This window comes from Swaminathania salitolerans, assembly GCF_007988945.1.
Classification (GTDB): domain Bacteria; phylum Pseudomonadota; class Alphaproteobacteria; order Acetobacterales; family Acetobacteraceae; genus Swaminathania; species Swaminathania salitolerans.
On the sequence record NZ_BJVC01000004.1, the window covers coordinates 115,344 to 171,789 of the forward strand.

Annotated in this window: 53 protein-coding genes and 2 tRNA genes (1 of these 55 running past the window's edge); 28 read left to right on the forward strand and 27 right to left on the reverse strand. The window is 63.2% G+C overall.

From position 1 onward, the window contains the following. Positions 1-4: 4 nt before the first annotated feature. Positions 5-448, reverse strand: a complete 444-nt coding sequence (locus SSA02_RS09320; RefSeq protein WP_147093939.1) for a nucleoside deaminase — start codon at positions 446-448, stop codon at positions 5-7. Positions 449-561: 113 nt separating this feature from the next. Here SSA02_RS09320 and SSA02_RS09325 point away from each other — a divergent pair, with 113 nt between their 5' ends. The 5 genes from SSA02_RS09325 (at position 562) to SSA02_RS09345 (ending at position 6,267) form a co-directional block, all read left to right on the forward strand. Continuing rightward, positions 562-1,302: a gamma-glutamyl-gamma-aminobutyrate hydrolase family protein gene (locus SSA02_RS09325; protein ID WP_147093797.1), complete on the forward strand. Its 741-nt coding sequence runs from the start codon at positions 562-564 to the stop codon at positions 1,300-1,302. After that, positions 1,299-2,096 carry a pseudouridine synthase gene (locus tag SSA02_RS09330; protein WP_147093798.1) on the forward strand — a complete coding sequence of 266 codons (798 nt, stop codon included), beginning with the start codon at positions 1,299-1,301 and terminating at the stop codon, positions 2,094-2,096. The genes SSA02_RS09325 and SSA02_RS09330 overlap by 4 nt, the downstream gene beginning before the upstream one ends. Then, positions 2,096-2,650, forward strand: coding sequence for a 16S rRNA (guanine(966)-N(2))-methyltransferase RsmD (gene rsmD / locus SSA02_RS09335; RefSeq protein ID WP_147093799.1), 555 nt, complete (start codon positions 2,096-2,098; stop codon positions 2,648-2,650). The genes SSA02_RS09330 and rsmD overlap by 1 nt, the downstream gene beginning before the upstream one ends. Positions 2,651-2,916: 266 nt before the next feature. Beyond that, complete coding sequence (locus tag SSA02_RS09340; RefSeq protein WP_246103804.1) at positions 2,917-5,595, forward strand: DNA translocase FtsK; 2,679 nt, start codon at positions 2,917-2,919, stop codon at positions 5,593-5,595. A 12-nt stretch (positions 5,596-5,607) separates the two neighbouring features. Then, entirely contained in the window at positions 5,608-6,267 is a 660-nt protein-coding gene (locus SSA02_RS09345) for an RluA family pseudouridine synthase (RefSeq protein WP_147093801.1), read from the forward strand. Here the strand turns inward: SSA02_RS09345 and SSA02_RS09350 are convergent. From SSA02_RS09350 to SSA02_RS09375, 6 genes are all read right to left on the reverse strand, one after another. After that, positions 6,240-7,232, reverse strand: a complete 993-nt coding sequence (locus tag SSA02_RS09350) for a glycosyltransferase (RefSeq protein ID WP_246103806.1) — start codon at positions 7,230-7,232, stop codon at positions 6,240-6,242. The genes SSA02_RS09345 and SSA02_RS09350 overlap by 28 nt on opposite strands. Positions 7,233-7,261: 29 nt before the next feature. Continuing rightward, a complete protein-coding gene (gene rfbD / locus SSA02_RS09355) occupies positions 7,262-8,164 on the reverse strand; it encodes a dTDP-4-dehydrorhamnose reductase (protein ID WP_147093802.1) in 903 nt (300 codons plus the stop codon). Then, complete coding sequence (rfbC, locus tag SSA02_RS09360; RefSeq protein ID WP_147093803.1) at positions 8,161-8,721, reverse strand: dTDP-4-dehydrorhamnose 3,5-epimerase; 561 nt, start codon at positions 8,719-8,721, stop codon at positions 8,161-8,163. Before rfbC ends, rfbD begins: the two co-directional genes overlap by 4 nt. After that, positions 8,718-9,641 carry a glucose-1-phosphate thymidylyltransferase RfbA gene (gene rfbA, locus SSA02_RS09365; RefSeq protein ID WP_147093804.1) on the reverse strand — a complete coding sequence of 308 codons (924 nt, stop codon included), beginning with the start codon at positions 9,639-9,641 and terminating at the stop codon, positions 8,718-8,720. The genes rfbC and rfbA overlap by 4 nt, the downstream gene beginning before the upstream one ends. Further along, positions 9,638-10,693 carry a dTDP-glucose 4,6-dehydratase gene (gene rfbB / locus SSA02_RS09370; RefSeq protein ID WP_147093805.1) on the reverse strand — a complete coding sequence of 352 codons (1,056 nt, stop codon included), beginning with the start codon at positions 10,691-10,693 and terminating at the stop codon, positions 9,638-9,640. The genes rfbA and rfbB overlap by 4 nt, the downstream gene beginning before the upstream one ends. A 202-nt stretch (positions 10,694-10,895) precedes the next feature. Further along, positions 10,896-10,971 (reverse strand) — tRNA-Ala (locus SSA02_RS09375). A 158-nt stretch (positions 10,972-11,129) separates the two neighbouring features. Between SSA02_RS09375 and SSA02_RS09380 the strand changes: the two genes are divergently transcribed. Beyond that, complete coding sequence (locus SSA02_RS09380) at positions 11,130-11,429, forward strand: YggT family protein (protein ID WP_306345085.1); 300 nt, start codon at positions 11,130-11,132, stop codon at positions 11,427-11,429. Between the two features lie 65 nt (positions 11,430-11,494). On the opposite strand, the gene SSA02_RS09385 is transcribed toward SSA02_RS09380, so the two are convergent. From SSA02_RS09385 to SSA02_RS09395, 3 genes are all read right to left on the reverse strand, one after another. After that, entirely contained in the window at positions 11,495-12,271 is a 777-nt protein-coding gene (locus tag SSA02_RS09385; protein WP_186807750.1) for an IclR family transcriptional regulator, read from the reverse strand. 201 nt (positions 12,272-12,472) lie between these two features. After that, a complete protein-coding gene (locus SSA02_RS09390) occupies positions 12,473-13,276 on the reverse strand; it encodes a glutaminyl-peptide cyclotransferase (RefSeq protein WP_186807751.1) in 804 nt (267 codons plus the stop codon). Positions 13,277-13,391: 115 nt separating this feature from the next. After that, positions 13,392-14,063 (reverse strand): TetR/AcrR family transcriptional regulator, encoded by a 672-nt coding sequence (locus SSA02_RS09395; protein ID WP_147093808.1) that lies wholly within the window; start codon positions 14,061-14,063, stop codon positions 13,392-13,394. 260 nt (positions 14,064-14,323) lie between these two features. On the opposite strand from SSA02_RS09395, the gene fbaA reads away from it, so the two are divergent. From fbaA to speE, 4 genes are all read left to right on the forward strand, one after another. Beyond that, a complete protein-coding gene (fbaA, locus tag SSA02_RS09400) occupies positions 14,324-15,433 on the forward strand; it encodes a class II fructose-bisphosphate aldolase (RefSeq protein ID WP_147093809.1) in 1,110 nt (369 codons plus the stop codon). A gap of 5 nt (positions 15,434-15,438) precedes the next feature. Beyond that, positions 15,439-15,747 (forward strand): hypothetical protein, encoded by a 309-nt coding sequence (locus SSA02_RS09405; protein ID WP_147093810.1) that lies wholly within the window; start codon positions 15,439-15,441, stop codon positions 15,745-15,747. Between the two features lie 199 nt (positions 15,748-15,946). After that, positions 15,947-16,423, forward strand: a complete 477-nt coding sequence (gene speD, locus SSA02_RS09410) for an adenosylmethionine decarboxylase (RefSeq protein WP_147093811.1) — start codon at positions 15,947-15,949, stop codon at positions 16,421-16,423. A gap of 85 nt (positions 16,424-16,508) precedes the next feature. After that, a complete protein-coding gene (gene speE / locus SSA02_RS09415) occupies positions 16,509-17,381 on the forward strand; it encodes a polyamine aminopropyltransferase (protein WP_147093812.1) in 873 nt (290 codons plus the stop codon). Between the two features lie 104 nt (positions 17,382-17,485). Here the strand turns inward: speE and SSA02_RS09420 are convergent, their stop codons facing one another. The 5 genes from SSA02_RS09420 to SSA02_RS09440 form a co-directional block, all read right to left on the reverse strand. Further along, complete coding sequence (locus SSA02_RS09420) at positions 17,486-19,321, reverse strand: DUF885 domain-containing protein (RefSeq protein ID WP_147093813.1); 1,836 nt, start codon at positions 19,319-19,321, stop codon at positions 17,486-17,488. 43 nt (positions 19,322-19,364) lie between these two features. Beyond that, positions 19,365-20,864 (reverse strand): efflux transporter outer membrane subunit, encoded by a 1,500-nt coding sequence (locus tag SSA02_RS09425; protein WP_147093814.1) that lies wholly within the window; start codon positions 20,862-20,864, stop codon positions 19,365-19,367. Further along, a complete protein-coding gene (locus tag SSA02_RS09430; protein WP_147093815.1) occupies positions 20,861-23,953 on the reverse strand; it encodes an efflux RND transporter permease subunit in 3,093 nt (1,030 codons plus the stop codon). Before SSA02_RS09430 ends, SSA02_RS09425 begins: the two co-directional genes overlap by 4 nt. 34 nt (positions 23,954-23,987) lie before the next feature. Next, entirely contained in the window at positions 23,988-25,157 is a 1,170-nt protein-coding gene (locus SSA02_RS09435) for an efflux RND transporter periplasmic adaptor subunit (RefSeq protein WP_246103808.1), read from the reverse strand. Positions 25,158-25,468: 311 nt separating this feature from the next. After that, on the reverse strand, positions 25,469-26,623 hold the full coding sequence (locus SSA02_RS09440; RefSeq protein WP_186807760.1) for an AI-2E family transporter: 1,155 nt from the start codon (positions 26,621-26,623) through the stop codon (positions 25,469-25,471). A gap of 387 nt (positions 26,624-27,010) precedes the next feature. Here SSA02_RS09440 and pqqA point away from each other — a divergent pair, with 387 nt between their 5' ends. From pqqA to SSA02_RS09475, 7 genes are all read left to right on the forward strand, one after another. Next, positions 27,011-27,091 (forward strand): pyrroloquinoline quinone precursor peptide PqqA, encoded by an 81-nt coding sequence (gene pqqA, locus SSA02_RS09445; RefSeq protein ID WP_147093943.1) that lies wholly within the window; start codon positions 27,011-27,013, stop codon positions 27,089-27,091. An 81-nt stretch (positions 27,092-27,172) separates the two neighbouring features. Continuing rightward, a complete protein-coding gene (gene pqqB, locus SSA02_RS09450; protein WP_147093817.1) occupies positions 27,173-28,084 on the forward strand; it encodes a pyrroloquinoline quinone biosynthesis protein PqqB in 912 nt (303 codons plus the stop codon). Next, positions 28,081-28,827, forward strand: coding sequence for a pyrroloquinoline-quinone synthase PqqC (gene pqqC / locus SSA02_RS09455; protein ID WP_147093818.1), 747 nt, complete (start codon positions 28,081-28,083; stop codon positions 28,825-28,827). Before pqqB ends, pqqC begins: the two co-directional genes overlap by 4 nt. After that, positions 28,824-29,099, forward strand: coding sequence for a pyrroloquinoline quinone biosynthesis peptide chaperone PqqD (pqqD, locus tag SSA02_RS09460; RefSeq protein ID WP_147093819.1), 276 nt, complete (start codon positions 28,824-28,826; stop codon positions 29,097-29,099). Before pqqC ends, pqqD begins: the two co-directional genes overlap by 4 nt. 10 nt (positions 29,100-29,109) lie before the next feature. After that, complete coding sequence (pqqE, locus tag SSA02_RS09465; protein WP_147093820.1) at positions 29,110-30,210, forward strand: pyrroloquinoline quinone biosynthesis protein PqqE; 1,101 nt, start codon at positions 29,110-29,112, stop codon at positions 30,208-30,210. A gap of 32 nt (positions 30,211-30,242) precedes the next feature. Then, positions 30,243-31,112, forward strand: coding sequence for a sulfurtransferase (locus SSA02_RS09470; RefSeq protein ID WP_147093821.1), 870 nt, complete (start codon positions 30,243-30,245; stop codon positions 31,110-31,112). 227 nt (positions 31,113-31,339) lie between these two features. Continuing rightward, positions 31,340-32,617, forward strand: a complete 1,278-nt coding sequence (locus SSA02_RS09475) for an MATE family efflux transporter (protein WP_147093944.1) — start codon at positions 31,340-31,342, stop codon at positions 32,615-32,617. Between the two features lie 24 nt (positions 32,618-32,641). Here the strand turns inward: SSA02_RS09475 and SSA02_RS09480 are convergent, their stop codons facing one another. From SSA02_RS09480 to SSA02_RS09490, 3 genes are all read right to left on the reverse strand, one after another. Next, positions 32,642-33,532, reverse strand: coding sequence for an AraC family transcriptional regulator (locus SSA02_RS09480; protein WP_246103810.1), 891 nt, complete (start codon positions 33,530-33,532; stop codon positions 32,642-32,644). A 139-nt stretch (positions 33,533-33,671) separates the two neighbouring features. Then, a complete protein-coding gene (locus SSA02_RS09485) occupies positions 33,672-34,871 on the reverse strand; it encodes a nucleoside hydrolase (RefSeq protein ID WP_147093822.1) in 1,200 nt (399 codons plus the stop codon). 55 nt (positions 34,872-34,926) lie between these two features. Continuing rightward, positions 34,927-36,903, reverse strand: coding sequence for an alpha/beta hydrolase family protein (locus SSA02_RS09490; RefSeq protein ID WP_147093823.1), 1,977 nt, complete (start codon positions 36,901-36,903; stop codon positions 34,927-34,929). A gap of 169 nt (positions 36,904-37,072) precedes the next feature. Between SSA02_RS09490 and SSA02_RS09495 the strand changes: the two genes are divergently transcribed. Genes SSA02_RS09495 through SSA02_RS09505 form a run of 3 tightly spaced genes read left to right on the forward strand, consistent with a single transcriptional unit; the run spans position 37,073 to position 38,918 of the window. After that, positions 37,073-37,657, forward strand: a complete 585-nt coding sequence (locus tag SSA02_RS09495) for a DedA family protein (protein WP_147093946.1) — start codon at positions 37,073-37,075, stop codon at positions 37,655-37,657. Next, positions 37,654-38,613 carry an SDR family oxidoreductase gene (locus tag SSA02_RS09500; protein ID WP_147093824.1) on the forward strand — a complete coding sequence of 320 codons (960 nt, stop codon included), beginning with the start codon at positions 37,654-37,656 and terminating at the stop codon, positions 38,611-38,613. Before SSA02_RS09495 ends, SSA02_RS09500 begins: the two co-directional genes overlap by 4 nt. Before the next feature lie 2 nt (positions 38,614-38,615). Further along, a complete protein-coding gene (locus SSA02_RS09505; RefSeq protein ID WP_147093825.1) occupies positions 38,616-38,918 on the forward strand; it encodes a hypothetical protein in 303 nt (100 codons plus the stop codon). Positions 38,919-38,925: 7 nt separating this feature from the next. Here the strand turns inward: SSA02_RS09505 and hemJ are convergent, their stop codons facing one another. The 3 genes from hemJ to hemE are packed head-to-tail and all read right to left on the reverse strand — an operon-like array spanning position 38,926 to position 41,148. Then, positions 38,926-39,378 carry a protoporphyrinogen oxidase HemJ gene (hemJ, locus tag SSA02_RS09510; RefSeq protein ID WP_147093826.1) on the reverse strand — a complete coding sequence of 151 codons (453 nt, stop codon included), beginning with the start codon at positions 39,376-39,378 and terminating at the stop codon, positions 38,926-38,928. Continuing rightward, positions 39,375-40,082, reverse strand: a complete 708-nt coding sequence (locus SSA02_RS09515; RefSeq protein ID WP_147093827.1) for an HAD family hydrolase — start codon at positions 40,080-40,082, stop codon at positions 39,375-39,377. Before SSA02_RS09515 ends, hemJ begins: the two co-directional genes overlap by 4 nt. A 10-nt stretch (positions 40,083-40,092) precedes the next feature. Further along, the gene (gene hemE, locus SSA02_RS09520; protein ID WP_147093828.1) at positions 40,093-41,148 is read right to left on the reverse strand and encodes a uroporphyrinogen decarboxylase; all 1,056 of its coding nucleotides are present in this window, start codon (positions 41,146-41,148) and stop codon (positions 40,093-40,095) included. Positions 41,149-41,465: 317 nt separating this feature from the next. Between hemE and SSA02_RS09525 the strand changes: the two genes are divergently transcribed. The 7 genes from SSA02_RS09525 to SSA02_RS09555 all read left to right on the forward strand — a co-directional run bounded on the left by SSA02_RS09525 (position 41,466) and on the right by SSA02_RS09555 (position 48,070). Beyond that, positions 41,466-42,098 carry a Maf family protein gene (locus SSA02_RS09525; protein WP_147093829.1) on the forward strand — a complete coding sequence of 211 codons (633 nt, stop codon included), beginning with the start codon at positions 41,466-41,468 and terminating at the stop codon, positions 42,096-42,098. Positions 42,099-42,180: 82 nt separating this feature from the next. Further along, a tRNA-Ala gene (locus SSA02_RS09530) sits at positions 42,181-42,256 on the forward strand. Between the two features lie 136 nt (positions 42,257-42,392). After that, positions 42,393-42,677 carry a YtcA family lipoprotein gene (locus tag SSA02_RS09535; protein WP_186807752.1) on the forward strand — a complete coding sequence of 95 codons (285 nt, stop codon included), beginning with the start codon at positions 42,393-42,395 and terminating at the stop codon, positions 42,675-42,677. Between the two features lie 110 nt (positions 42,678-42,787). Continuing rightward, on the forward strand, positions 42,788-43,810 hold the full coding sequence (locus SSA02_RS09540) for an HlyD family efflux transporter periplasmic adaptor subunit (RefSeq protein WP_147093831.1): 1,023 nt from the start codon (positions 42,788-42,790) through the stop codon (positions 43,808-43,810). Further along, complete coding sequence (locus tag SSA02_RS09545; RefSeq protein WP_147093832.1) at positions 43,807-45,993, forward strand: FUSC family protein; 2,187 nt, start codon at positions 43,807-43,809, stop codon at positions 45,991-45,993. The genes SSA02_RS09540 and SSA02_RS09545 overlap by 4 nt, the downstream gene beginning before the upstream one ends. After that, a complete protein-coding gene (locus SSA02_RS09550; protein WP_147093833.1) occupies positions 45,990-47,627 on the forward strand; it encodes a TolC family protein in 1,638 nt (545 codons plus the stop codon). Before SSA02_RS09545 ends, SSA02_RS09550 begins: the two co-directional genes overlap by 4 nt. Continuing rightward, on the forward strand, positions 47,624-48,070 hold the full coding sequence (locus SSA02_RS09555) for a MarR family winged helix-turn-helix transcriptional regulator (protein ID WP_147093834.1): 447 nt from the start codon (positions 47,624-47,626) through the stop codon (positions 48,068-48,070). Before SSA02_RS09550 ends, SSA02_RS09555 begins: the two co-directional genes overlap by 4 nt. Before the next feature lie 66 nt (positions 48,071-48,136). Here SSA02_RS09555 and SSA02_RS09560 read toward each other — a convergent pair whose 3' ends face one another. Both SSA02_RS09560 and SSA02_RS09565 read right to left on the reverse strand, forming a co-directional pair. After that, the gene (locus SSA02_RS09560; RefSeq protein WP_147093947.1) at positions 48,137-49,261 is read right to left on the reverse strand and encodes a pyridoxal-phosphate-dependent aminotransferase family protein; all 1,125 of its coding nucleotides are present in this window, start codon (positions 49,259-49,261) and stop codon (positions 48,137-48,139) included. 41 nt (positions 49,262-49,302) lie between these two features. Further along, positions 49,303-50,553, reverse strand: coding sequence for an allantoate amidohydrolase (locus SSA02_RS09565; RefSeq protein ID WP_147093835.1), 1,251 nt, complete (start codon positions 50,551-50,553; stop codon positions 49,303-49,305). 354 nt (positions 50,554-50,907) lie between these two features. Between SSA02_RS09565 and SSA02_RS09570 the strand changes: the two genes are divergently transcribed. After that, positions 50,908-52,368, forward strand: coding sequence for an MATE family efflux transporter (locus tag SSA02_RS09570; protein WP_147093836.1), 1,461 nt, complete (start codon positions 50,908-50,910; stop codon positions 52,366-52,368). On the opposite strand, the gene SSA02_RS09575 is transcribed toward SSA02_RS09570, so the two are convergent. The 4 genes in view from SSA02_RS09575 to trmB are tightly spaced (at most 58 nt apart) and all read right to left on the reverse strand, a layout consistent with a single transcriptional unit that may run on beyond the window. Beyond that, positions 52,347-53,264: an FAD-binding protein gene (locus tag SSA02_RS09575; RefSeq protein ID WP_147093837.1), complete on the reverse strand. Its 918-nt coding sequence runs from the start codon at positions 53,262-53,264 to the stop codon at positions 52,347-52,349. The two genes, SSA02_RS09570 and SSA02_RS09575, sit on opposite strands and share 22 nt — an antisense overlap. A 2-nt stretch (positions 53,265-53,266) precedes the next feature. After that, the gene (locus tag SSA02_RS09580) at positions 53,267-54,016 is read right to left on the reverse strand and encodes an electron transfer flavoprotein subunit beta/FixA family protein (protein WP_147093838.1); all 750 of its coding nucleotides are present in this window, start codon (positions 54,014-54,016) and stop codon (positions 53,267-53,269) included. A 58-nt stretch (positions 54,017-54,074) separates the two neighbouring features. Beyond that, positions 54,075-55,718 carry an electron transfer flavoprotein-ubiquinone oxidoreductase gene (locus tag SSA02_RS09585; protein ID WP_246103812.1) on the reverse strand — a complete coding sequence of 548 codons (1,644 nt, stop codon included), beginning with the start codon at positions 55,716-55,718 and terminating at the stop codon, positions 54,075-54,077. Between the two features lie 23 nt (positions 55,719-55,741). After that, positions 55,742-56,446, reverse strand: the 3' portion of a protein-coding gene (gene trmB / locus SSA02_RS09590; protein ID WP_147093949.1) for a tRNA (guanine(46)-N(7))-methyltransferase TrmB. It continues 12 nt past the right edge of the window; the window shows 705 of its 717 coding nt (coding positions 13-717); the start codon falls outside the window, past its right edge — the gene reads right to left on this strand; its stop codon occupies positions 55,742-55,744.

Genomic DNA, 56,446 nt, shown 5'->3' on the forward strand with positions numbered 1-56,446 from the left:
CGCTCTAGTTGCCCGGCTCTCGCAACCTTATGAAAAAATCCCGGAGGAGGGCAGCGTTTTCCTGCTCCCTTATCCCGCCCACCACTTCGGGCCGATGCAGGCATCCCCGTCGCCCGAAAAGACGCGGCCCGTGATCCACCCCGCCCCCTTTCGGGTCGTAGGCGCCGAAGACGACGCGGCCGAGACGGAAATGCACCATGGCGGCGGCGCACATCGGACAGGGTTCGAGCGTCACCACGAGCGTGCAACCCGCCAGCGACCGGCTCCCGAGGGCTGCCGCAGCCCGGCGCATGGCGAGAATCTCGGCATGGGCGCTCGGATCGCAGCGCATCTCGACCTCGTTGCCCGCCTCCGCCAGGATCTGCCCTGCCGGTCCCGTGACCACGGCACCGACGGGCACCTCCCCCCGGGCGGCCGCCTGTTTCGCAAGATCGAGCGCACGCGCCATGGCGGCGCTTCCGGTCAGGACGGAGTCGGACGGGGACAAGGAACCTCCGGGAGAGACAAGACCTCCGTACAGGTCGGTTTCGGGATCTCTGCATTCCAGTCTACATCGTGACCATGACACGCGCACCCCTCATCGGTCTCACACTCGACATAGAACCGGGCGGCCCGCAGGATTTCTCCCGCTGGCCCTATCACGCCCTGAGACAGAATTATTTCGAGGCCATCGCCACGGCCGGTGGACTTCCCGTCGGCCTGCCTCACGACGTCCGGCAGGCGCCCCTCTATATGGAGCGGCTCGACGGTCTGGTCGTGACCGGAGGCGCCTTCGATCCCGACCCGGCGCTTTACGGCGCGGCCCGTCATCCGCGCACGACCCTCAAACCGGGTCGCACCCAGGCCGAGCTTGCCTGTCTCGAGGCCGCGCGCGCGCTCGGCCTGCCGATCCTCGGTATCTGCGGCGGCATGCAGCTCATGGCGATCGCATGGGGCGGATCGCTGCATCAGCATCTGCCCGAAGACCGCCCCGGCCCTGTCGCTCACGAGCAGCCGAATCCGCGCGACGAGGCCGGACACGACGTCTCGATCCTCCCGGGAACGCTTCTCGCGCGTCATACCGGTCTGAGATCGATGGCGGTCAATTCCTCCCATCATCAGGGTGTCTCCTCTCCCGGAGCGCTCAGGATCGGCGCCCGGGCACCCGATGGACTGATCGAAGCCGTCGAAACCACAGACGGAATCTTCCGTCTGGGGGTGCAGTGGCATCCGGAATTCGCTATCGATCCGGGCGATGCGCGTCTATTGGCTGGTTTCATCGACGCGGCCCGTCACGCGAGACCACAGGACAAACGATCATGACCGAAGAACAGAAAGGCGAACGTATCGCCAAATGGATGGCCCGCGCGGGTGTCGGCAGCAGGCGGGACATCGAACGCATGATCGAGGCCGGTCGTGTCCGGATGAACAATGCCCCGGTCGAGCACCCGGCGACTTTCGTGCGGGAGGGCGATCTCATCCAGCTCGACGGCAAGGTCGTCGGCGGGAAGGAACACACGCGCGTGTGGCGCTATCACAAGCCCGACGGGCTGATGACCACCCATCGCGATCCGCAGGGGCGTCCCACCGTGTTCGATTCCCTGCCCGAGGGAATGCCGCGCGTCGTCAGTGTCGGTCGTCTGGACATCAATTCCGAAGGGCTGCTTCTGCTCACCAATGACGGCGCCCTCGCACGCCGGCTGGAACTGCCTTCGAACGCCTGGATCCGCCGGTATCGCGTGCGGGTCTTCGGTGTGGTCGATGAGCGCAAACTGGCCGCTCTCGCGCAGGGTTCGGAGTTCGACGGCGTGCGTTACGGCCCCATAGAGGCCGGACTGGACTCCCACAAGGGCGACAATGCCTGGCTGACCGTCAGCCTCCAGGAAGGAAAGAACCGCGAGATCCGGCGCGTCATGATGGGGCTGAACCTCCATGTCAGTCGGCTGATACGGGTCTCCTACGGTCCCTTCCAGCTCGGAACGCTCCAGAAACGCGAGATCGAGGAGGTCCAGGGCAAGATCCTGCGCGAGCAGATCCCCGGAATTGCCGCCGCGCCGCGCCGCGCAAGGCGCACTCCCGGTGAGACCGTCTCCCCCCCGGCTGACGACGAGGGCTGATGCGTATCGTCGGTGGAGAAAGAAAGGGCGTTTTGCTCCAGGCGCCTCGGGGCGATCTGACCCGCCCGACGTCGGATCGTGCCCGGCAGGCTGTTTTCGACATGCTTGCCCACGCCCCCTGGGCAGGGATGGACCTCCTGCGCAATGCCCGTGTTCTCGATGCCTTTTCCGGCACCGGCGCGCTCGGTCTCGAGGCGCTCTCGCGCGGCGCCGCCTCTGCGGTTTTCATGGAACACGATCGCGGTGCACGAGCGGCGCTCTCTGCCAATATCCGGGCCTGCCGTTTCGAGGCGCACGATCTGACGGTTCTGCCCTGCGACGTGACCCGTGCCCCGCGCGCATCGCGTCCCTGCTCGCTCGTCTTTCTCGACCCACCTTACGGCAGGGATCTCGTACCAGCCGCCCTCAAAGCCCTGACGCGCTCGGACTGGATCGCTCCCGGCGCCCTGATCGTGGCCGAAACCGCTCTTCAGGATGCGCTCGAGGAGACGCCTCCTCTTCTGGCCGAACGACGCTTCGGCGTCGCCCGGGTCCGGATCTGGCGCGTCGGCTGAAAGGCGGAATGCATCCCGGCTCTGGCCCCGTTTACCGTCCTGCCCGTTCCCGACCGGAACCTGCCTTGAGGGAACGCGCCCGACACACGGACGAGGAGAGGCGATCCGGAAGACGATTTCGGGGCGTTCCCGGCGGAATTCTGCCTTTTTTGCTCTCGTCTCCTCCTGACGTTCCGCTATAGTTCCGCACCACGACAAAGACAGATCCAGACGATGCCCGATGCCCCATGCGCGGGGCGGGACGTATTGCGCAAGACCAGGAAGAGGTGACTTTGGCTTCGTTCAGCCGTTTGTTTTCTCCCGCCAGTACCTCATCCAGACTCCGCAGCCCGTTTCACGACCGGCTGACCGAGCTCGGAGGATTCGTTCTGCTCGCCCTCGCACTCGCGCTCGGCGTGGCGCTGTGGAGTTACAACCCGCAGGATCCCTCATTCGACACGGCGACGACCGCCGCTCCCACGAACCTTCTCGGACAGCCCGGCGCCACTCTGGCAGATGCGCTCGTCCAGTGGCTGGGTCTCGCCAGCGCCGTGCCGATACTCGTCCTGCTCTGCTGGGCCTGGCAGATCGTGCGACACCATGCCCTGAGCGCGCCCGTCCTGCGTCTGATCGCCTTTCTCTTCTTCCTGCCGGTCGTTGCGTCCCTGTTCGCAACGCTTCAGGTCCTGCTGCCTTTCCTGCCGACGAGCTGGCCCTCCCGGGCCGGGCTCGGCGGTCAGCTCGGGCTGATTCTGGCCGATCGCCTCGTGGAGACAGGCCATGCGACGCTCGGACGTGCGGGGGGGGTCATCTTCGCCATTCTGGGGCTGTTTCTCGCCCTGCTTCTGACCCCGCTCGCTCTGGGCCTGCGACGCAACGAATGGCGCGCCCTTTTCCGCGGGGCCCGTTCGATCGGGCGCGGCTCGGGACATCTCGCGCGGCGGATGGGCGCCCAGACCAGGCAGACCACGCCTCCCGACTGGAGCACCTACGAGCCCATGGAAGCCAATGCCTATCGGCACGAGCATCCCTATCCCTCGACACGACGCGACAGCGAAAACCGCACACCCTTCATCCCGGCCAATACCGGATGGCTGCAACCGCCGCAGAAACACGAAGACCCGATCCCGGTCGCGAATAACGCCGTCCAGACCTCCTCGCGTCCGGCGGAGCAGGACACCGCGCCACGGCCCTCGAATCCCTATGCCGACCAGCTCGCCCGGATCGCACGCGACCAGACCCCCGTCCCGGGACCGGCCCCCGTCGAACGGTACAGCGATCCGGAGGATACGCCCGTCTATGCCGAGCCGCCCGCACCGGAACCCCAGCGCAGGGAAGAGGAACCGAAGAGAGGCTTTTTCGGTTTCGGGCGTGCGCGCAGCGAGCGGCCAGCCGCCATCGAGGAGGCGCCGGCCTCATCGCGTCAGGGTGGCTGGGATACGGTCGGCTGGCAGCCCCCTTCCCTCGGCCTTCTGCGCAAGGCTCCGGCCCATGGTGGAAACGGCCCCTCGAACGAGGTGTTGCAGGCTAATGCGCGCCTTCTCGAGCAGGTTCTCTCGGATTACGGCGTACAGGGCCAGATCGGCGATATCCATGCCGGTCCGGTCGTCACCCTCTATGAGCTCGAACCGGCGCCCGGTATCCGCTCGGCGCGCGTGATCGGACTGGCGGACGACATCGCCCGGTCTCTCTCCGTGCTGAGCGTCCGTATCGCGACTGTCCCGGGACGCAACGTGATCGGCATCGAGGTGCCGAACGCCTCGCGCGAAACGGTCTATTTCTCCGAACTGCTCGACACACCCGAGTTTCACGAACAGGGAGCCCAGCTCCGTCTGGCTCTGGGCAAGGACATCGCCGGCAATCCGGTCTATGCCGATCTCGCGAAGATGCCCCATCTCCTGATCGCGGGCACGACCGGCTCGGGCAAATCGGTCGGGGTGAATGCGATGATCCTGTCGCTGCTCTACCGGCTGACGCCGGAGGAGTGTCGCCTGATCATGATCGATCCGAAAATCCTCGAGCTGTCGATCTATGACGGTATCCCCCATCTGCTCACCCCTGTCGTGACCGAACCCAACAAGGCCGTCGCCGCGCTGAAATGGACCGTCCGGGAAATGGACAAGCGTTACCGGTCGATGGCCCATCTCCAGGTGCGCAACATCACCGGCTACAACCAGCGCGTGCGTCAGGTCCGGGCTTCGGGCGAGCTGGTAACCCGGCGCGTCCAGACCGGGTTCGATCCGGAAACCGGTCAGCCGGTTTTCGACGAGCAGCAGCTCGCCCTGGAGACCATGCCGCATATCGTTGTCGTCATCGACGAAATGGCCGATCTGATGATGGTGGCAGGCAAGGAAATCGAAGCCGCAGTGCAGCGTCTGGCGCAAAAGGCGCGCGCCGCCGGCATCCATGTCATCATGGCCACGCAGCGTCCCTCGGTCGATGTCATCACGGGAACCATCAAGGCCAATTTCCCGACCCGTATCTCGTTCCAGGTCATCAGCAAATTCGACAGCCGGACCATTCTCGGCGAACAGGGTGCCGAACAGCTCCTCGGTCAGGGCGATATGCTCTACATGCAGGGCGCCGCCCGTATCACGCGTGTGCATGGCCCCTTCGTGGCCGATAGCGAGGTCGAAGACGTCGTCGCCGATCTGCGCTCCAAGGGCGAACCCGTCTATAACGACGAGGTGGTCTCGAGCCTCGATGACGAAGGCGGAGGAAGCGGCAGCGGAAACGGTATGGGCGGCGGCGGTTTCGATGCGGAAACCAGCCTGTTCGACCAGGCCGTCGATCTCGTGACGCGGGAAGGCAAGGCCTCCACCTCCTTCATCCAGCGTCATCTGTCCATCGGCTACAACCGGGCCGCCAAGATCATCGAACAGATGGAAAAGGAAGGAATCGTCAGCGCGGCGAATCATGTCGGCAAGCGCGAAGTCCTGACCCGTCGCCCGCGCGACGAGGACTGACCTCTCCCCCGCATGCCATCGCCCTTTCCCTATCCGATCCTGTATCGAAGCCCGCGGCTCGTCGTGATCGACAAGCCCGCAGGCCTGCCCGTTCATCCCGGACCGCGAACGGAGCGCTCGGTCGAGACGCTCTTCCCTCTTCTCTCCCGCCGCAAGGACGGCCCATGGCTGGCGCATCGGCTCGATACCGATACGTCGGGCTGTCTCATGATCGCCTTGCGCAAACAGGCTCTCATCGAAGCCCAGGCACTTTTCGCGACAGGGAAGATCCGCAAGATCTATCGCGCCGTGGTCGAAAATGCCCCGGCTGCGGAATCGGGGCTGATCGACCGGCCGATACGCAAGGTCTCGACATCGCAGGGCTGGTATATGGAGAGCCATGAAGCGGGCCAACCGGCCCGCACGTCATGGCGCGTCCTCTCCCGGGGAAAGAAACATGCGCTGCTCGAACTCGGACTGCTGACAGGTCGAACCCATCAGGCGCGGCTGCATTGTGCCCTGCTGGGATGTCCCATACTCGGCGATGCGCGCTATGGCGCAATTCCCGGCCCCTTGCATCTCGTGAGCTGGCGTCTCGACGCCGAACTCTCGACCGAGACGATTTCCGCCCGGGCGGAAATCCCGCCCCACATGCGACAGAGCTGTCAGGATTTCGGTCTCGTCCTGCCATAGAGGACGAACCACAGACGAAACAGCCATGTCTCGGCCTGTCTCTGCCTGACGAACCCCGCCTCCCCTGTCAGAAAGCGCATCCTGCCCCACAGCCCGCATTGGGAGACGGGCGCGAGACGCTCGAGAAACGCCCGCGCATCGTGGGTCAGGATCTCCCGGCAATCCGGCTCTCCGAGGCGCGCCGCCAGGCCGGCATGCAGGCTCATAAACGCGGAAGGGCCCCGGCGCAACGCACGCAGCCCCCGCACGAGCCAGGATCGCTCCACACCGACGGCATTCCGGCGATGCTGCCGGTAGAAGCTGACACAACGCGCGTCTGAGACGACGCGTCCTCCGGCCCCCAGAACGAGAACGTAGCTCCACCAGTCGTGCAGGATCCCTGCGGGAGGCTGTCGGGACCGGATCAGCGCGGCAGCTTGAGGATTGAGCAGAACCGTATGCCCGGTGGCGCAGTTCTGGATGAGCGCGGAACGGAAATCCGGATCGCGGCGCAGCGTCAGGGAAGGTCCTCTGACCGTCAGGCGATCGTCGGTGAGATATTGCCGCGCATGATAGAGCGCGGGCCCTGCAATTCCGCTCAGGGCCGCTCGGGCCCAGGCGAGTTTTTCGGGCACCCAGACGTCGTCCTGATCGGCGAAGGCGACAGGGGCCGTTTCGGGAGCCGCATCGAGCAGGACGGCATAGGAAGAGGCCACGCCGAGATTGCCGGGGCAGGTTGCGATCTCGACGCAGCGCCCCTGGCCGCGATGCTCCTGAAACGAGAGCATGATCGCACGCGATGCATCGCACGATCCGTCATCCCGCCAGTAGAGGCACCAGTTCTGATCGGTTTGCGCCAGAAAACTGTCGAGCTGCTCATTGAGATGAGCCTCGCCATTATAGACGGAGAGGAGAATGGCGATCGGTCCGTCCTGGGATCCGGTGAGGCGATCGATCCCCCCGACCGTGCGGAGTTGCGGCCGCACGGTGGAACGGGTCTGTCGGCTTTGCAAGATCAGGGCGTTTTTGTCGCAAAATGCGCCGCGACAGCACGCGAAACGCCATCGCGCCAATCCGGCAATCTCACGCCGAAAACACGCTCGAGCTTGCTGCAGTCGAGGCGGGAATCCTGCGGCCGTTTCGCCGGGGTAGGCCAGTCTTCCGTACGGATGGCGGCAATCTCCTCGGGCATCTTCTGACCGAATTTCACCGCTTCGCCGATCGCCGCCACGGCCAGACCGTGCCAGCTCGTATCTCCCGATCCGGTCGCATGATAGAGACCGGCATAGGAATCCTGCCAACCCGCTTCGACCCGATCGGCAATCGTCAGGATGGCCCGGGCGAGATCGTCGGCACTCGTCGGACATCCGTATTGATCGCCAACCACCTTGAGATGGGTGTTTTTCGCGGCTGCATTGACCATCGTGCGCACGAAATTCCTGCAATGCCCCGAATAGACCCAGGCTGTCCGCAGAACGATGCTGCGCGGCTGCGCCGCGAGAACGGCCTTTTCGCCCTCCGCCTTGGTACGCCCGTAAACGGTCTGCGGTGTGACCGGATCCGTTTCGACATAAGGCGCACCCTTGTCGCCCGCATAGACATAATCGGTCGAGACGTGAATCAGGGGAATATCGAGGCCTGCACAGACACGGGCAAGTTCTGCCGGTCCGGTCTCATTGGCACGCCGCGCGGCTTCCTCCTCCTGCTCGGCCAGATCGACCGCCGTCCAGGCGGCTGCATTCACCACCAGCGCCGGCCGGATCGAGTCCACGACCTGTTCGATGGTCTCCGGGCGGTCGAAATCGAAATCCGGTCGGCCGACCACGACGACCCGATCGCCACCGAGCGTCTTCAATGACGTCGCAAGCTGTCCCTGACCGCCCGTCACGAGGATCGGGCGCTGCGCCATGCTGCTCATGAGTATTCGAACCATCCCCTGGCTTCGGTGAAATGCGGGGCAACCTTGTCCTTGTCGGACAGGACCACCTCATCCTCGCCGATCGGCCAGGTGATACCGAGATGCGGACAGTTCCAGATCACCGCGCGTTCTGACGCCTTGTCGTAGAGAGACGTGCATTTGTATTGCACTTCCGTATTTTCCCGGAGGGTGACGAAGCCGTGCAGGAAGCCGGGAGGCACCCAGAGCTGCGACCAGTTCTCTTCCGACAGCTCCGCCGCAACCCATTTGCCATAGGTGGGCGATCCCGTACGGGCATCGATGGCCACATCCCAGATCGCACCTTTTGTGCATCGGACCAGCTTGCCCTGCACATAGGGCGCAACCTGACAATGCAGCCCACGCACGACGCCCTTCTGGACCGACAGGCTCTGATTGTCCTGAACGAAGGGAATGTCGATTCCGGCCTCGATCATCTTCTGCTGGTTGTAGGTCTCGGAGAAGAAGCCGCGCGAATCGCTGAAACGCTGCGGCGTGACGAGAATGACATCGGGAATGGCGAGACGTTCGACTTTCATGACTGACCTCCTGCCTTGCGATCGGCATGACCGTGCTCCGCCAGTTCCAGGAGCATGCGACCGAGTTCGGTCTTTCCTTTCGCCCTGCCCTGGGTAACGAGCTGATCCTTGCCTATGAATCCCATCCGGTACGCGACCTCTGTCGGGGAACCGACGAGCATTCCCTGCCGGGACTGGATCGTCTGCACGAACTGGCCGGCCTGCATGAGGCTGTCGGGCATGCCGGCATCGAGCCAGGCACATCCCCGGCCCAGACGATCGACCTGAAGCGACCCCTCCTCGAGATACATCTGGTTCAGATCGGTGATCTCGAGTTCGCCGCGCGGGCTCGGTTTCACCTTCTTCGCAAATTCCACGACCCGGTGATCGTAGAAATACAGACCGGTCACAGCCCAGTGGGATTCGGGTTTGCTCGGCTTCTCGACAATCCGCAGGGCGCGTCCGCTCTCGTCGAAGCTGACCACACCGTATCGCTCGGGATCCCTGACCTGATAGGCGAAGACGGTCGCGCCTTCCGGACGCACGGCAGCGGCCCGGAGCAGCACGCTCAGATGCTCCGAGAAGATCAGGTTGTCACCCAGGGCAAGGGCGCAGGGTGCGCCGTCGATCCAGTCCTCGGCGATCAGGAAGGCCTGCGCCAGACCGTCCGGAGAGGGCTGCTCCCGATAGGCGAACGAAACGCCGAACTGGGAGCCGTCCCCGAGAAGCCGCTTGAACTGGGGCATGTCGTGCGGGGTCGTGATGATCATGATCTCCCTGATCCCCGCCAGCATCAGCGTCGTCAGGGGGTAATAGATCATCGGCTTGTCATAAACCGGAAGCAGCTGCTTCGAGGTTGCAAGCGTCATGGGATACAGACGCGTTCCCGAACCGCCTGCGAGAAGAATGCCCTTCATGGGTTTGTCCGCCGCGGTGCTCATGCCTTCGTTCCCAGTCTCTGGCCGGTGTAGCGCCGGGCACGGATGCCCTCCCACCAGCCACGATTATCCAGATACCATTGTACGGTCCGGCGGATGCCGGTTTCGAAATCGTGCTTCGCTTTCCAGTCGAGCGCCTGCTCGGCGTGGCTCGGATCGATCTCGTAGCGGAAATCGTGACCGGGACGATCCGTGACGAACCGGATGAGGCGCTCGCGCGGACCCGCCGGATCGGGAGACAATTCATCGAGCACGCTGCAGATCGTCTTCACCACGTCCAGATTGGTACGGGGCTGACGGGCGCCGATCGCATAGGTCTCGCCGGGCACGCCGCGCTCGACCGCACGCACCAGCGCCTCGGCATGATCCTCGACGAAGAGCCAGTCCCGGATGTTCTCGCCCTTGCCGTAGACGGGAAGTTCCTTGCCCTCGAGCGCATTGATGGTCACCAGGGGAATCAGCTTTTCGGGGAAATGCCAGACACCGTAGTTATTCGTCGTATTCGTGACGAAGGTCGGCAATCCGTAGGTATGGTACCAGGCGCGCACGAGATGATCAGAGGCCGCCTTGGATGCGGAATAGGGGCTGCGCGGATCGTATGGCGTGGTTTCGGTGAATGGCGGATCGTCCAGCTCCAGATGCCCGAATACCTCGTCCGTCGAGATATGATGGAAGCGGAATGCGCGCTGCGCTTCCGGGGAAAGCGTCTGCCAGTAACGCCGCGCCGCCTCGAGCAGGGCGTAGGTTCCGGTCACATTGGTCTCGACGAACACGCCCGGTCCGTCGATCGAACGATCGACATGACTCTCCGCCGCGAGATGCATGACCGCATCGGGACGGAACGACTCGAAAAGCGTCTGCAATTCGACGCCGTTGACGATATTGACCGGAGCGTGACGATAACGGGGATCGGAGGCAACTTCGGCAACAGTCTCTTCGGAAGCGGCATAGGTCATGCAATCGACGTTCAGCACGCTATGCGTCGTATGACGGATCAGATGCCGGACCACGGCAGATCCGATGAAGCCGCAGCCACCAGTCAACAATATTCGCATCTTCACTCTCAGTCGCAGGAATTCGATACAGAGGGGCCGTCGATCGCTCCCCTCGGAGAAAAGCGATTACACTTTATCGACGAGCGGCGAAAAGGCAATATATGCGACAAGTCACGTGAGGATATTCAGGCTTTCGAACTATTGCCTGCTTTCCACTCGAACGCGGTGTCCTCTACGGTGACTTTACACTGCAGGAGTTCCGTGGTGGAGCTGAGGGGAATCGAACCCCTGACCTCCTCATTGCGAACGAGGCGCTCTCCCATCTGAGCTACAGCCCCACGGATGGGCGGCAAGCTACACGCTCAGGATACAAAGTCAAGATTGTTCCTGCGCGTGGGACGCAGCATAATCGGATGCCTGTCGTCTCTCCGGTTGTCACAGAGCGCTTCCGACCCTATTGGTCCCGTCCTCACCCCCCAAAAGACAGAGAACCGCCTTGCTCATTCTCCTCCTCTACAAGATCGTGATGATGCTGATCCAGCTCTTCACATGGGCACTGATCCTGTCATGCCTGATGAGCATGCTGCTGGCCTTCGGCGTTCTCGATCCCCGCAACCGGATCATCTATAATATCGCGGTCTTTCTCAATCGCGTGACCGAACCCGTCCTGGCGCCCGTGCGATCGATGCTTCCCCAGTTCGGCGCCATGGATTTCAGCCCGCTCGTGGTTCTCCTCGTCATACAGTTCCTGCTCGTTCCCGCCCTGAACCGCCTGCTTCTGTACTCGCTGCACTGAGACCCTCGCACGGGGCGCCCTGCGCTGGACCACGCGCCCTTGCAGGAACACCGCCGACAGGATCCTCAGTCGGCGACGTCGCTGTATTCCTGCCAGCCGAGCCTGGCCGAGAGCTGGGACGCCGCATTGCGCAGCTGGGGGGCGAGCATCCGCATCCGCACGAGCGGCAATTCGGCGGCCGACGCGGTCACACTGATCGCAGCGACGATTCCCCCCGAAGCGTCCCGGACCGGGGCTGCGACGCAATGGATGCCGATCTCGTCATCTTCCAGATCGAAGACGCATTCCGTCGCGCGATAGGCGCGCATCCGGTTGATCCATGCCGGAAGGCCGGACGGCACATGACGATAGCTCGCACGGTAGAGGCGCGCCCAATCCGTCTCCATCTCATCCAGAAGCAGCGCCCGCCCGGTGGCGCTGCGGGCGAGAGGGATGTACTGTCCGGTTCTGGACCGCAAGGCGAGCGGCTTTCTGCCCTCGACACGCATGAGATAGACCGCATGTCCGTCCGACCGTACCCCGAGATGCACCATCTCGCCCGTCACGTCGCGCAGACCCTGCAGGATCGGCGCGGCCAGAGCGAGCATCGGCGAGGCATTCTGCGCCTGCGAGGTCAGGGAGGTAAGCTTCTCGCCCAGACCGTAGCGTCCCATCGATTTGAGCCGCAGCCAGCCCTGCTGAAGCAGAGCCGCCGTCAGACGCTGGGTCGTGCTGCGCGTACACCCGATCTCGAGAGACAATTCGGACAGGGTGTCCACACCAGCCCTGACTGCAAGGATGATCGAAAGCCCGCGCCCGAGCGTCTGAGTGCCCTGAGGCCAGTCCTTGTCCGAATATGCCACATTCCGCTCCATCTGATTCGAACGGCGTCCCCGGAACGGCACTGACCCTGTCGCGTCGAACCCGGAGTTTTCACCTAAGCTTGTCGCGGGTATAGCAAAGCCGGAGCATCGGTTTCGTTACAATTGAAGATTATTCCCCGTCGGTTAGTCAAATCTGTGTAATCAAGACTTGCTAAGTTCTCATTTCCCGACGAAGAACATTCAATATCGAGGGCGTTCGATCTGGTAAAGATGCTGCCAGTATTTTCCTGTGACATAAAGCCTGTCATGCACCGCGTCGTATGCAATTCCGTTTGCCACGGCATCGGTGTCGGTCGCGGCGATATCCTCCTCGAGTTCCGTCAGATCCAGCCAGCCCCTGACATGCCCAGTCAGGGGATCGATCCGCGCGATATCGGGCGTGAGCCATATATTGGCGTAGATTTCTCCGCGAACGAATTCGAGTTCGTTGAGATGCGACACGGGCTCACCGTTCGCCGTCACGCAGATCTCCCCTCTCTGCCCGAGCGTGTCGGGATCGAGGCGACGCAGACATGAGGTTCCGTCGGACATGAAGAGATCCCGATCGTCATGGGTGAGCCCCCATCCCTGGCCGCTATAGGTGAAGCTGCCGAAGCGCGAGAGGCCGGGATAATGCCAGAGAAAGCCTCGTCCGCTCTTCCATGTCAGGCTGATTACCTTGTCGTGCCAGTCCGCGATCCCTTCGCCGAAGACGCCATCGGGCAGCCTGGCCTGCGCGCGCACCTCTCCGGTCGCAGGATCGACCTTGCGTATGACCGAGCGTCCGGAAAAACCCGTGCTCTCCCACAGAAAGCCGTCACGATAGAACAGCCCTTCGGTAAAGGCGGACGGATCGTGCGGAAAGACGGCCAGCACATGGACCGGCTCGACCGGAATATCCTCACCGGTTTGCCCCTCCGCCCGGGCGTGACCGGTTCCGGCCGGGAAGCCGGCAAGCATCATGGCCAGGAGAAACCGCCTTGCCCTCGAAAAGAACTGCGTCATGCACCCGTGATGTACAGAAGAGACGCCGGTCAGGCTACCCGCACGCGATCGTGCCGGAACCATCCCGCCAACACCGCAGCGTCAGCGAGGTGGGGCCGGGGCGCCGGTACGGTATTCAGACCCCGTAGATCGAGACGAAAGCCTGTCCGATCCGGCCGGCCACGAAGCGGATCTCCCTGTCGGACGTATCGACCGGCAGCTCGAAACGTTTTCTCTGGACGAGCCGCGTCTGGCAGAGCGCCATGAACTGCTCGGCAGCGAAAACGGGGTCCTCCGTCGCGATCGCGCCCCTGCCGATCCAGTGCTCGATCCACTCCGTCATGATGCTGAGCGTGCGCCCGAAACCGTGGCGCCAGAAAATATCGGCCAGATCGGGGAAATGCGGTGCCTCGGAAACGATGATCCGATAGAGTCTCAGGGGACCCGGCTCGAGAAGCACCCGTATGAACTGCTCGGCGAGAGCGCCGAAGGCCTCCGCACAGCGCGCGGCGCTCATCTCCGTCTTCTGCAGGGCCGGAGCGAGCTTGTCGCGGCTGAGGTCCTCGATCACGGCGCCGAAGAGCGCCGCCTTGTTCTCGAAATGATTGTAGAGCGTGCCCTTGGATACCCGGGCCTTGCAGGCAATCTGGGACATGGATGCCCCTTCATAGCCACGCTCGAGGAAAACGGCCTCCGCCCCGTCGAGGATCTGCCGTCTCTTGGCGCTGCCGGAGCCGCTTTCGTCTCCGGCTCCGCTCTTGTGATCCCGGTCCGCGTGGTCGTCTTCAGCTCTCGCGTCCCTCGTCATCGCGCCATCCTCCCCATATCGTCGCCATTCTCTTCCTCTCGCCGTCAGGAAAGAAGAGATCGCCTTTTTCCTGCAGGGGGTGGACTGGCAGAAACTGACCGAACGGGTCGATCAGCGCAAGGCCTAACTTCCGGACGCCGCTTTCCTTCAAAGCTGCAATGTGGATGACTTCAATGTGTCCATGAAGGGTCTAGGCAGTTCGGGGGCAGATGACGATAAAATGGACGTGACAACCCGATATCAGTCAGAATGAGAGTTCTATGACCAAAACAAGCCCGAACGTTTCGAGCCATGGCCGGACCTTGCCCCCGGGAGTTGTCACAGGTGATGATTATCTCACCCTGATCGATGCCTGCAAGGCGGGCGGATATGCCCTCCCCGCCGTCAATGTGGTCGGTACCGACAGCGTCAACGCGGTGCTCGAGGCGGCCGCCAGGAACAAGTCCGACGTCATCGTCCAGTGTTCGAATGGCGGCGCCCGGTTCTATGCGGGAGAAGGCCTGGCAGACCAGCACAAGGCGCGGGTTCTGGGTGCCGCAGCGATGGCACGCCATGTCCACATGCTCGCGAAGGAATACGGTATCTGCGTGATCCTCCACACGGATCATGCCGACCGCAAGCTCATTCCCTGGATCGAGGGATTGCTGGATCTGAGCGAGGAAGAAGTCCGGGCCGGTCGTCCGCCGCTCTTCTCGTCGCATATGATCGATCTCTCCGCCGAGCCGCTCGAGGACAATCTCGCGGAATGCGCCCGTCTCCTGCCCCGGATGGAGAAGCTCGGAATCAGCCTCGAGATCGAACTCGGCGTGACGGGCGGCGAGGAGGACGGCGTCGGCCACGATCTCGAAGACCATGAGGACAATGCCCATCTCTATACCCAGCCCGAGGATGTTCTCCTGGCCTGGAACAAGCTTTCCCCGCTCGGTCACGTGACGGTGGCAGCCTCTTTCGGCAATGTCCACGGCGTCTACAAACCGGGCAACGTACAGCTCCGTCCCGAGATCCTGCTGCATTCGCAGGAGCATGTGGCGAAGGAACTCGGCCTCGGTCCCAAGCCGCTCAGTCTCGTCTTCCACGGCGGCTCCGGCTCCGAGAAGGACAAGATCACCGCCGCGGTATCCTATGGCGTCTTCAAGATGAATATCGATACCGACGTCCAGTTCGCCTTCGCGAACGGTATCGGTCAGTACGTTCTCGATCATCCGAAGGCCTTCCTCCATCAGATCGACCCCGAGACGGATGCTCCCTACAAGAAGCTCTACGATCCGCGCAAATGGCTCCGGGTCGGCGAAGAGAGCATCGCGACCCGCCTCGAGGAGGCCTTCCGGGATCTCGGCTCCCGGGGCCGATCGATCGCGCAAGGGGACTGAGAGCGGTGAGCTGCGAGATCGTGCGGGCCTTCACGGTCCTGCCGAGCCAGATCGAGACCTTCGAGTCGACCTATGGACCAGAGGGTCCATGGGCGCGGCTCTACCGCAACGTCCGCGATTATCGCGGCACCAGACTGATTGCCGATATGGCCAAGCGCGGCGACTATATCGCCATAGACGAATGGTCTTCCCACGAGGCGTGGCTCGCCTTCCAGAACGATCATCCCGATGCCTTCGCCGCGCTCGATGCGGCCTGTTCGCCCCTGCTGCAGACCATGACGTTCATCGGTGCCTTCCGCGTCGTTTCGCCCTGAGACGGCAGCGCGCGCTCGGGCAGCGCCCCGACGATCGCGGGGAGGCGGACGCGAAAACGACTGCATCGGGAAAAGCTTAAAATATTGGACCCAGCATGTAGAAAATCCTTGCATCTGCAAGGCAGGGTCTTTAATCGGGCGGCCTTGGCCCAAGGGGGCATGTTGCCCAACAGGCTGTCTACTGGTTTAGGGGTACGTGATGAACGCACTTGCTCAACTGGGGATGGTATCGGAACTCCCGAGAGATAACCAGACTGTCGCATCGAACGCATCTCATGAAGAGGTGTGCAAGGACTACTTCATCGAGCGGGATGGTGAACGCTTTGCCGGTCATCATCTGTTGATCGATTTCTGGGATGCCACGAATCTGGACGATCCCGCAGCAATCGATGCAACGCTTTGCGAAGCCGCGGTTACCGCAGGGGCAACAATCCTGCATAGCCATTTTCACCATTTCACGCCCAATGCCGGCGTGTCCGGTGTGATCGTTCTGGCCGAGAGCCACATCTCGATCCACACCTGGCCCGAGCGCAATTTCGCGGCGGTGGATGTGTTCATGTGCGGTGCCTGCGATCCGAATCTGACGATTCCGGTCATGCAGCGCCTGTTCCAGGCCGGTCGCGTCGTTTCGGAGGAAGTCCGCCGCGGTCGCGAGCCGATTGCATCGGCAGGCTGAACACGTCATAGGCTGCATGTCGTGCAGACCAAGGCCGGGCCCGTCGCCCGGCCTTTTTTTTGATGAATTGGGGAAAGGCCGTCTCATGTCCGAATCCTGGATCAACGAAACTCTCTATCCCGACTGGGGTCAACGCTTCCGTGTCACCCGGGAGCTGGCGCGCGTAAAAAGCGATTTCCAGGACATCGTCGTGTTCGAAAGCGATTTCCACGGCCGTGTCCTCGTGCTCGATGGCGTCATCCAGATCACGGAACGCGACGAATTCGTCTATCAGGAAATGCTCACCCATGTGCCGCTCCTGACCCATCCCGATGCGCGGCGCGTGCTGATCATCGGCGCTGGCGATGGCGGCGTGCTCCGGCGCGTGCTTGAACACAAGACGGTCGAGAAGGCCGTCATGGTCGAGATCGACGGTGCCGTCATCGAGCTTTCGAAGCAGTATCTGCCCGATATCGCGGGGGATGCCTGGAACGATCCGCGCGCCGAGGTCATCGTGGGCGACGGAATCGATTACGTCGCCAAGGCGGAAGACGGTGCCTTCGACGTCATCATCGTCGACTCGACCGATCCCATCGGGGTGGGCGAGGTGCTCTTCACCGATGCGTTCTACAAGGATTGTGCCCGGATCCTCTCCGCGCAGGGTCTGATCGTGAACCAGTGCGGCGTGCCGTTCATGCAGGCGGACGAACTGCGCGAGACCAGCGCCCGACGCGCCAGTTTCTTCCCCCACGTCTCGGCCTATGTCGCAGCCGTGCCGACCTATGTCGGGGGCTTCATGACCCTGGGCGTCGCCGCAAAGGGCGTCGATCCCACCCGTCAGACCGTGGAAGACGTCCGCGCCCGCGCCGAAGCAGCGGGTATTCTCGGAACGACCCGCTACTGGACGCCGGAAATCCATGTCGGGGCGTTCAACCTGCCGCCCTATATCGCCGAGAACCTGCCCGGTCAGGCAGGCTGACCGGGCTGCCCCCCTAGGGATATCGTTTCTCTGGGGGAATATCGTTCCCCTGGGGGGTTATCCTTCCCGGGGAGACGGCTCTCTCCCCGGGAGGACCGGCCGCGCTATTTCTGCGCCTTGACGGCGGCAATCCAGGCATCGACACGATCGCCAAGGAGCGTGAGCGGCATCGCGCCGCCGGACAGGATGACATCGTGGAATTTCCGGATGTCGAAACGATCGCCCAGCGCCGTCTTCGCCTTTTCCCTGAGACGCAGGATCGTCTGCTGACCCAGCATGTAGCCGAGCGCCTGAGCGGGCCAGGCGATATAGCGATCGGTTTCGGCCTGCATATCCGGCTCGCTCGTCGGCGGATGGGCATGGAAGAAATCGATCATCTGCTGACGGGTCCAGTGCAGATCGTGAACACCGGTATCGAGAACGAGACGATCGGCGCGCAGAAGTTCGCCGTTCAGCCGTCCGTAATCGCTGTACAGATCCTTGTAGAAACCGAGCTCCTTGCCCAGGCCTTCGGCATAGAGCGCCCAGCCCTCGATATAGGCATTATAGAATCCCTGCTGTCGAAACGGGGGCAAAGGCAGGGATTGCGCCGTCGAGATCTGGAAATGATGCCCCGGAACGCCCTCGTGATAGGCCGTATCCTCGATGGTGTAGAGATCGCGTTTCGCGAAATCTCCCGTATTGACGAAAACGATCCCCGGTCTGGAACCGTCCGGCGTTCCCTGATGATATTCCGCGCCCGCAGCCTCGGCCTCGCGATAGCGTTCGACCGGCCTCACCTCGAGCTTCGTGGTGGGAATCCTGTCGAAATCCTTCGTCAGCGCAGGCCACATCTGGTCGATGTAATGACGGTAGAGGTCGACGATCTGCGCCCGTGAGGTCGCATAGAGCTTCGGATCCTTCGCGACCGAGCCCCGCAAGGCGGCAAGATCGCTGAAGCCCAGACGATGCGCGATCTCCGTCATCTGCGCCTCGATCCGTGCCACCTGCGCCAGCCCGAGCGCATGGATCTCCGACGGGCTCATCGTGGTGGTGGTCAGCGTGCGGATATCGTAGCGATAGAGCGCGTCGCCGCCAGGCAGCGCCCATACGCCCTCCTCGGTCCGGCCATGGGCGATGTAGCCCTGCTTCATGAAGGCGGCGAGACGCCGGTAGGCGGGCCGTACGTCATGATCGATGGCAGCGACGATCTCCTTGCGCAGACGTGCCCGATCCGCTTGCGGAACCGAAGCGGGAAACTGCGTCACAGGCTCGCCGAACGGGCTTTTCTCTCCGGCGGGAGCGGCGATCTGCTCGATCTGCTTCTCTGCCTTCTCCAGCAGGAAACGCGGTGGCATGAGGCCGTCTTTCTCGCCCTGCCGTGCAAGCGCGATGATCTGCGCGATAACGCGGGGAACGGCCCGCAGGCGTGCGAGATAATCCTCGTATTGTCTGGTCGTTGCGAACGGAATGCTCGAGACGAAACCCGGAAGCTGAAGCTGGACGCCGTTCATCTGATCGATGGGCATCTCGTAGGTCCGCAGGCGTATTCCCTCCAGATCATCCTCAAGCTGCTGGATCATCATCGCCCGGCTGATCCGGCGCTGCTCGTCGAGCGAAGCCGGGTCGAACGCCTGGAATTTCTTCAGGAACCGGGTGAGATCGGAGACGGATGCCCGGATATGGGCGAGGGAATAATCGGTCCAGCGATCATTGTAGCGATAATCCCCGATCGATGTCGCAAGCTCGGGGCTGTTCCTCAGCGTGTATTGCCATTGCGCATCGAGAAGCCGGTCGAAAGCCGCCGCTTCCGGACCGGGGCGCTCCGCCCCGGCGGCCGGCGGCGAGGAAGACGACGGATCCGCAGCCCAGGCCGCGTGACCGAGAAGCAGACTACCAAGCCCGATCAGGGCCAGTTGGGGAAGACGGGAATGGGGGCGGCCCGGGCGGCTCTTGGACATCGGATCTCCTGTATCGCAGCGGACTGATGGCGATCCGAACCGGTCAGAACGCCGCGTGCCAGTCTGTGCCGGGAATCTTCATACCCGTATCGTTACGATGCCACCACCCACCTCCGAGCGCCTGGAAGAGAGCGACGCTGTCCGTGAAGCGCGTCGCTTTCGCCTGGATGAGGGAGAGACGCGCCTCGAGCTCGATCTGGACCGCCGCCTGGAGAAGAACGGGCGAGATATCGCCATAGGACATCTGCCTCTGGGAGATTGCCAGACTGCGGATTGCCGCATCCTCATTCGCCGCGCTTATCGTCAGCCCGTCCGAATCCTCCTGCAGGGCGTGAAGCGTATCGGCCACGTTCTGCATCGAGGTCAGAACCGTGTTCCTGTATTGCTCGGTCGCCGCAAGCAGGTTCGCGCGGGCCTCGCGCTCGAGATGCATCAGCTCGAATCCCTGGAAGATGGGCTGAGCGACCATGGCCCCGATCGTCCAGTTGCCGTAACCGGGCGTGAAGAACTGGCTCATGGCATTGATCGCCTGACCGGGGGTCGCGGAAAGCTGGACGTTCGGCAGACGGTTGGCGATGGCCACGCCAACCTGGGCGCTCGTACTGTGCATCTGCGATTCCGCCGCCCGGATATCGGGACGCTGCTCCAGCAGGGCAGTCGGAAGACTGACGGGCAGCGCGCCCGGAAGCCTGTAGGCGTCGAGAGGGATCTCCGGCAGTCTTTCCTGCGGCGTGGTGCCGATCAGCGCCGCGATCTGGTCATGCGCCTGCTCCGCCTGGAGACGCAGGGGAGGCAAGGTGGCCTGAGCCTGGGTCATCGCCGCTTTCTGGGCCAGAAGCTGGGCTTCCGAGATATCGCCGAGACGATATTGCTTCTCCATCACCGCAAGCAGCTTCTGCTGATTGGCGACGATCTCGTCCGTCGCCCGGATCTGTTCGTTCAGGCTCGACTGCGTGATCAGCGCCACGATCAGCGTGTTGATCAGCGTGTTCGTCGTTGCCACGAGTTCGAAACGCTGGAGCTCCGCCTGGGCCGCCTGGGACTCGACCTGACGCCGCAATCCGCCCCAGAGATCGGGTTGATACGAGATATTGAGCTGAAGCGTGTGCAGATTGTAGAGATAGGCGTTGTTTCCCGGCACGGGTGAGAGCGCCTGCGACGTCTTGTTCCGTGTCGGATTGAAAGAGGCCGAGATGCTGGGCAGGAGGGGCGCACCCGCGACCCGCGTCTGCTCATAAGCCGCCTTGAGCGCCGCCTGGGACGATTTCAGCGACGGGTTGTTCCTGAGCGCGCGCGTCACCAGTGCATCGAGCTGGGGAACGCCGAAGGCGGTCCACCACTCTCCGGACAGATCGGCGCCGGGCACGAGAGCCTGACGCGCTCCTGCCGCGAAGCCGCCGGGCGTACCGTGGATTTCTCCCGGCAATGCGTCGCTCTGATATCCCGCTTTCTGCAGAAGGGCCGGACGATGATAATCCGGCCCGATGGCGCAGCCGCCGAGAAGGGAAAGCACCAGAAGACCGATCGGAGCGGAACGCTTCATGACACGGCTCCCGAACGGCGCGCGCGCCGTCGCTCGATATGATGCTCGAGCTCGAAGAAGAAGACGGGCAGGACGAACAGCGTGAGCAAGGTGGCAATGCCCAGACCGCCCACCACCACGGTTGCCAGGCCGCGCTGGACATCCGTCCCCACTCCGGTGGCCAATGCGGCAGGCAACATGCCCGCGCTGGCGACGGTCGCCGTCATCAGCACCGGGCGGAAACGCTCTGCAGCACCGGCAAGCACGGAATCATGAATGCTCTGTCCCGAGCGGTGATGGCGGTTGATGGCCGCGATCATGATGATGCCGTTCTGCACCGCCACGCCGAAAAGCGCGATGAACCCGACGGCCGTCGCGATATTGAGCGTCTCACCGCGCAGGTGCAGCGCGATCAGCCCCCCCAGAGTGGCAAGCGGAACGACGCTCAGAACGAGCACGGCGTGACGGAACGTGCCGAACTCCATGAAAAGCAGAAGCAGCATGACCGAGAACATGACGAGGAGTGCCACGCCCAGACGCGCCTGGGCGCGCTGCTCCTGTTCGAAGCTTCCGGCCCATTGCAGACGATAGCGGCGCGGATCGAAATGGACCTGTTCGGCGATACGCTTCCGGGCATCTTCCAGATATTGGGAGAGCGGCCGCTGACCATTATCGACCCGGATCGTGATCTGTCTTTCGCCCATCTCATGAGCGATGTTGCTCTCTCCCATATGCAGTCCGACATCCGCCACTTCCGAAAGCGGGATCGGAGCGCCATCGCTCGAGCGCAGAGGGAGCGCCCGGATCGAGGCGAGATCCTGCAGGTCGCGGGTCCCGACGCGCAGGGTCGCGTTATAGACGCGATCCTCGACATAGACCTGCGTGATGGCCGCATCGCCGATGGCGTTCTGGACGACCGTGCCGATATCGGACACGCTGATGCCATAGCGTGCCGCCTCTTCCCGCTTGGGCGTGATCATGAGCTGCGGAATCTGGGGCTCCTGGAAGATCGATGCATCGGCCGTGCCGGGAACCTCATGCAGGATGCCGACGATCTGGCGCCCGATGCGCCGCAGCTCATGAAAATCGCTGCCGTAAACGCGCAGGACGAGCGGGGAATGGGCGCCGCCCACCAGATCGTTCATACCGTCCTGGATCGGCTGGCTGATGCCGAAACTGATCCCGGGAATACGCGAGAGCCTCTCGCGCAGACGGCCGATGAACTCGGCCTTGGTCTCGCCGCTGCGCCACTGATCGTAGGGCTTGAGGCCGACAGGCATTTCGATATGCGAGAACGTCCATGGATCGGTGCCCTCGTCATTGCGGCCGAGCTGGGTGATGGCATAGGAGGTTTCGGGAAACTCCCTCACGGCCGAACGTATCTCCCCTGCCATACGACTTCCCTGATCGAGGGAAATGCCGGTCGGCAGCTGTACCTGGAGCCAGAGCGCACCCTCATCGAGATCGGGCAGGAACTCGCGCCCGACCGTCGCCCCCAGCACGACCACACAGACCAGGGCCGCCGCCCCGCCCAGAAAGGTGACGAGCGGTCGCGCGAGCATATGGGTCAGCCCCCGCTCATAGGCCCGATGCAGGGCCTCGAGCGGGCGGTTGTGCCAGATCCGGCGCGGCTTGTGCAAAGCGAGATAGCTGAGTGTGGGGATGAGACAGAGCGCGCAGGCCAGAGCGCCCAGCAGCGCGAAGCTGACCGTATAGGCCATGGGACGGAACAGCTTGCCCTCGCTGCCCTCGAACGCGAAGAGCGGAGAATAGGCGACGATGATGATGAGCGTGGAGGAGAAGATCGAACGTCCCGCGATCCGGGCGACGCCCAGCACCTCGGTTGCCGTAAGGGTCGATCCGGGCGCCTGCTCGCGCAATCGCAGGATCGCCTCGGTAATGACGATCGCACCGTCGACGATGACACCGAAATCGATGGCGCCGAGCGAGAAAAGATTGGCCGCCATGCCGAAGAAATGCATGAGGACGAAAACGGTCGCGAGCGCGAGCGGGATGGTGACCGCCGTGACCAGGGCACTGCGCGGACTTCCCAGAAAAAGCGTGAGGATGACGAGGACGAGCCCCACCCCCTCGACCATGGTTTCGCCCACCTTGTGCGTCGTGGCCTTCACCAGATTGTCGCGATCGATATAGGGGACGAGACGGACATTGAGCGGTTTGAGCCGATCCTGAAGCAGCTCGACCGTATGATGCACGTTATCGAGCACCACGGAGGGGTTGGCCCCCGAGAGCATGGTCACGATCCCTTCGATCGTATCCGGATTGTTGTCCTTGCCGAGAATGCCCTCGCGGATCTGGTGACCGAACTGGATCTGTCCGAGATCGCCGAGCAGGACGGGCGTGCCGTTATGCTGGGCGACCACGATATGCTTCATGTCGTCCAGCGTATGGATCATGCCGACGCCGCGCACGATATAGGATTGCTCGCCGCGCGTGATCCGCCCGCCCGCCGCATTGGCGTTGTTGTTCCTGATGGCATTGACCACGTCATCGGTGCTCAATCCGAAGCGGAGCAGGGCGTCGGGCCGGAGCACGAGCTGGTATTCGCGTGTCAGACCGCCGAAATTATTGACGTTGACGATGCCCGGCACGCGCTGGAGCGTTGGAATCACGATCCAGCGCTGGACATCGGAAAGCTGCATCAGATCCATCGAATCCGATTCCAGCGTGTAGCGATAGATCTCCCCCGCCGGTCCCGTGATCGGACCGAGCTGGGGCGTTACGCCATCGGGCATGCTCGCCGTTCCGAGAAGCTCCAGCACGAGCTGGCGGGCCGTGAACACATCGACACCATCATGAAAGATGAGCGTGATGAGCGACAGACCGAACGTGCTGCTCGACCGGCTCTCCGTGACGCCCGGCACTGCGGCCAGCGCACGCTCGAGCGGCACGGTGACCTGTTGTTCCATCTCCTCTGCCGCAAGCCCGGAGACCTGTGTCGTGATCTGAACGTTCACCGCGCCCAGATCCGGATAGGCCTCGACCGGCAGAACGCGCCAGGCATAGCCCCCGGCGAGGGCCAGAAAGACCGCGCAGATGAAAACGATATGACGGCGCGCGAAGCACCAGGAAATAAGAGTCGCTATCACGGGTCGGAGGGCTCTTGTCGTTGGCGCTGAAGGATCAGTCGTTGTCGTTGAGGAGAATTGCGCCACGGGTCACGACCCGCTCTCCGGCTTTCAGGCCGGTGAGCACGCGCACGTTTTCTCCCTCGTCGTAGCTGACCGTGATCGCGCGGCGCTGGAAATGACGCGGTGCCCCCTCCTGGACGAACACGCTCAGACGATCGTTGTTCATGAGAAGCGCCGTCTTGGGGATCATGATCATCGGCGGCTGGGGAACCGCGATCTCGGCATCGGCAAACATGTTGGGCCGCAGATCGAACGCGGCATTGTCGCAAAGCATATGGGCAACGACCCGGCGCGTATCGGCATGAAGCGCCGGATCGATGGAAGAGACGGTGCCGGAACACACACGCCCCGGAATGGCAGGGATCCGCACGGTCATGCTCTGGCCGGTCCGCACGAGCGCGGATGTGTCCTCCGGAAGGGCCGCATCGATCTGAAGACGGGAAATATCGAGAATGACGGCCTGAACGGCGGTGGGATCGGTAATGTTGACCCCCTCGGCCAGGGAGGTGCTGGCGACCAGTCCGTCGACCGGCGCGAGGAGATGCACCATGCCCTCTCCGTCCCGATCCGTACGGCTGTTGAGCGATTCCAGACGTCTCTCGGCGCGCTGGCGTTCGGCCTGAGCCTGGGCGAGATCGTTCAGGGCCGCGTCCAGATCCTTCTGCGCGTTCCCCCCGATGGAGAGCACGTCACGTGCCCGGCGCACGACCCGCTCCTGATAGGTCACCTGTGCACGGGCCTTGACCAGATCGGCATAGGCCTGATCGAGATCGCCCGAGGCGAGCACGGCAAGGACATCGCCTTTCCTGACGCTCTGGCCCGGCTGGAGATCCGTCCTGATCACTCGTCCCGTAACCGGCGTGAGGATGGGATAGCTCCGCCGCGGCTCGGCCTGGACCGTCGCCGGAACCCGGAGTCCATGCGCAAGAACGCTGGCCTCGACCGGCTGCACATGCAGACGCGCCATGAGAGGCGCCCCTTCTGCAACGACGATGGTGCTTCCCTCACGGGTGAATTGCGGATGCGCGGAGTCGTCCTGCGGGCCGTGCCGCAACCGCAGGACCGCAAGGACAACGCCCAGAGCGACAAGAACGAGCAGAACGGCAACGGCCGGACGACGGGTCACGGCGCCGGGCATGAGTCTGGGCATGAGTCTGGGCATGGGCGGACAAGGCCGTCAGGAAAGCGCATCGGGCGTTCGGCTCCGGGATATGAAATCAGTGATGTCACGACTGAAGAGAATACGGACCCGGTTCGCAAGAACGCAGCGATACGGCCCGACCCGCCTTCTAATAGGGATTCGTAACGAACGATGCATGATAATTTCATGTCATGCATCGGGCAATGTCCGACATATGAGGCCTGGGCACGAACCGACAGACGATCTGACAGAAGGGCCGATCCGCGACCGGATCCATGACATGTCCCGCCCTTGCCCCGCCCTGTGCGGATCGGGGGCAGGCATGAGGAGGCTCAGAGCGCCGTGTTGGCCGTCGATCCCGATACGGGGTCTCCGATCGTCCTCAGGGAACGCGGTCTCACCGGTCCCCCAAGGACATGACCGATCGGGGTCAGCGCCTCTATGTGGTCGCAGAAGATCTTGAACACGGCGAGCATGGGAACGGAGAGGAAGGCCCCTCCTATTCCCCACATCCAGTCCCAGAAAAGCAGGGAGGCCATGACCAGAACCGGATTGAGCGTGAATCTCTTGGCGAGAAGCATCGGCGTGATCGTCTCGCCTTCCATGATGTGGATGCAGAGATAGATCGCGGGAGGAAGCAGCGCCAGAAGGAAGGATGGAAAGCTGATCAGCGCCACACAGAAATACACCACCACGCCTGTCAGCGGACCGATGATCGGGACGTAATTCAGCAGGAAGGCCAGCACCCCCCAGAGAAGGGGGTTGGGCATGCCCGTCAGCCAGCACTGAAGCAGATTGAGCAGCCCCACGAGCAGATTCATGATGGTGATCGTCGCCAGATAGAGCGAGACGTTCCGCTCGATCTGGGTCGTGATCTGCACCAGGCGTCTCTTGTCCGAATAGGTCGGCATGATCTCGACGATCCGGCGCAACAGGCTGTCTCCCTCGGTCATCAGGAAGAACAGCATGAGCAGCATGGTGAAGAGCTCCCCCATGAAGGCCCGCGTGCCGACGAGAACGGACGACCCCCAGAGCCTCAGCGTCTCGGCGCTGTTGGAGGCGGAGGAAGAGGCCGCCGCCGCGGCGCTCACATGATGATGGCTGCTGCTCGAAACCAGGGAGATCACCCGGTAATAGCCGCGCTGGAGCGATTCGATCGGTCCCTGGAGAAAGGCGAGCTTGTCCTGCAAGGCCGGAAGGCTTTGCGGAACCTTCGTGAGCCAGGCTGCGGCCGGCACGGAAATGGCGGTGCCTATGCCGGCGACGATCACGAACATCGCGATGATCAGCAACAGGGCGGCGATCGGTTTCGGCAGCCGCAACCGCCCATGGAGAAACCTCATGGGCGCGATCATCAGCAGATTGACGACCATGGCGAAGACGAAAGGCAGGACGATATCGGCGGCGCAATTGAGGGTATAGAAAAGCGCCAGAAGCGTGATGATCAGCACGCAGACATCGCGCAGGCTCAGACTGTGACGCAGCATCGCCTTGCGGATGATGCCGGCCTGGCCGGCATCCGGCTGGGCGGCATCGCCCTTCCTGCGCTCTCCTCCCGCAACCGGAGGGGGCACGACATGCGCCTTTTCTCTCCCGTCACGGTCGGCAGGGTCTGCAGACTCCGGGAGGGCGGTGTCCTGGGCCGGGGACGTGCCTGACATGTCGGGCTGTTCTTTCCTGCAATGGCGAATGCGGCGGCATCGGGTGTCAGAAGCCTTGTAAGCCGTTCAACAGCTCCGGATCACGAATGTTGCCCTCAACGTGAGGCACGTTACATTTAATTGGGTTGAATCCTTTTTCCTTGCAACCCATTTTCGGTTTCTGTCGTATGACACCTGCAGCTCTCTGCAGCCTTCTCGTTCAAGGATATCATCATGGCCTGGAATACCCCGAAAATCACCGAGATCCCGCTTGGCGCCGAGATCAACTCCTATGTTTGCGGCCAGAAGAAGTAAGCGCTTCTTCCCGTCCTGTAACGACAACAGCCGCACCCGGGTGCGGCTGTTGTCGTTTCTGACAGACCCCGGACCGTCCCCATGCTCGATATTCTCGTTCTTGGCAGCGCCGCAGGTGGAGGTTTCCCTCAGTGGAACTCCAACGCGCCCGGTTGTCGCGCAGCCCGGGAGGGCAGGATCCCCGCGCGCACCCAGACCTCCCTTGCGGTCAGCGGAGATGGGCAGCGCTGGTTCCTGCTCAATGCCGCGCCCGATCTGAGGGCCCAGATCCTTGCCAATCCGCCCCTGCACGCCCGCGACGCGCTGCGCTCGACACCCATCCAGGGCGTTCTGCTCACCAATGGAGAGATCGACTCCGTCACAGGCCTTCTGACCCTGCGCGAGCGGGAAGCCTTCACGCTATGGGCCACGCGCGCAACCCATGCCCAGCTCGATGCCAATCCGATCTTCGAGGCCGTCAACCGCGAGATCGTACCGCGTCTGACGCTCGAGACCGGGATCTCCTTCTCCCTGCCGAACAAGGACGGAACACCGTCCGGCCTGACCGTGACCGCCTTCGACGTGCCCGGCAAGGCGCCGCTTTATGCCGAGCATCTGCCGAGCCGGGAAGGCGAGACGATCGGCCTCGATATCGGCGACGGAACGCGACGTATGGTCTTTCTGCCCGCCTGCGCCGAGCTGACCCCGCCGATCCTCGAGCGCATAGGAAGCGCGGATGCCCTGTTCATGGAAGGGACGCTCTGGCGCGACGACGAGATGATCCGTGCCGGTCTCAGCCCCAAGACAGGCTTGCGCATGGGTCACATATCCCTCTCGGGTCCCGGCGGGAGTCTCGAAACCCTCACCGATGCCCCGCCCCATCGCGTCTTCATCCATATCAACAACTCGAACCCGATCCTTCTTCCGGGTTCTCCCGAGCGCAGCGCGGTCGAGGCGGCAGGCTGGTCTGTCGGCGAGGACGGCATGCGCCTGACACTAGGAGCGGTTTCATGACGGTTCTCTCTCCCGATGCCCTCGAGGCGAGATTGCGCGAGATCGGCGCCGAGCGATATCACAACCGTCATCCGTTCCATCGCGCCCTTCATGACGGCGCCCTGAACCGGATGCAGGTTCAGGCCTGGGCGCTCAACCGGTATTATTATCAGGCGTCCATACCGGTGAAGGATGCGACCCTCCTCGCGCGCCTGCCGACGGCGGAGCTGCGTCGCGAGTGGCGGCGACGCCTGGAGGATCACGATGGCGACGCCCCCGGTACGGGCGGTATCGCGCGCTGGCTGAAGCTGACGGATGGACTCGGTCTGTCACGACGCTATGTCGAGAGCCTCGAAGGCATGCTGCCCGCCACGGGTTTCGCTGTGGAAGCCTATGTCCATTTCGTGGGAGAGCGTTCGGTTCTGGCCGCGATCGCCTCTTCGCTGACAGAGCTGTTCTCGCCAACGATCATCAGCGAACGCGTCTCCGGAATGTTGCGTCATTACAATTTCATCTCGGAAGAGACGCTGGCCTATTTCGCACCGCGTCTGACCCAGGCACCGCGCGATTCCGACTTCGCCCTTGCCTATGTCAGGGCAAATGCCCGGACGCCCGAACAGCAGAAGGAGGTCATCGACGCGCTCCTGTTCAAGTGCAATGTCCTGTGGTCCATGCTGGACGCGCTCCAGCACGTCTATATGGAAGGCCACCCCGCCCCGGGGGCATTCCGGGGCGACGGGACGCCAGGGGCATTCAGCGCTTGAGCATCGCGGAAGACAGCATTCCCGGATTCACGCGCGGCCATCGCCTGCAGCAGGATCGCGTGCGCGATGTCTGGCTCATCCAGGCGCCGGAGAAGGCCTTCATCGCCGATCCGGTCGCAGCCGCCATTCTGCGTCTGGTGGACGGAAAGCGCTCGCTCGGCACGATCATCGATCTTCTGGCCGAGACCTATCAGGCCCCTCGGGACCGGATTGCCGCCGACGTGAAGACGCTTGTCGCCTCCCTTGCGGAACAGAAAATCCTGTCGCCATGAGGCCGGTATCATGACCCGCTTTCCCCCTCCGATGAGTCTGCTGGCCGAGCTGACCCATCGCTGCCCGCTCGCCTGCCCGTATTGTTCGAACCCGCTTTCGCTCGATCGCCGCCAGTCGGAGCTGGAAACGCAGGACTGGGTGCGCATCCTCGAGGAAGCTGCCGCCCTCGGTGTGCTCCAGGTGCATTTCTCCGGGGGGGAACCCATGGCGCGGGCCGATCTTCCCGCGCTGGTGCACCATGCCAGCAGCCTCAATCTCTACACCAATCTGATCACCTCGGGCGTGTTGATCACGCAAGCCACTCTCGCGGCTCTGGACGAGGCCGGTCTCGATCACATCCAGCTCTCCTTTCAGGACGTGACCGAGACAGGTGCGGAGCGGATCGGCGGCCTGCGCGGCGCCCAGGAGCGAAAGCTCGCGGCGGCGCGTCTGATCCGGGCCAGGGGCCTGCCGCTGACCCTGAATTTCGTCATCCACCGGGAAAATGCCGACCGGGTGGCCCAGATGCTGGATCTCGCCCATGAGCTCGGCGCCGGACGGGTGGAGATCGCCCATACGCAATATTATGGCTGGGGCCTGAAGAACCGCGATCTGCTCATGCCCTCGGCAGCGCAGCTCGACGCCGCGACCGACGCCGTCGTGAAGGCGCGGGCGCGTTTCGGGAACAGCCTGGCCATCGACTATGTCACCCCCGATTATCACGCGGACCAGCCGAAACCCTGCATGGGGGGATGGGGACAGCGTTTTCTCAACGTCACACCCTCGGGCAAGGTACTGCCCTGCCACGCCGCCGAAACCATTCCCGACGTGACGTTCCCGAATGTCATGGAGCATGCCCTCGGTGAGATCTGGCAGGACTCCGCTCTGTTCAATCTCTTTCGCGGCACGGCATGGATGCCGGAACCCTGTCAGTCCTGCGCGCTGAAGGAAATCGACTGGGGCGGCTGCCGCTGTCAGGCTCTGGCCCTGACCGGCGATGCGCGTGCCACCGATCCGGTCTGCGCACGTTCCGACCGTCACGAGGTCGTCGTCGCGGCCGCAGAAGCCGGGCATGACGGCGATTTCGCCTATCGACGCTTTACCGGAACGGGCCGGAACGAGACGGGGTAATACAGAGCCGGGACAGCAAGGAAACAGACACCATGAGAACCACGATCGTCTCCGCCAGGGATCTCGCCTCCCATCCCTCATGGCGTATCTTCGATTGCTCCCACGATCTGGCCGATCCCGAAGCGGGTCGCGCCGCCTATCTCTCGGGCCATATCCCCGGAGCGCTCCATGCGAGGATGGAAACCGCCCTGTCCGGCCCCCGCACGGGGGAAAACGGACGCAATCCCCTGCCGGATCCGCGGGTTTTCGCGCAATGGGTTGCTGAGACCGGGGTCGGTCCGGACGATCAGGTCGTCTGCTACGACCGTTCGGGCGGAATAGCGGCGGCCCGTCTCTGGTGGATGCTGCGCTGGATCGGTCATGACGCCGTTGCGGTGCTCGATGGCGGCCTCACGGCGTGGCAGGCCGCAACCCTGCCCCTCACCGCCGAAACTCCCTTATCGTCATCCGGGTCGTCATACGGATCGGCGCCCGCCCCTGCGTCCGGATCGCTGAGGCTCGACCTGCGTCCCGATGTCGCGGTCGATCGCCATTTCATCGCCGCCCGTCTGGGCAGCGACGAGATACGCATCGTCGATGCCCGCAATGCGGAGCGTTTCCGTGGCGTGAACGAGACCCTCGATCCGCGCGGCGGTCACATTCCGGGCGCGCTCAACCGTCCTTACGCACATAATCTCACGCCGGAAGGTCTCTTCAAGCCACCCGGTCTCCTGCGCGAGGAATGGCTCGGGATTCTCGGCCCCTGTCGCCCCGACGCCCTGATCGCGAGTTGCGGATCGGGCTTAAGCGCCTGTCATAACCTGCTTGCCCTCGAGATCGCCGGGCTGCACGGGGCGCGGCTCTATGCCGGTTCATGGAGCGAATGGAGCGCCCTGCCCGATCTGCCGGTCGAGGCCGGATGATCCCGGGCGGGGCAAGGCGATAAAAAATGGTCCATCGGGAAAAAATGCGCCCTCGGGCCATTTCTTCCGTTTCCCGATCCCGCGAGACAGGGCAGGATCGTCGGGACATGTCCCCGACTTCCCTATCTCCCGGCACGCCTTCCCCGGATGCGACGGACCCGCAGGAGCCTGCGCCCAAGGTCAATCTTTCAGCCACACGGCCCGCACGCTTCGTTCATGGCAGCATCATGCGTCATGTCGTGGTCATGGCAGGGACGGGTGCGATCGGACTCATGGCCGTTTTCGCGGTCGATCTGCTGAATTTCTGGTATATCTCCCATCTGCACGATCCGGCCCTGACCGCTGCGATGGGGTTCGCTGCGGCGCTCGGTTATGTCCAGGTCGCCGTCTCCATCGGCATGACCATCGGTCTGGGCGCCATTATCGGCCGGCTCGTCGGGGCGAGACGCACCATCAGGGCACGACGCTTCGCCTCGGCATTCATGGTCGTCATGGTCGCGGTCGCTGCCGTGCTCGGCTGCCTGACGGCCGTTCTGGCCACGCGTCTCCTGACATTGCTGGGTGCGTCAGGCGAGGCGCTCGCACAGGCCGCCGGCTTCCTGCATATCGTCTCGCCCGCTTTGCCGCTCGTCTGTTTCGGCATGGCACAATCGGCGCTGCTGCGCTCCGTGGGCGATGCACGACGCTCCATGCAGGTCACGCTCGTAGGGGCCGTGATATCCGCCATACTCGATCCGATCCTGATCTTCGGCCTGCATCTCGGACTTACGGGTGCGGCCATCAGCACGCTCGTGTCGCGCAGCGCGGTCGTGCTTTTCGGCTTTGTCAGCCTGCGCGGTCATCACATGCTCGAGCGGCCGCGACTCTGGGCGCTGGCACCGGCAACACGCCAGATCGGCGCGGTCGCTCTTCCTGCGATCGCCACCAATCTGGCCACGCCCGTCGGAGGGTTGTTCACCACCCATTTCATGGCGCGGTTCGGGCTGGAGGCAATCTCGGGCCAGGCCACGATCGACCGGATCGTTCCCGTGGCCTTCGCCTTCGTCTTCGCCCTGACCGGATCGGTCGGCCCCATCATGTCGCAGAATCTCGGAGCGGGCCGCAAGGATCGTGTGCGGGAGGCTCTTTACGCCTCGCTCAAACTGACCGGGCTGTGCGTTCTCGCGACATGGGTCTTTCTTGCTGCCTTCCATGTGCCCATTCTGCATCTCTTTGCCGCCAAGGGCGTGGCCATACGCATCGTTACCCTGTTCTGCTGCTGGCTGGTGGCGAGCTATTTCTTCGTCGGTCTTCTCTTCGTGTCGAACACGGCCTTCAACAATCTCGGTCATCCCCTCTATTCGACCGGATTCAACTGGGGCCGCGCCACGCTGGGCACGATCCCCTTCGTCTGGATCGGGTCCCATTACGGACCCATCGGCATTCTCGTCGGTCAGTCGCTCGGGGTCGTCATTTTCGGCACCTGCGCTGCGCTCACGGCTTTCCGGGTCATTCGCCGGATCTGAACCCGGCTCCGTAGCCCCGTTCCGTCACCCGGCCTCCGCGAGCGGCAGAAACAGCTCCGTAACCGCCTCATGCCCTGCAACGTCGGGATAGAGAGCGATACGCTGGCAATAGGGCGGAAAATCGCGCGTTTCCTCACCGCTGGCCGGAAGCCAGTCGCGATAGAGATAGAGCATCCCCGCTTTCTGAGCCTCCTCGTCACCGTGGACACGCAGCACGGCACAGCGTCCCGCAGGGATGAAACCATGCTCGATCTGCTCTCCCCGGGCCGGAATGGGCCCTGCGGTTCCCACGCAAAGATCCAGCCGGAATGCCTCGGGCGGTGTGACCTGCGGGTCGGTATGGAAGATGTTGAAAGTGGGCGTGCGCCAGGGGGGTAATCCGCTCGCCCTGCGCCAGGCGATGAAACGCTGAACGGTCGCGCCGATCCCGGACGGGTCGCCACGATGGACCATGATCGCGACGGGTGTCGCAGCGACTTCGCGAATAGTGACGTCAGCAGGCGTAAACCGGCATTCCATGAGATCCATCCTCGTTTTGTCGAAAAGCGCGGAAACCGCGCGCAGCGCGTCCCAGTCGGGAGTCCGTCTGAACGATGATGGCGACTGCCGGAAATGACGCCTGAAGGCGCGTGCGAAAGCATCGGGAGAACCGTAACCGGCTTCGAGCGCGATGTCTGTGATGCGCCCCTCCCTGTAAGCCAGCCGATACGCCGCCCGCTTCAGCCGGACGCTCAGGACATAACAATGGACGGACATCCCGAAAATTGCAGTGAACTGCCGGTGGAAATGGAATTTCGAAAAGGCCGCGACCGCACTTAATGCATCGAGATCGAGGCGGCTTTCCGGATTCCGGTCGATATGCTCCAGCACACGTCGCATCCGCGTCCGGTAGGCTTCCAGCGACACAATCATCATTCTCTTCCCCAAGACGAGACAAGACGGGTGTCGCATGGCTGGAACCGGGGCGCTCGACCGGGATTGCGATTCAGGTCCGCACATACGGATTTTCCGCCGGCGTCCCCTCCTGCCCCGGATCGGGCAAGCCTTTTCCGCCCTAGCCGGGCAGGGGACGTCCGCTGACGGGCTTTTGCGGTGCAGCAACACGCTGCGTCATCAGATCCTCGAGACGTTTCACATCGATCTTCTGCACAACGATGTTCCTGCGTTCCCCAAGGCCGGGTTCGTAACCCGGAGTCCAGGACAGGATATCGCCATAGGACCCGCTGAACTGCGTATTCACGTCGATGAAGAGATCGGTCTTGCGCGTGACGATTCCGGGATCGAGCCAGACGCCTGCCGCAATTTCGTCCCAGAGAGGAAAGCCGGTCGGTCGCGTGCGCAAGGCGCGCGCGACAGGCGTTGCCGAAGCCGAGAGACGCTTGAGAAGGGCCGGAGTGAGTTCTGTATCGGTCGAGGGGTCCACCGGTATCATGGTGATCCTGGCCCAGGGCGCGCGCAGCACGATACTGGCCGCCTCGGGATCGAACCGTATGTTGAACTCGCGCCGTGGCGCGTTCAGGAACTCGCGGGCAAACTGATGCGCCACCTCATCGGGGCGGGTCTGGCGCGGATTGAGGCTCCCGCCCATATAGACCAGCTCTTTCGCCAGACCGGCAAATTCGGGATCGAGACGTTGCGCCAGCGCCAGATTGGTAAGCGGTCCGGTAGCGATGATCGAAACCTGATGGGGATAGCTATGCACCATCTCGATCAGGAAATCGGCTGCACGACCGGGACGCGCCTCGAGGGTCGGATTGCCCTGGGGCAGATCGGGCACGACATCCGGCCCGTGATAGGGAGGCAGGGCCTGCCGGGTCGGCTCGACCCAGTGTTTCATCCAGACGCCTTTCCAGACCAGCTTGCCATAAAGCGCCTCCCAGCGTTCGGTCTGGGCCTCGGTATTCACCAGAGGATAGGTCGCACCGCCATAGACCGGCAGATCCGGTCGTCCGGCAATCTCCACCCCGCGCAGGGCATTGGCTGTCGCCTCCTTCTGCCACAGATCGCCCGTGACCGTCGTAACCCCCAGAACCTGAACGTCCGGCGCCTTGATCACCATCCATTGCGCAAGGGCGAAACCGTCATCGTCGAGAATGACCTTGCGCGTCCCGGCCCGGGCAGAGACGGAAGAAAGCACCAGGGCAATCGCCAGCAGAGGGATCGCCAGCCACCGGCCCGGACATGCAGGACGGATCGACCGGCAGGACCGTTCCTGCTCAGGGGATCGCCGGATACGGGGAGATCGGAGAGACATGAAGAGACGTTTCCTTGCGCTGGGACCGGAAGCCGGACATCAGTCCGGAAGAGGGCTATTCTGCCATGAAGATACGCCGATAAAAATCCAGTTCGCGCGCGAAACTGTCCTGAAGCGTTTCGCGCTGACGAAAGCCGTGGCTCTCTCCGGGATAGACATGCAGCTCCGTGCGACGACCGAGATCCTGCAGACGCTTGTGCATCGACCGGGCCTGATCGAGCGGGACCACCTTGTCCTCGTCGCCATGCAGGAAGAGAACAGGCGCCGTGATGGCGTCCACATGGGTGAGCGGCGAACGGTCGAGATAAAGCGTCTCCTGCTCGGGATAGGGGCCGATCAGACGGTCGAGATAGCGGGATTCGAATTTATGGGTGTCTTCCGCGAGAGCGCGAAGATCGGTCACGCCATAGAGCGAGCAACCGGCGGCGAAGACATCGGACCGGGCAAGGGCCATGAGAACGGTCAGGCCGCCCGCGCTGCTGCCGCGAATGACGCAGCGCGCCGGATCGACGCGGCCGCTCGCCACGACATGACGGACGCCTGCAATACAATCCTCCACATCCCTGACGCCCCACTGCCCCTCAAGCGCGGTGCGATATGCGCGACCGAACCCGGTCGATCCGCGATAATTCACGTCGAGCACGGCAAAGCCGCGGCTGGTCCACCACTGCACCTTGAAGGAAAAGGCCGTGCTCGCACGACCGGTCGGCCCGCCATGGGCCATGACCACCAGAGGCGGCTTTTCTCCGGGGGCGAGCGCATGGGTGCGGCTGCAGGGCGGATAGAACAGGGCATGAGCCTGCCCGCCATCCGATACGGGAAACGTCAGGGCCTCGGGCCGGGCACAGTCCTGCGCATCGATTCCGGGAGGAAACGCGAAGGCGCTGCGCAGCACGGTCTCCGGGTGGCCGCGAACGATGGCCGGCGGGCGATCCGGCGGCGTATCGATCCAGGCGTACTCCTCCCGCTCCGGCAGGAACACCGGAACCTGGGCCGGAGCGCCCAGAGAGAGATCGCGCCACGCTCCCGCCTCGAACAGACGCGTCCGTGACAATCCCTCACTCACGATCTGCGCCAGGATCCGTCCCCCGGGGAGGGGACGCAGGGAGGTCTGACCGAACACCCAGTGCGGAAAGCCGCTTTCCCCGCCCGGATCGGGAAGAAACCGGGGAATCGGGGACTCCGCAGGCCGGAAGCGACAGGGTCGCCAGATACCGGTCTCGTCCGAACTGACGAGAAGGGTCTCGTTATCCTCCCAGACCGGATCGACATAGGAAACCGCGCGATCCGCATTGCCGAGGAGCCTCCGTTTCTCCAGCTCGGGCTCACCGTCCTTCCAGACGAGAGCGGCAGCTCCGAGACGGGTCGCATCCCAGGGCATGTCCGGATGCGACCAGGCGATCCAGCAGAGATGGCCTCCGTCGGGCGAAAGCCGGGGCGCGGCATAGAAATCGTCACCCTGCACCAGAGCGCGTTCCGTCCTCTCATCGAGCCAGACGATCGCAGCGCGCGGCTCCCCCGGCATGCTGTGATCCTCGCAGACGGCAAAGACACCGCTCTCATCCGCAGAGAAGGAAAAATCCGCGTAACGGCATCCCTCCCGGACCGCGAGCGGAACGATACGACCGTCAGGCTCTCTCAGAAGCACCGCATTGCTGCGACGCTCGCTGAACACGACACGACCGGACGGGGAAATGCGATAGGCCCCTCCGCCATATTCGTGAACCCGCGTGCCTATGTCGTAGGCGGGGGGAAGCAGATCGAACGGCGCATCCTCCTTTTCCTGACAGACGAGCGCAGTGCGGCCTTTTTCGAGGGGGCGCCCCTCGAGCCAGGTGAGGCGATCTCCCTGCGCCTGGAGCTCGGACAGCGAGACGCTGCGCCCTGCCACCAGATCCGCCCCGACCCATGACGGCCAGAAACCGGGCCTCTCCGGCCCTTGAGAGCGGATACCGGAAGGCGAGCTGCCGCATGGGCTGCCGGCTGCGCCTCCATACGGGCTATCGGGCAAGCTGGATGATGGATTCGTCATGCGAATCAGGATAATCCCGCAGGATCGATCTGACGAGTTTTCCTGAGCTCCGCTTTCAGGCATCGTGTCGGACTCCGTTCTGTTCCGCCCGCCAAGGATACGAGCCCTGCTGGATTTTCTCGAACATCTCCTGAAGGAATATGGCTACGGCATCGTCGGTGTCGTCGTCATGCTGGAGAGTATGGGGCTTCCCCTGCCTGCCGAGAGTCTCATCATCGGCGCATCGCTCTATGCGGCCACGACCCATCATATCGAGATACGCTGGGTCGTCGTCGCTGCGGTGACCGGTGCGATCATGGGCGATAATCTGGGTTATCTGATCGGCCGGTCGATCGGATTTCGCGTCCTGCAGAAATATGGCGCCAGGATCGGTCTCTCCACCGAACGGCTTCTTCTGGGGCGCTATCTCTTCAAACGCCATGGCGGTCTCGTGGTCTTTCTGGGGCGCTTCGTCGCCGTTTTGCGCGTCTTCGTGGCTCTGCTCGCAGGGGCGAACCACATGCCGTGGAAATCCTTTCTCTGGCATAATGCCCTGGGCGGGGTGTTCTGGGCCGGTGGCTATTCCGTAGCGACCTATTTTCTGGGCAAGGAGATCTTCAGTCTCTCCGGTCCGCTTGCGATCGGTATCGGCACGATCGTGGTGATCCTGCTCGGCGTCGCTCTGTTCTTCCTCAAGAAGAACGAGAAACGTCTGACCGAAGAGGCGCTGAAAGAAGCCGAAGCCGAGGATCATGCCGGGAGTGCGCCCGGATGAACGCTCAGGGCACGGATATGAACGCCCCGCTTGCGGGACAGACGGCCATCGTGACGGGTGCGACGGGCGGGCTCGGGCTCGAAACCGCGCTCGGTCTGACGCGACAGGGCGCGCACGTCATCGTCGCCGGGCGCAATGCGGAAAAAGGCCGTCTGGCGCTCGAGCATATCCGCGCGATCCTGCCGGAGGCACGCCTGCGTTTCGAAGGGCTGGATCTGGCCTCTCTCGCTTCTGTCGCACGTTTCGTCGAGCGACTGGAGCATGCGCCCGTGCATATTCTCGTCAATAATGCGGGCGTCATGGCGCCAGGAAGCAGATTTGTGACGAAAGACGGCTACGAACTCCAGTTCGGCACCAATCATCTGGGTCATTTTGCCCTGACCGGTCGTCTTCTGCCGCAGCTCGTCGCCGGTGAGGCCCGTATCGTGACCGTGGCGTCTCTCGCAGCATGGAAAGGACGTATTCCTTTCGCGGATCTGAATGCGAGCGATCGCTACAGACGGTTCGAACGCTATCGCCAGAGCAAGCTCGCCAATCTTCTGTTCAGCCTCGAGCTCGATCGTCGGGCGAAAGCGGCGGGACTACCGCTTCATGCCCGGGCCGCCCATCCCGGCTGGTCCACGAGCGCCATCATCACGAACAGCGTCTCGCTCGACCGGTCCCGCTCCGCTCTGGGGCACGGCCTCGCCTGTCTTCAGGATCGGCTCGGCAATGCGGTATTCCGCCTTCTGGGTCAGAGCATTGCAGAAGGTGCCCGACCGATCCTCCATGCCGTGCTCTCTCCGTCTGCCAGGGATGGCGGCTATTATGGCCCCGATGGCCGGGGGGAACGCCGCGGTGAACCGACAGAGGCAAAAATCCCGCCCGTGGCGATGGGGCTTCCTTTGGCCGGGAAGCTCTGGCAGGCTTCCGAACGGATGACAGGTGTCCGCTACGACTGGGAGGCCCTTCGATGAGCATGACATTCTCTGTTTTCAAGGAAAGCCTGGAAGACGACATTCCCCCTCACGGTCTGTCTCCCGCCCTTCTCGCCCTGTGGTGGGGCGGGCGTTCAGACTGGCCGGCCGCTCATGAAATCGTCCAGAGCCACGAACGCGACAGGGAGTGCGACTGGGTGCATGGCTGGCTGCATCGGGTCGAAGGCGATCAGGAAAATGCCCGCTACTGGTACAGGCGGGCAGGCCATACGATGGCGCATGGCGCTGTCATGGAAGAATGGCAGACCATCGTCATCAGACTTCTGAGCGGCTCCGGCTACTGACCGGTCCTCAGTCGCCGAAGGGTCTGACGACGATCATGATCACGATCGCGACGAGGAGAAGGGTCGGTATCTCATTGGCAATGCGAAAGAAGCGTTCGTCGTGACGACGGGCGCCCCTGGCGAAATCCCGACGCCATGACGCGCATGCGCCGTGGAATCCGCAGAGCAGCGCCACCGATGACAGCTTGATCCACCACCATGGTGCCGACCAGGCGATCACGCCCGGAAGAGAGGCGAGCGTTCCACCCGAGAGAAGGGTCACGATCATGGCCGGGGTCATGATGGCGCGCAGGAGACGCCGCTCCATGATCTGGAATCGCGCATCCTCGGTCGAGCCGGGCACGACCTGCGTGTGATACACGAACAACCTGGGCAGATAGAAATTGCCGGCCATCCATGACGTGAAGGCCAGGATATGGACGACCTTGAGCCATCCCAGCCATGGAAGAAGAATGCTCATCGCGTCTGACTCTCCCGGATGCCTGCAAGAAGAGGACCGAGCGCATCGAGATGCCGGATGCGCCGGAGCCCGGGCCAGGATACCGGGGGCATCGTGTCGCTGTCACGCAGGAGGATACACGCCATTCCGGCATCGTGCGCCGCTCTGACCCCCGTATCCGAATCCTCGATCACGACGCAGCGCTCCGGCGATACGCCTTCCTCCCCTGCCGCGTGAAGGAACACGAACGGATCCGGCTTTGGCCGCATCATGTCCCGCGCAGAATGGATGCGGGAGCGATCGAGAAATGACATCAGCCCGGTGCGCGCGAACTTCGCTTCCATTTCGGGCCAGGAGGAATTCGATCCGACCCGGATTCCGAGCCCGAGGGCGGCGACACCGGCCAGAGCATCCCTGGCGCCCGGAATGGCGACCGCTTCACGCGCCATGAGGCTGACGAACCGGTCCTGCATGTCCTGAACGAAGCTGTCACCGAGCGCGCGGCCGCTCTCGGCCTCGAGCTCTGCCTTGACCGCACCGAGAGCCATGCCTGCGAAACGTGCTTCCGCCGCATCGTCGCTCAGGGCGATTCCCCGTTCGCGCGCGAATGACGCGATGAGACGGCAGGTCGGCCCCTCGCTGTCGATCAGCACACCGTCGCAATCGAAAATGACGAGCGCGAGCCGTCCCCGGGGAGAAAGAGCGTGAGATGCCGTGTCGTTCATCCGGGCTCTCTCATCCGGGATCGCGCACGGCATCGACGAGCTGACCCACATGATCCGGCGACGTATCCGGCATCACGCCATGACCGAGATTGAACACATGGGGTCTGCCCCGGAGCGGGTTCCTGATCCGGCGTACCTCGTCCGTGAGCGCCTGTCCGCCCGCACGCAGGATGACCGGGTCGAGATTGCCCTGCAGGGCAAGCGTATCGGGAACGCGTTTCGCCAGCGCCGCCATATCGACGCTCGTATCGCAGGCCAGGGCATCGACGCCCGTTGCTTCGGCATATTCGATGGCCATGAGACCGGCGAGACGCGGAAAGCCGATGATGCGCGTACCGGGCCGGGCTGCACGGATCCCGGCGACGATCTCCCGGGTCGGTGCGATGACATGCCGACGGAACTGCGACGGTGGGAGAATGCCGGACCAGCTGTCGAACAGCATGACGGCATCGGCTCCGGCATCGATCTGTCCGATGAGCATGTCGGTCGTGGTCCGGACCAGAAGGGCTATGAGATCGTCGAACAGGGCAGGATCCTGCAGTGCCATCGTCCGGGTCACGGCGAATTCGCGCGAACTCCCCCCCTCGACCATGTAGCAGGCCACCGTGAACGGGCTTCCCGCAAAACCGAGAAGGGTGGTGCTCGCCGGCAGGTCTGTGCTCAGCCGACGCAGGGTCTCCTGGATGGGTGCCACCACCGAGGCCACCCTGTCCGGCGAAAGGGCCGCGAGCGCCTGACGGTTGCGGATCGGCTCCATGACCGGCCCGCGTCCCTCGATGAAGCGCAGATCCTGCCCCATGGCCCAGGGCAGGACCAGAATGTCGGAGAAGAGGATTGCCGCGTCCATGCCATAGCGGCGGATCGGCTGCATGGTCAGTTCGGTTGCGATGTCCGGTGTGGTACACCGCGTCAGGAAATCGGCCCTGGCCCGTTCCGCCCGGAATTCGGGAAGATAGCGCCCGGCCTGACGCATGAGCCAGACTGGCGGAGGCCAGACGGCCTCACCTGCCAGAACGCGCATCAGGGGTTTGGCCTGGGCCATACGGGGAGAAATTTCGCTATCCATACCGACCAATAACCATGAAAGAAAAAAGAAAGATATCCTGTCGGATAGGTTGATCCCTGTGGATGACGGGGTACCCATCTTTCCGAAAACGTACCCCGACTTACCAACACTGTGTACAAAGGATAAAGCCTTGCGTTTGAGGCACTTGCGTGAGTTATCCCGAAATACCCACAGAAGGCCTGTGTACAACCCACTGTTTTCCCGGGCGAAAGTACAATCCACGGTACTCGGTACCCCCGTCCCGATCCGGTCGTACAATCCCCATGTACCCCAGTACTGACGGTACTCTTCCCCCTTGTCCGAAAAGGAACCCGATCATGGAGTCGCATCAGACAGATCCTGCTCATGCGCGGCTTGTACTCGCCAGTGGATCCGCCGCGCGCCGGTCGCTTCTCGAGGATGCCGGGCTGACGATCGCAAGCTGCCCGGTGGATATCGACGAGGCCTCTTTTCGCGAGATGGCCCGTCGGAAAGGGACGGAGGAAGAGGCACTCGCTCTGGCGCTCGCTCATGCCAAAGCCCTAGGGTTTTTCAGGAATCACGCATTTACGAGCGCCGATTTCGTGATTGCGGCCGACCAGATCCTGTCCTGTGACGGTACCGGTTTCGACAAGCCCGGATCACGGGCAGAAGCGCGGGACCAGCTCGCCCGTCTGAGGGGGCGTACGCATCGTCTTCACACGGCGCTCGTGCTGTACAGGGACGGAAAATGCCTCTGGGAGCATGTCGAGACACCCTGTCTGACCATGCGCCGGTTTTCCGACGCCTTTCTGGACGCCTATCTCGCGCGGGAAGGAGACAGCGTGCTCTCCTGCGTCGGTGCCTATCGTCTCGAAGGAATGGGCGTACAGCTTTTCGAGCGCATTGCCGGGGCGCATGATGCGGTTCTCGGTCTTCCGCGACTGCCGCTGCTCTCTGTCCTGCGCGAATATGGCGTGGTGGAAAAATAGTGTTTTTTTGGGCTTGTCAGGCTGTTGGCCCCTCGCTATACCCGCGCCACCGGCCTGACCCAAGAGGCCGGTCTGATCTGGCGGGGCCATAGCTCAGTTGGGAGAGCGCCTGAATGGCATTCAGGAGGTCGTCGGTTCGATTCCGATTGGCTCCACCAAATCCTCCGGCTTTCATCACAGGAAAACGGCGATACGCAAAGTATCGATTTTTTCTGTCTGTATAGTTGATATATAAACCACTCTTGTTCATAGTCCGGAACCGTTTCCCAGATCCGGCGCAAGGTCATGCACACGTTGAGAAGACTTTCCTCCTCTTTTCCCTCGCGAGAGGCGATCGCGCTTCTGACGATGGCGCCCGTTCTGGGCGGCTGCTCGCGCGCGCCGCTTCAGGATATCCTGGGCTCCTTCTTTCCGTCCTGGATGCTCTGCGCCTTTATCGGAACGATCGCGGCCGCCCTTCTGCGCGCGCTGCTCGGTGCGGCCGATATCCAGCAATCGGTTCCGCTTCCGATGCTGACCTATATCGCCTTCGCGACAGGTGTGACCTTTATCGTCTGGCTTTTCGTTTTCGGTCACTAGCCGGGCGAATGACGTTCTGCCGAAACCCCATTCAATGAGCCTCCCGGTTTCGGCCGGAGGCAGCCGGTCCGGCGCTTTGCGGTCCGGCAACGCTCAGGGAACAACCGGGCATGCATGCGCTTTTCTCGCGGATCGGTGGCATCTCGATCCTGATCCTGTCTCTCGCGGCCTGTGCGATCGGCGGGTTTCTGGTGCTGGAGCGGCTCCATAGCCGACCGCGTACCGAAGATGCCTATCTCGCCGCCAACATCGTTCACATGGCGCCCGAGATAAGCGGCCGGATCGTGTCCCTGCCCATTCATGACAATGAACGCGTCGTCCGCGGTCAGATCCTGTTCGTGATCGATCCCGAACCCTACACCTACCGCGTGCAGAAGGCGCGCGCCCAGGTCCAGACGATCCAGGCGCAGATCGATATCCAGACACGTCAGGTGGAATCCCAGGTCTCTCACGCCGGGGCGGAAGCAAGCTCGGTCACGGGGGCGCGCGCGCGTCTTGCGCTCGCACGCGCAACGCAGGCGCGGCTCGCACCGCTTGAAAAACAGGGTTTCGTCACGCGGGAGGCGCTCGATCAGGCCAGAACGGAGACAAGCACAGCAGAGGCCAATCTGGCGTCCGCACAGCACGCAGCACAGGCAGCGCGCCAGGCCGTGCGCAGCGTTGCGCCGCTCCGTGCCGATCTGGCTTCCGCCCAGGCGGTTCTGCGAGAGGCGGAACGTGATCTGCGCCTGACCACCGTGCGGGCGCCCTGTGACGGCATCGTCACGGATATGACGATCGCCGCGGGCGAATATGCGACGACCGGCAAGCCGCTCTTTACCCTCGTGGATGACGAGGCCTGGTGGGCCATCGCCAATTTCCGCGAAACGCAGCTCCCGGGGCTTTCCATAGGCCAGAAGGTGAAGGTCTTTGCCATGGCCCGGCCCGACCGGCCGATCACCGGCACGCTCGAGAGCATCAATGCCGGCGTCCTGCCCGACGAGGGCGTAAGCGCGAACGGCCTGCCCAAGGTGCCGCGAAGCCTCAACTGGGTGCGGATCGCACAGCGTTTCCCGGTCAGGATCAGGCTGGACGACCCGCCGACGGATCTGATGCGTATCGGGGCGACGGTCGTTGTGGTCGTGATGCGATGAGAGCGGCGCGGCAGGTGCTCGAATCGCCCCTGCGGCGCGGGTACGAGATGTCTTCGGTTCCGGCCTTCCTGATGAAGGAAATGGCATCGGTTCCGGGGCGTGCGCGAAACACGGCCCTGCTGATCGCCCAGGTGGTCGTGACGATCCTGATCGGCGAGACCTTCCGGATTCCCGATCTTCCCGTACTCGTGTTCATCTGCTTTTTTCTTTCGGGAAACGATGCCGCATCCAATACCAGCACGGCGCTGATGGCCGGGCTGGTGATCGTTGCGGGCACGGCGCTGACCATCGTGCTCCTCATGGTCAGTCTGTCCGAACCCGGACTGCGTCTCCCGCTCATGCTGTTGCTGACCCTTGCGGCGGGTTTTTTCTCCCAGGCCATGACGATGGGCGCGCTGGCCAATATCCTCCTGTTCTGGATCGTCTATATGGCGATGAATGCCGATCTTCTGGAATCGGTCGGCTACGCACTCAATGGATATGTCGGCAACACCACCGGGAGCGTCATTCCCGATGCGGCCTATCTGCCGCCCGAGGAATCGTTGCTGCATCTGCTCTTGTGGATCGGCGCGGTTTTCATGATCTCGCTTGCGATCATCGCCATCGCCAACAAACTGGCGGGGCACGACCCCCTGACCATGCTGCGCGGCGGTATCGTCGCACGGCTCGAGGCGGTTTCGCGCTTCTGCACCACCGGGGGAGAGGCGCGAGACGCGGCCACCGCCGATCTGGCGGGGCTGGCCGAACAGGGCGTTGCCGGGCTGAGAAGCCTGTTCGATCTGAGCAGCAAGCTTCATCCCGATCTGCCGCGTCATCATCTCGGTCTTGCCATGATCCGCACGCTTGCCCGTCTGGTGATGATCATGATGGCATGGAGCCGCCTGCGTAAGCCCGGAGATGAGGCGTTTCTCCATCGTATAGGAGACGCCGTGCGCGTATTGCTGGATCTGTGCCAGCCCGGAACAAATGCCGGAAAGGGCGCCGGATTCGACGAGACCGGGCTGCACGACTCCGCCGGACAGTTCCGGGACGATCCCGTTCTCTTTCCCCTCGCGCTCGAACTGGTGCGCTGCCTGACCGTCATCCAGGCCCTGCTGGTCAAGCCGGATCGGGCGGGCGACGCTCTCGCACCGGAAATCCGGGCCGCGACGAAAAACATCTTCAAGCCGGATGCCTTCACCAATCCGGCCTATCCGCGTGCGGCGATCCGTATCGCCCTGTCCGTCGTGATCTGTTACGCGATCACGCGTTTCACGGCGTGGCCGGGGATCCAGACCTGTGTCGTGACCTGTTTTCTCGTCTCGCTCGGCACGATCGGCGACAGCGTCCACAAGATGCTTCTCAGGATCAGCGGCGCGCTCATCGGCGCCTTTTTCGGGATCGGAACGATCCTCGTCATCATGCCCCATCTGGTCAATGTCATGGATCTGCTGCTGGCGGTTCTGCCCGTCGCGGCTCTGGCGGGATGGGTCAAGAGCGGCAGCGAGCGGATTTCCTATGCCGGCGTGCAGATCTCCATGGCCTATTTCATGACGATCCTTCAGGGATACGGGCCGACGCTCGACATGGAGACGGCGCGCAATCGCGTGGTCGGCATTCTGATCGGCAATGTCATCGTCTATCTGATGTCTGCCCTGCTCTGGCCGGTCAGCACCACGAATATCGCCCGACGTCATCTGACTGCTGCGGTGCGTCAGTTCGCGACGCTCCTCGCCTTGCGTCGCGCGAGACCGGACGCGCTCGTCGATATCGCACAGGAAACGGAGCGCGAGAAATTCGGTCGGGCGATCGCCACCACGCGCACGGCACTCCAGAACGCGCCTTTCGAGGAGGAGCGCCTGCGGAATGCGTCGGATGCGCCAGACGTCACCCCCCGCCTCGTTACGGAGATCCAGATGATCGCCATTCCTGTCGCCGTTCTTTCCGATCTCGGCCGGGATCCCACGCCCGGGGCCAAAGCGCATATCGAGGCAATGCAGACCTGGTTTTCCGGCTTTGCCGACTGGCTCGACGGGGCGCGCGATGCACGCGATCTCATGGGCGCCCTGCCTGCTGCGCCCGCTCTTCCCGACGATCCCGAGCGCGAAGCCTGGTTCGGCCTTCTGGAGTCCCGTCTGAAACGTATTCTCGACGCGTGCGCGCCTGAGGCGGAAGCGGTCGCAGAGGGAGCCGCATCGTCATGACCACCGGATACGAAGGCCCGAACACCATGCCCCGAAAAACAGATCGTCCGGCCCGTCATGGCCGGTCGCATCCTGTCTCCGTCCGGCGCGTCATGGGACCGGGCGCGATGAGGCGGATCGCACTGCTTCCGGTGGCGGGGCTTATGGCCGGATGCAACGATACGCGCGACCTTGCGCCCGGATCGTCAGATCATGCCTGGCGACCGGTGAACCGCGCCGGGCTGAGTCTGCCGCCCGATATCCGCAACCCGGCCCGGTCCGACATTGCGGGACCGATCGTTCCCGGGAGCATCCGGGAGGGAAAGATCCTGCCGGAGGAAACCCGTCAGCCGGTAGGGCTGGCCGAGCTGATCGATTTTGCGCAGCGTAACAACCCGGAAACGCGGATCGCATGGCAACGTGCCCGTCAGGCCGCGATCGGGGTCGGTATCGCCCGTGCGGCCCTGTTGCCGCAGCTCACCCTTTCGGTGATGGGCGGATTCCAGCGCATGGCGCTTCCCTTGCCGAATTATCTCTCGAGCCGTGGCTATCTGACTTCGAACGGTGCTGCGGTCTTCCCGAAACTGGAGCTGGAGTATCTTCTCTTCGATTTCGGGCGTACGAAGGCGCATATAGATGAGGCGCAGTTCCAGACCCTGGCCGCGAATTTCGGATTCACGGCGGTCCATCAGCAGCTGATCCTGGACGTGATCAGTGCGTATCGTGCCTATCAGGCCGCGCAGGCCATCGCCTCGGCCGCGCAGAAAGCCGTCGAGAACATGGCGCTTCTCCTGCGTGCGGCCGAAGCCCGTCGCGCTCATGGCGAAGCGACCGTGACCGATGTCGCGACAGCGCAGCGTAATCTGGCACAGGCCCGCTTCGATCTCGACAAGGCGAAGGATGGAGAGCATGCGGCGCGTCATGCCCTGCTCGAGGTCGCCGGATTGCCGGCGACCCTGTCCCTGCGCATTGCACCCATGAATGCGGCCCGGCTGCCCCGTGCCGGAAAAGACGAAATCCGTCAGCTCGTGGATCGGGCCCTGGCGTCGCGCCCCGATCTCATGGCGGATATCGCCCGGCTCCGGGCTCAGGATGCCGCCGTTGCCGGGTCCAGGGCGGCTCTGAGGCCGAAGATCTCGTTCGCCGGAACGGCGCAGGGATATCTCGGGGCGCTCAAATCCTATGGCACGGGACGGTCCGCCCCGGCTTCGGCGATTGCCCAGCCCGAAGCCGGCGTGTTCATGCAGATGAGCTGGCCGATCTATCAGGGCGGCTTGCGATCCAACGCCATTCATATGGCCGAATCCAGACGGGACGCAGCCCGGGCGACGCTTCTCAAGGACAGGTTGCAGGTGGAGAGACAGGTGGCCGACAGCCAGGATGCGCTCGAAACCGCGCTCGTTCAGGTGAAATCGGCCCGCGTACTGAACGAGGCGGCCATCATTGCGAATGAGGGGGCGGCTCAGGCCTATCGTCATGGCGTGGGCACGATTACCGATGCTTCCAGCGCGGCGGCAGCGCTTTTCGAGGCTCAGGCCTCCCTTGCGGTCAGCATCTCCCAGGCATTCACCCGGGCTGCCTCCCTCGCACATGCGACGGGGCAGCTCGATCTGGGTGCGAACACGACACAGGAAGGAGGGGAAAACCTGCCGTGACAGAGGAACCGACAGAACGCGCAACGATCGGACGCATGATCAACCTGATCGCGCGGCGATGGAGACAGAGGCTGGATGAACGGTTGCAGCCCTTCGACCTGACGGATGCGCTCTGGCTGCCGATGCTCGAGATCAAGCGTCAGGGGGGCGCGCTTCATCCCAAGGAGATCGCCGATGCGCTCCGGCTTGACAAATCGACGATGGTGCGCACCCTCCGCACTCTGGAGGACAGGGGCTTCGTCATCAAGACGCCGGACGAAGCCGATCGCAGAGCCTATTACGTCACCCTGACCGAAGAGGGCATATCGCGACTGGATGACGTCCTGCGTCTGTCGCGTATCATCGAAGACCGCGTTCTGCGCGATATCCCGGATATCGAGCTCGGCACCCTGCGCCGCCTCCTCGGGACCATTCATGCAGTATTGGAGGAGGACGGCAGGTAAGACAGATCCGGGAGGGGGAAGCGATCCGGATGGTTCGTGCCAGATCGCTCCGCCTCGTGCTTTCGGTCAGACCGTTGCCAGAATTTCGCCGAGCGCGGCGAGGGTGAGGCGGATCTTGTGGGGTTCGGCATTGTAGCCCATGGCACCGATGCGCCAGATCTTCCCGGCCAGAGGACCGAAGGCCGTGCCAATCTCGATCTGGTATTCCTCACGCATCCGCGTGCGGACGCGTTCGCCATCGACGCCCTCCGGAACATAGACGCCTGTGACATTGGTCATGCGATACGCATCCTGCCCGTACAGGGTCAGGCCGAGGGCGCGAAGACCGTCGGTCATTGCACGGCCGGCCGCTTCATGGCGGGCGAAGCGGTTCTCCAGCCCCTCCTCCAGAGCGATCCGCGCGCATTCCCGGGCGGCATAGAGCATGGAGGTCGCCTCGGTGTGATGATTGAGCCGCTTTTCGGACCAGTAATCCATGATCATCGCCAGATCGAAATAGTTCGACCGGATGAAAGGCCGGGTTCCGTCGTGAATATCGTCCCGGCGGATGCCGCTCTCCACCTTGCGGCGCGAGAAGATGAATTCGGCCGCACGATCCGAAACGGTGATGGGGGCGCTTCCGGGCGGACCGCCCATGCATTTCTGCAATCCGGCAGAAACGATGTCGATCCCCCATTCATCGGTGCGAACGGCCATACCGCCGAGTGTCGCCGTCGCATCCACATAGGACAGGGCGCCGTATTTCCGGCAGAGCGCACCGACCCCCTCGAGGGGCTGGGCGGTCGTGGTGGAGGTATCGCCGTGAATGGCGGCGAAAACGGCGGGACGGTGTTCGGCCAGGGCGGATTCGATCTGTTCCAGAGACGCGACCTGACCCCATTCGAGATCGATCGAGGCAATCTCGGCGCCCAGACGCTCGGCGATTTCTCCCAGAAGCATGCCGAACCGCCCCGAGCGGATGAGCAGGACCTTGGCCCCCGGTTCGATCAGCGATGTGAGCGCGGCCTCGATACCGGCGCGGGCAGAGCCGTCGATGAGAAAGGTCCAGCGATTTCCGGTCATGAAAACCTGACGATACAGGGCCATCGTCTGGTTCATGTAATCGGTCATTTCCGGGTCGAACTGCCCGAGCATGTCCGCCCCCATGGTGCGCAGGACACGGGGATGAACGTTGATGGGCCCCGGCCCCATCAGGAGGCGCTGCGGGGGATCGATCTCGCCAAAAAAGCTGTTCACCGGTCTTCTCCAAATTTCTCGATAACTCTGGTCAGCGTATCGAAGGCGGCCTCGACATCGGAGACCGTCACGGATTCCGCCGGGTTGTGACTGATCCCGCCAGCACAGCGTATGAAGAGCATGGACATGGGCGCGCATCGGGCCATGACCATCGCGTCGTGCCCGGCCTGGCTGAGCAAAAGCGGTGGCTCTTCCCCGGTCGTCTCGACGATCGCCTCTCCCAGCATTCTGTTCAGGGTCTCGTCGCACAGGGCACCCTGGAGATCCTGGATCCGTTCGACCTGAACGGTGACCTGGCGTTTTCGGGACAGCGCGTCGAGCATGGAACGGATTTCCCCGGCAGCCGCCTCCCTCGCCCCGGGAGTTACGGCACGGATATCCATGGTCATGACCACCTGACCCGGCACCACATTGGGCGCACCGTTCTCGACCTGGAGAACGCCGACCGTCGTCACGAGGTCGTCCGGACCCGCGGCACCGACGGCCTCGATCGAGACGATCGCCTCCGCAGCGGCAGCGAGGGCATCCCGGCGCTCTCCCATCGCCGTGCCCGCATGATCGGCAAGACCGGTGAAGGTGACGCGATAGCGGTATTGCGAGGCGATACCGCGAACGAGACCCAGAGGACGTGCGGCCCGTTCGAGATGCGGCGCCTGTTCGATATGAGCCTCGAGATAGGCAAGGACATTCTGTCTGCGGGCTGTCCCGAAGCGTTGCACCGAAAGCCCCCAATCGGCCAGTGCGCGATGCAGCGTGATACCTTCGCTGTCACGGATGGTATCGTCGATCTCCTGTTCGAGACCGGCCGCCGAGCGGGACCCCATCATGTAGGTCGAGAAACGCGACCCTTCCTCATCTCCGAAACCGATGACCTCGATCGCGAACGGAAAACGGCGGCCTTGCGCATGGAAAAAGGCGACGGTCTCGATACCGAGCATCACCCCCAGCATTCCGTCATAGCGCCCTCCGTCGCGAACGCTGTCGACATGAGAGCCGAGCAACAGGACAGGCGCATCCGCAGGGATCCCGGCGTAATGACCGACGATATTGCCCACCGCGTCGATCTCGACGCTCATCCCGGCTTCATCCATCCATTGCGCGATGCATCCCAGCGTCGCGTGATGGGCAGGGCCGAGATAGGGCCGGAACAGCCCGTCTTTCTGGTCGCTGTACGGGGGGACGCCCAGCGCGTCGCAGCGGGCTTTCGCCCGGGCACCATGTATCGGATTATCCGTCGCTTCGGTCATGTATACAAGCATGTCCCAACATGGCCCGAATGACAATCGAAAGCTGTCTCCTTACCTCGCCGAAACACGAAAAACGGGCGGAAGGGAAAGCAGGGGGCGGGAAACCGTGCAGGATCCGGGTAAAAGAGCCCTGAGACAGAGATGTCGAAGATCTCGAATCCGGAAAATAGAGGCATAGACTCTCGAAACCCGTAATATTAGAAAAACCGGAAGAGAAACGAATCGCGTGAAGGAGCGGTATCCGTTTCCCGGCTTGATTGCCGGAAAGAGGAGATTGCGCCTTCCTGTCGCCGGGATGCGACCCGCGCTTTTTTTCCGGATCGATCGAAACACAGGAAGAGGAGTTCAAGCGCCATGCGTGACCTGACGCAGGGATCGGTTGCGCGGCTGCTTGTCGGCATGGCCGGGTTCATCGGCTTCGGGCTGATCGTGCAGACGCTTTACGTTCTGGTCGATCTCTATTTCGTATCCCAGCTCGGCGGTCGGGCTGTGGCCGGTGTGGCTGCTGGCGGAAGCGTGCTCTTCTGCGCCATGGCGCTCAGCCAGATCATCTCGGTCGGGGCCCTGTCCCTCATCGCACAGGCGATCGGCGCCAGGGAGATGGGGCGGACCCAGACCCTGTTCGAGCAGACGCTCGGCATGAGCGTGCTCGCCTGTCTCCTCACGATCGTCGGGATCCGGACGGCCGGAGACGGTTTCGTGACGTTGCTTTCTGCGGATGAGGAGACGGCGCAGGCGGCACGCCGGTATCTGTTTGCCCTCATGCCCTCCCTCGCGCTCCTCTTTCCGAATGCGGCGCTCGGTGCTGCATTGCGGGCCGGGGGAGTGGTCGGCGTGCCGATGCTGATCCAGTCCGCAACGGTTCTTCTCAATGCCGGTCTGGCGCCGGTTCTCGTCATGGGGTGGGGAACGGGTCATTCATACGGTGTGGCGGGTGCGGGCTATGCGAGCTCGATCGCAGTCGCGCTCGGGTCTCTTTTCCTCGTCGCTCTGCTCGGACGGCTCGCGCCGCAATTCCGGCTTCGTCTCGCGATGCCTCGCCTGTCCGTATGGCGTCAGATCGTCTCGATCGGCCTGCCGGCTTCGGCCGAGTTCTTCGTCATGTTCCTGATCTCGGGCTGCGCCTACTGGGCACTCCGCCGTTTCGGTGCCGATGCCCAGGCCGGGTTCGGCATAGGATCGCGGGTGATGCAGGCGGTTTTCCTGCCCGCCATGGCCCTCGCCTTTGCTGCAACGCCGATCGCAGCGCAGAGTGTCGGGGCCGGTCAGGTCGATCGCGTGCGACAGGTCTTTCGTGTGGCAGCCCTGTCAGGGGGTGCCATCATGCTGGCTTTGAGCGCGCTTTGTCATCTGCGCCCGGAGCTGATGATCGAATTCTTCACGGACAAGCCCCAGGTTCTCGGATACGCGACCGGATATCTGCGTATCGTGTCCTGGAACTTCGTTGCCGTAGGACTGGTCTTTACCTGTTCGGCCCTGTTCCAGGGATTGGGCAACACCGTTCCGGCACTGATCAGCACGGCGAGTCGTCTGGTGACATTCGTCCTGCCGATAGGTCTCCTCGCCAGATGGCCCGGCACCCGTATTGAGGATTACTGGCACGTCTCGAACGTTTCGGCCGTCATACAGGCAGGACTGAGTCTCGTGCTGTTGAGACGGGCTCTGGGCCGGCTGGGGAAACGGGGACCTGCTCCCGGCCGCGAGGGGGATGTGCCCCCCGCAGAATACCTGGGAGAGTCCTTGGACGAGCCCCCGGGAGAGCTCCCGTCCGAAAACGGACGGGGGCTGGCGTCTCAGGCTTCGAGTGCTGCCTGAAGCTGGGGCAGAACCTCGAACAGATCGCCCACGAGACCGTAATCGGCCACACCGAAGATCGGGGCCTCGGGGTCCATGTTGATGGCCACGATCACGCGGCTGTCCTTCATGCCTGCCAGATGCTGGATGGCCCCCGAGAGACCGACGGCGATATAGAGATCGGGCGCGACGATCTTGCCGGTCTGCCCGACCTGCATCTCGTTCGGGGCAAAACCCGCATCGACCGCAGCCCGAGAGGCACCGATCGCGGCCCCCAGCCTGTCGGCGATGGGCTCGAGCAGTTTGAAGTTCTCGGCGTCCTTCAGGCCTCGCCCACCCGAAATCACGACGCGCGCCGTTTCCAGCTCGGGACGATCGGAATGGGTGAGCGCGATCCCGACGAAGCGCGCATCGGGTATCTCGACCGCAGCGGAAACGGACTCGATCGGTGCCGATGCCGTCTCGCCCAGCTTCGCCGCCTCGAAATTCGCATTGCGGACGGTCAGCACCTTGATCGCATCGCGTGAACGGACCGTCGCCAGCGCGTTTCCTGCATAGATGGGACGGACGAAGGTATCGGCATCGATGATTTCGATCACTTCGGTGATCGGCTGGACATCCAGCAGTCCGGCCGCACGGGGCAGGATATTCTTGCCATAGGCGGTCGCGGCGGAAACGATATGGTCGTACTGCGCGGCACGGTCGGCGATCAGCGCAGCGATGCACTCGGCCAGAGGCGGCGTCGAGTCTGCGTGAAGCACGCGCGTGATGCCCTCGATCCGGGCGGCTTCCTGCGCGCCTTCGGCGCCGACGAGCAGAACGTCCACCGCGCCGAAAACGCGGGCTGCGGCAACGGCAGAGAGGCTGGCTTTCTTGATGGATGCGCCTTCAGCCTCGATCAGAACCAGAGTCGTCATGTTCAGATCACCTTCGCTTCATCGCGCAGCTTGCCGACCAGCTCGGCCGCGCTTGCCACCTTGATACCCGCCTTGCGCACGGGCGGCTCGATCACGGTCACCGTCTCGAGACGCGGGGCGAGATCGACACCCAGCGTATCGGCAGCGATGGTTTCGAGCGGCTTCTTTTTTGCCTTCATGATGTTGGGCATGGTGGCATAGCGCGGCTCGTTCAGGCGCAGATCGGTCGTGACCACGGCCGGAAGAGCCAGATCGACGGTTTCGAGGCCGCCATCGGCTTCGCGCGTGACGGTGATGCGTCCGTTCTCGACGGAAACCGCACTTGCGAACGTACCCTGCGGCCAGTCGAGACGGGCGGCAAGGATCTGGCCCGTCGCATTCATGTCGTCGTCGATCGCCTGCTTGCCCATGATGACCAGACCGGGATTCTCGCGATCCACGATGGTCTTGAGCAGTTTGGCCACGGCCAGAGGCTCGAGCGCGGCCTCGGTCTGCACGAGAATGGCACGATCTGCCCCCATGGCCATGGCGGTACGCAGGACGGGCTGCGCCTCGGCCACGCCGATCGTTACCACGACGATCTCGGAGGCTGCGCCTTTCTCGCGGAGCCTGACGGCCTCCTCGACTGCGATTTCGTCGAACGGATTCATCGACATCTTGACGCCTTGCGTCTCGACGCCGCTGTTATCGGCCTTGACGCGGGGCTTGACGTTGTAATCCACCACCCGCTTGACCGGGACCACTATCTTCATCTGTCTCTCGCCGATCCTGGAAATGTCGACAGGGTTCATACCCTATCGCAATGCAAAATCACATACCGACAGGGTAATTCGGCCCCCCGCCGCCCTCGGGCACGCACCATTCGATGTTCTGGGTGGGGTCCTTGATGTCGCAGGTCTTGCAATGCACGCAGTTCTGCGCGTTGATCCGCAGGTGCATTTCCTTGTCCGCCTCGACAGCCTCATAGACCCCGGCCGGGCAATAACGGCTCTCGGGAGAGCGGTAGAGTCCCCAGTTGACGGCATTCCAGAGAGAAGGATCGCGCAGTTTCAGGTGAACGGGCTGATCCTCCTCGTGATTGGTGGCCGAGAGGAAAACGGACGAGTTCAGATCGAAGGTCAGCTTCCCGTCCGGCTTCGGATAGGCGATGGGCTTCGTCTCGTTCGCGGGTTTGAGCGCGTCGTGATCGGTATGGCGCATATGGAGCGTCCAGGGCGCACGACCGCGGAAGATGACGCTGTCGATCCCGGCATAAAGCGCGCCCAGTCTGGTGCCCCAGCGGGCAAAGGCGGGCCGGATATTGCGTGCCTCGAACAGTTCCCTGAACAGCCAGGAACCCTTGAACCGCCGCGTATAGCTCGTGGCCTTGTCCGGCCCTTCGGAGCCGAGCGCTTCCGCGACGGCTTCCGCCGCCAGCATCCCGGATTTCATGGCCGTATGCGTGCCCTTTATCTTGGGCATGTTCAGGAAGCCCGCGGAATCCCCCGCGAGAACCCCACCGGGAAAGGAGAGCCGCGGGAGAGACTGAAGCCCCCCTTCTGACAGCGCCCGGGCGCCGTAGATCAGACGGCGACCGCCCTCGAGATGTTTCGCGAATTCGGGATGGGTCTTGACGCGCTGCATCTCCTGGAACGGCGAGAGCCAGCTATTGTCGTAATCGAGCCCGGTCACGAAGCCGTAGGAGACGAGATTCTCGCCGAAATGATAGAGCCAGGCGCCGCCATAGGTACCGTTGTCGAGCGGCCAGCCGAAGCTGTGCTGAACGAAACCCGGTCTGTGGTTCTCTGCCGGTATTTCCCAGACTTCCTTGATGCCCAGACCGTAGGTCTGCGGATCGACGCCCTGACGCAGGTCGAAATGTTTCATCACGCGCTGGCTGACGGAGCCGCGCGCGCCCTCGCTCAGAATGGTCTGTCTTGCGCGCAGGATCATGCCGGGCGCGAAATTCGGCCCATGTTCGCCCGTGCGCGTGACGCCCATATCGCCGGTAATCACGCCGCAGAGGCGGCCGTTCTCGATGAAGGGCTCGGCAGCGGCGAAGCCGGGATAGATCTCGATTCCCATCTCCTCGGCCTGCGCCCCGAGCCAGCGACAGAGCGCGCCGAGAGACACGACATAATTGCCGTGATTGGCCATGGCGGGCATGAGACGATCGATGAAGGGGATGGAGAAACCGCGCTTCCCGGTGAGGAAGAGAATCTTTTCTCCGGTGACGGGCGTGTTCAGCGGCGCATTGCGCTCGCGCCAGTCGGGCAGGAGTTCGGCGAGCGCACGCGGCTCGATGACCGCGCCGGAAACGATATGCGCGCCGATCTCGCTGCCTTTTTCCACAAGACAGATCGTTGCGTCAGGCAGGAGCTGGCGCAGGCGGATCGCCGCGGACAGGCCGGCTGGGCCACCGCCGACGATCAGCACGTCGAATTCCATTTCCTCGCGTTCGATTTCCGTGCTCATTCGGGCTCCGATCGATCTTGGGATCAGCCAGCGCGCCGCGTGAACGTCCAGTAGAACGGTACGCGGCCCTCGCGATAGGCCTTGGCTTCATAGCGTGTGGGCGACCAGCCCACGGGACGTTCGCCCCTGACAGGGGGCGGTGCGTCGAAGAGATCCTGGGCGCCCATGATCTCGAACACCCAGTCCTGATAGACCGGATGATCGCTGGCGACGCGCCAGAGGGCGCCCGGCTTCAGCAGGCGGGCCAGTTCACGGATGTTTTCCGGGTGGATGAAGCGCCGCTTGGCGTGACGCGCTTTCGGCCATGGATCGGGAAACATCAGATAGGCGCGATCGAGGCAGCCATCGGGCAGCGCCTTGAGAAGCTGACGCGCATCGTCCGGCCAGATACGGAAATGATCCGGCGGCTGAACCGTCTCTTCTTCCCCTTCCGGCACGAGGCGCGACATCAGGGAGCAAAGCCCGTTCTCGAATACCTCGGAGGCGATATAGCCGATCTCCGGGTTGCGTCGTGCCTGATCGAGCGCATGCTCGCCACCGCCGAACCCGATCTCGAGCCAGACGCCCTGGACGGGCGCGCCGGTAAAGGCGGCCTGCGGGGTGGCGGCCTGGTCGGGATTCAGGCGGAATCTTGGCAGCGCCTCATCGAGAAGGCGCTGCTGGCGGGCACGCAGGGGATGCCCGCGCTGGCGGCCGTAAAGCCGCTCAGGCTGGGATTTGAGTGCAGT

Excerpts from the sequence above, each read along its gene's own strand:
- pqqE (WP_147093820.1), top strand. The coding sequence starts at position 29,110 with ATGACCCGCTTTCCCCCTCCGATGAGTCTGCTGGCCGAGCTGACCCAT.
- pqqA (WP_147093943.1), top strand. The coding sequence starts at position 27,011 with ATGGCCTGGAATACCCCGAAAATCACCGAGATCCCGCTTGGCGCCGAG.
- SSA02_RS09515 (WP_147093827.1), bottom strand. The coding sequence starts at position 40,082 with ATGAACGACACGGCATCTCACGCTCTTTCTCCCCGGGGACGGCTCGCG.
- rfbA (WP_147093804.1), bottom strand. The coding sequence starts at position 9,641 with ATGAGCACCGCGGCGGACAAACCCATGAAGGGCATTCTTCTCGCAGGC.
- SSA02_RS09525 (WP_147093829.1), top strand. The coding sequence starts at position 41,466 with ATGGAGTCGCATCAGACAGATCCTGCTCATGCGCGGCTTGTACTCGCC.
- SSA02_RS09345 (WP_147093801.1), top strand. The coding sequence starts at position 5,608 with ATGCCATCGCCCTTTCCCTATCCGATCCTGTATCGAAGCCCGCGGCTC.
- SSA02_RS09570 (WP_147093836.1), top strand. The coding sequence starts at position 50,908 with ATGCGTGACCTGACGCAGGGATCGGTTGCGCGGCTGCTTGTCGGCATG.
- SSA02_RS09425 (WP_147093814.1), bottom strand. The coding sequence starts at position 20,864 with ATGAAGCGTTCCGCTCCGATCGGTCTTCTGGTGCTTTCCCTTCTCGGC.
- SSA02_RS09505 (WP_147093825.1), top strand. The coding sequence starts at position 38,616 with ATGACATTCTCTGTTTTCAAGGAAAGCCTGGAAGACGACATTCCCCCT.
- SSA02_RS09475 (WP_147093944.1), top strand. The coding sequence starts at position 31,340 with ATGCGTCATGTCGTGGTCATGGCAGGGACGGGTGCGATCGGACTCATG.
- SSA02_RS09500 (WP_147093824.1), top strand. The coding sequence starts at position 37,654 with ATGAACGCTCAGGGCACGGATATGAACGCCCCGCTTGCGGGACAGACG.
- rfbB (WP_147093805.1), bottom strand. The coding sequence starts at position 10,693 with ATGCGAATATTGTTGACTGGTGGCTGCGGCTTCATCGGATCTGCCGTG.
- fbaA (WP_147093809.1), top strand. The coding sequence starts at position 14,324 with ATGACCAAAACAAGCCCGAACGTTTCGAGCCATGGCCGGACCTTGCCC.
- SSA02_RS09490 (WP_147093823.1), bottom strand. The coding sequence starts at position 36,903 with ATGACGAATCCATCATCCAGCTTGCCCGATAGCCCGTATGGAGGCGCA.
- SSA02_RS09545 (WP_147093832.1), top strand. The coding sequence starts at position 43,807 with ATGAGAGCGGCGCGGCAGGTGCTCGAATCGCCCCTGCGGCGCGGGTAC.
- SSA02_RS09495 (WP_147093946.1), top strand. The coding sequence starts at position 37,073 with ATGCTGGAGAGTATGGGGCTTCCCCTGCCTGCCGAGAGTCTCATCATC.
- SSA02_RS09575 (WP_147093837.1), bottom strand. The coding sequence starts at position 53,264 with ATGACGACTCTGGTTCTGATCGAGGCTGAAGGCGCATCCATCAAGAAA.
- SSA02_RS09330 (WP_147093798.1), top strand. The coding sequence starts at position 1,299 with ATGACCGAAGAACAGAAAGGCGAACGTATCGCCAAATGGATGGCCCGC.
- hemJ (WP_147093826.1), bottom strand. The coding sequence starts at position 39,378 with ATGAGCATTCTTCTTCCATGGCTGGGATGGCTCAAGGTCGTCCATATC.
- rfbD (WP_147093802.1), bottom strand. The coding sequence starts at position 8,164 with ATGAGCAGCATGGCGCAGCGCCCGATCCTCGTGACGGGCGGTCAGGGA.
- SSA02_RS09485 (WP_147093822.1), bottom strand. The coding sequence starts at position 34,871 with ATGTCTCTCCGATCTCCCCGTATCCGGCGATCCCCTGAGCAGGAACGG.
- pqqB (WP_147093817.1), top strand. The coding sequence starts at position 27,173 with ATGCTCGATATTCTCGTTCTTGGCAGCGCCGCAGGTGGAGGTTTCCCT.
- rfbC (WP_147093803.1), bottom strand. The coding sequence starts at position 8,721 with ATGAAAGTCGAACGTCTCGCCATTCCCGATGTCATTCTCGTCACGCCG.
- pqqC (WP_147093818.1), top strand. The coding sequence starts at position 28,081 with ATGACGGTTCTCTCTCCCGATGCCCTCGAGGCGAGATTGCGCGAGATC.
- speE (WP_147093812.1), top strand. The coding sequence starts at position 16,509 with ATGTCCGAATCCTGGATCAACGAAACTCTCTATCCCGACTGGGGTCAA.
- SSA02_RS09585 (WP_246103812.1), bottom strand. The coding sequence starts at position 55,718 with ATGAGCACGGAAATCGAACGCGAGGAAATGGAATTCGACGTGCTGATC.
- SSA02_RS09560 (WP_147093947.1), bottom strand. The coding sequence starts at position 49,261 with ATGGGGCCGGGGCCCATCAACGTTCATCCCCGTGTCCTGCGCACCATG.
- SSA02_RS09440 (WP_186807760.1), bottom strand. The coding sequence starts at position 26,623 with ATGCTGCGTCACAGTCTGAGCCTGCGCGATGTCTGCGTGCTGATCATC.
- SSA02_RS09470 (WP_147093821.1), top strand. The coding sequence starts at position 30,243 with ATGAGAACCACGATCGTCTCCGCCAGGGATCTCGCCTCCCATCCCTCA.
- rsmD (WP_147093799.1), top strand. The coding sequence starts at position 2,096 with ATGCGTATCGTCGGTGGAGAAAGAAAGGGCGTTTTGCTCCAGGCGCCT.
- SSA02_RS09395 (WP_147093808.1), bottom strand. The coding sequence starts at position 14,063 with ATGACGAGGGACGCGAGAGCTGAAGACGACCACGCGGACCGGGATCAC.
- speD (WP_147093811.1), top strand. The coding sequence starts at position 15,947 with ATGAACGCACTTGCTCAACTGGGGATGGTATCGGAACTCCCGAGAGAT.
- SSA02_RS09565 (WP_147093835.1), bottom strand. The coding sequence starts at position 50,553 with ATGACCGAAGCGACGGATAATCCGATACATGGTGCCCGGGCGAAAGCC.
- SSA02_RS09550 (WP_147093833.1), top strand. The coding sequence starts at position 45,990 with ATGACCACCGGATACGAAGGCCCGAACACCATGCCCCGAAAAACAGAT.
- SSA02_RS09420 (WP_147093813.1), bottom strand. The coding sequence starts at position 19,321 with ATGTCCAAGAGCCGCCCGGGCCGCCCCCATTCCCGTCTTCCCCAACTG.
- SSA02_RS09325 (WP_147093797.1), top strand. The coding sequence starts at position 562 with ATGACACGCGCACCCCTCATCGGTCTCACACTCGACATAGAACCGGGC.
- hemE (WP_147093828.1), bottom strand. The coding sequence starts at position 41,148 with ATGGATAGCGAAATTTCTCCCCGTATGGCCCAGGCCAAACCCCTGATG.
- SSA02_RS09480 (WP_246103810.1), bottom strand. The coding sequence starts at position 33,532 with ATGATGATTGTGTCGCTGGAAGCCTACCGGACGCGGATGCGACGTGTG.
- SSA02_RS09435 (WP_246103808.1), bottom strand. The coding sequence starts at position 25,157 with ATGCCCAGACTCATGCCCAGACTCATGCCCGGCGCCGTGACCCGTCGT.
- SSA02_RS09540 (WP_147093831.1), top strand. The coding sequence starts at position 42,788 with ATGCATGCGCTTTTCTCGCGGATCGGTGGCATCTCGATCCTGATCCTG.
- SSA02_RS09580 (WP_147093838.1), bottom strand. The coding sequence starts at position 54,016 with ATGAAGATAGTGGTCCCGGTCAAGCGGGTGGTGGATTACAACGTCAAG.
- SSA02_RS09390 (WP_186807751.1), bottom strand. The coding sequence starts at position 13,276 with ATGACGCAGTTCTTTTCGAGGGCAAGGCGGTTTCTCCTGGCCATGATG.
- SSA02_RS09320 (WP_147093939.1), bottom strand. The coding sequence starts at position 448 with ATGGCGCGTGCGCTCGATCTTGCGAAACAGGCGGCCGCCCGGGGGGAG.